The organism is Phycisphaerales bacterium AB-hyl4, from assembly GCA_041821185.1.
GTDB classification, from domain to species: Bacteria; Planctomycetota; Phycisphaerae; order Phycisphaerales; family Phycisphaeraceae; genus Natronomicrosphaera; species Natronomicrosphaera hydrolytica.
On the sequence record JBGUBD010000017.1, the window covers coordinates 1 to 57,671 of the forward strand.

Consider the following 57,671-nt stretch of genomic DNA (forward strand, 5'->3'; position numbering starts at 1 on the left):
AAACCTGGCGTCCTGGACCAGGCTAGACGAAGGGGACGTCTGCCGAAACACCCGAAAGGTTCGGCAAGGTCGACCATTGTAGAAACTAAGCGGCGGCGGGCAAGTCGGGGGTGCCGATGAGCCGCGGCGGGCTTCCCGGCGGGATCAATCGTAGCGGAACACGCCTTTTCGCCAGGCATAAAGGAAGGCGATAATCGTGGTCAGCACGAAAAACAACATACGTGCCAGAAACAACGGGGAGAGCGGTTCGCCCAACTCGCCGCCGAGGCTCGCGAATGACACGGCCCAGGGGTAGAGGAACACGATCTCCACGTCGAACAGCAGGAACGTCATCGCCACGATGAAAAAGCGGACATTGAAGCGTCGGCGGGCCGAGCCGATCGGGTTCATGCCCGATTCGTAAGCCATGCCCTTGACTGCGCCGGCCCGGCCGGGGCCGAGCACGGTGGTGGCGATGATGTTGAACGCCCCGAAAAACAGGGCCATCGCCACCAGCACGCCCAAGGCGGCGTAGTGGTTGACGTCGTAGACAGCAAGAGTGGTCGGAAGCAGATCCATAGTCGCGACAGTTTAGCACGGTCCGGGAAGGGGGCAAATGCGGGGGCAGGCGTGCGCTTTTCGGGAGAGCGTCTTGTGAGTTATTGCCAATCTATAGTTCGGCGATCGAGGACTCATGTCGGTTCAGACTTTATTTGCTGGCAGAGCTGCTCGCGGGCGGGGGCGATTGTGCGCGCTTAAGGCGGCTCGACTGTGAAGGTGTGCCGGTTCTGCGGTCTGACGAAGCTTCGGTTTTGGGGGGGAGTGGGAAATTTGGCGAACCGGGCTTGTCGTGCGGGCGGTTGAATCGTCCCTTTACTGGCGTCGTCAGGCTGGCTCGGCCGGGGGGCTCGGCCGGGGGATGAAAATGGGAGCCAGATGCGGCTTGGGCCGGTTCGCGAAGTTAAGTCGAGTTTGGAACCGGTCGATGGATATCGAGACTGAATATGTATGCGATGTTGCTCCAGTTCGGCCCCAGAGCAGCGTCGTGGACAGGGGGGCCGAGACAGAACAAAACGGTCGGGCGAGCCCGGCCAGCGTCGCGGGACATGCAGCGGGCTCATGTGAGGCCGTGCACAAATCACCAGGGTAGACCAACTACCTAAGAAGAGGAGAGTATTGAAATGTCGGCACACCGCAAGATGGCAGCTAAGGGTTTTACACTTGTCGAAATTCTGATCGTCGTGGTCATCCTCGGCATCCTGGCCGCGATCGTGATCCCGCAATTCACGCGGGCCAGCGAATCGGCGCAGGCGGCCAGCGTGGCCAGCCAGCTCCAGACCATCCGCAGCCAGGTCGAGCTGTACCAGGTCCAGCACAACGAGTATCCGAACTTTGCGGACAACGAGTGGGCGGATATGACCAGCACCTCGCTCTCGAGCGGCTATGGTCCTTACTTCCAGAACCCGCCTCGTAACCCGCTCGCCCCCTCGGATGACAAGACGGCGATCATCACCAGCGGTGAAGACGGCGCCTGGTTGTGGGACACGACCACCAACCGCGTCAAGGCCATTGTGAAAGGTGGCAATAACGTGACCGACGCCCTGAAGCAGGCCGGTCTGCTTGATGACGCCGACGAGGATGTTGAGTTCGGCGACTTCATCGTCGCGGGCGATTGACCGATCGTCGCATCGCCATGAGAATTCTGACAGTCCCGGTCTGACGGCCGGGGCTGTCTTTCGTCCGACAACCTTCACCCTCCACAAGGATTTTCCCAACATGCATTCGATGAAGTACCTCAATGGCGTGTTGACTGTGTTGGCAGTGGTGCTGACGCTCAACCTCTGGGTCGCGTTGACTGATTCGGATACCGCGGCGAGCGATCGGTTGACGATGACGCAACAGGCTCATGCTCAGGCAGCGGGTCCGCCGAACTCGGCGCAGCAGCGTCGCGAAATGATTGATGCGATCAAGCAGACCAACACGCAGTTGGCCGAGCTGAAGTCGCTGCTGACCTCGGGCGAGGTTCGCGTCCGGGCCGAGCTGCCGGCACGCGATGATGCTGGCGAGTGATGTGGAATGAGTAAAAAGTTGTGCCCCGAAGTGCACGGTGTCACACCGTGGGCTTCCGCGAGAAGTGCTATGCCCATGCGTCGCGGCTATACGTTGATCGAAGTGCTCGTGGTGGTGGTGGTGCTTGGCATCGTCGCGGCCATTGTCGTGCCGCAGATGCTCCAGGCGGGCACGCTGGGCGTGCAGGCGGCGGCGCGGATGATCATTGCCGACATTCTTTATGCGCAGAACGATGCGGTGGCTCACCAGGCCGAGCGTCGGGTTGTGTTTGATGTCGAGGGCAATCGGTACATGGTCACCGACGCGTCGGGCGAAACGCTGTCAACGCCTTGGCGGGGCAGCGGGGATCGGTTTGTCGTTGATTTTTCGCGCGACAAGCGTTTCGCCGGCGTGCGACTGACGGAAGTCGACTTCGCGGACGAAACGACCCTTGCGTTCGATGAGATGGGCGGCGAGGCGGGGGACAACCCCTCCGGCGGGCACATCATTATCGAGTTCAACGAAGAGCGCTTTCGTATTGAAGTCGCGCCGTACACGGCGCGCGTGACCATTTCGAAGTTGTAAGCCTTGCGATTGATCAGGACGTGATACGTGCGTCGGCGCACGTATGTTTGTCATGCGCTGGTGCTGTACCACGCAACCCAAGTGGCACGTTTAGCCCCGCCGTCTACGGCGGGGCGCATCCGGATGCGCCTCCGCGTGGGCGCGGGGGCTAAACAGGGTGACTCTGATTCCACGCATAACGTGCGTGCCGCGTTTGCCGTGCGTCGGAGTCGATTCCGCAATCGACGAATATGTCTTTTCTGTGGGTTAGCGCACCTTGAGAAGTTAATTCGGTTCGGCGGCCAGCCGATAGCAATCGCAAGCGACCCGAGATGGCGGGGCGCGTGTTGCTTTGCAACAGGGAGGCGAATGTGCTGTCAAGACTATTTACAAGATCACAGTGGCCGATCGGGCTGGAGCTTGGACACCGCCAAGTGCGGTTGTTACAGGCTGGCGGATCGCGGTCGGGCTGGCAGGTGCATGCGTTGGCGGAGCGGCCGCTGACGGGTGGGCCCGCAGTGGACGAGCCGACGTATCACGAAGCCGTCGCCGAGGCCGTCGCGGCGATCGTGTCGGAAGGGCGTTTCGTTGGAACGGAGCTGATCAGTGCTCCGCCGACGTCGGTGGTACAGGTGAAGAACCTTCGGCTGCCGATCATGCCCGCACACGAACTGACGGAAGCGGTGATGTGGGAAGCGAACGATCGGTTGAAGATTGATCGCAACACAAACGAAATTCGCTTTTTCAACGCCGGCGAAGTTCGGCAGGGCACGGAGACACGGCAGGAAGTGATCCTGCTGGCGGTGCCGCGAACATTTATTGAAGCACATGTCGAGGCGATGGCGAAGCTGGGCCTGGACGTGGTGGCGATCGACGCGCCGATGGCGGCCTTGGCCCGGGCGGTGCATGAGCAGGCCCCCGCGCTGCCGAGGACCGAGGCGGACGACGATGCCGCGGCTGCGTTGGCAAGCGGCGCGTCGGCGGTGGCGTCGGATGCCCGGCTGATCCTGCAGGTGGGCGAGCGTGAAACACAGGTGGTGATTGCACGCGGCCGACAGATCAGTTTCTTCAAGCTGATCGACTTCGGCCTGACGAGTCTTCGTGAGACGTGGTCGGCGGCGGGCATCACGGTGGACGATATGACGCAGCCGGGCGAGGCGGCAGTTCGCGCCGCGTCGGGCGTGCTGTCGGAACTGGTTCGCGAACTGGTGTTGTGCCTTCGTTATTACAGCGTGACCTTCCGCGGCGATCGGCCGGTGCAGGCGGTGCTCGCCGGCGCGGGCGCGATGCCCTGGTTGGCCAAGGGACTTGGCGAACAGACGTCGATGGACGTTCGTTGTGCCGAGCTGATTGCCGACGACGCGGTGGCTCGCACGACGCCGGGCGGTGTTGCTGCGTGGTGCGCTGCGTGTGGCCTTGCACTTCATCCACGCGCCGGCATGTCGGCGGGGAGGGCTGCCTAAATGGATATTGATTCGATCAACTTTATGCCGCCGAGCTACCAGCGGCGTCGTGCCGATCAGCAGCGACGCTGGCGGCAGGTCGCGCTGGTCGGGCTGTTGTGCGTCGGGCTCGCCGGCTGGTCGCTGATGCAGCGAGGCCAGACATCGCAACTGCGTGATCAGGCGGCGATGTACGACCAGCAGGTCGCGGCTGCCGAGCAGCAGATGAAGCAGGTTCAAGAGCTTCGCCGTGAGCAGTCGGAGTTGAGCACACGGTTGGCGTTGTGGCATCGCCTTGGCCAGCCGGTGTCGCATGGGAAGGTGTTCGCGACGCTCGCGGGCGAGTTGCCCGCGTCGGTCGTGCTCACTCGACTGGACGTGCAGGCGCATCGTCCGGTGCAAGCCGCGACGCCGAGCAGCGGTTCGCGTCGCAGCAGCAGCCAGGTGAGCAACGTGACGGGCCCGGCTGCCGACCGTTTGGCGCTGGACTTCGCAGGCATCGCACCGGATGACATGACGCTCGCGAACCTGCTGAATCAGTTGAAGGACCACCCATTGTTCTCGGATGTGAAATTGCATTTCAGTCGATCGGTGCGTGTGCACGGTGCGACTGGCAGGCAGTTTCGCATTGAAATGAATGTGCCCTTGGACCGCGATTACCAGGCGTTGCCTGCGAAGGAGGGGGTGGCCGATGCCCGTCGATAAACGTGACTTGAAATTGCTTGGGTTGAGCGCTGGTGTGATGTTGCTGTTGGTCGCGGTGCTCTGGCTTCCCGGCGCGATGGAACGGCGAGAGCTGAGCCAGCGGATCGACGATGCGAAGCAGCGGCTGGCAGGTGAACTCGCGGACGTGCAGTTGCTGCACCCGCTGGGCGAGCAGGTTGTTCAACTGCATGCCGCGATTGATGAGGCGCCGCACCACGTTCCGGCGCACGACGAGCTGGACCACCTGTTGCGTCGGTTGACCGAGGCATTGGATGCGTTCGACCTGCAACAGCAGGAAATCGTCACCGAGCGTACGCGTCGCTACGACGACCATGGTGTGAGCACCGTATCGATGCGATTTGAGGGCGGCTTCCCCGCGACCTACGGGGTGTTGCAGCAGATCGAGTCGATGCCCCGGCTGGTTCGCCTGGATCGCGTGAGCTTCGAGCCGGCGTCAAGCGACATCGGTGGGGCGTTGCGTGTGCAGGTGCAACTGAGCTCGTTTTTCACTGACTGACCGCGAATCCAAAGAGGAGGCACGCCGTCATGGGCGAGCATTTGCAGAATTTTATCGATCGGGTCAAGCAAGACCGCAAGTTGGCGTTGATGCTTGTGCTGTTGATGGTGGGTTTGTTGCTGTGGGGTCGCCTGCTGCTTCAGCCGTCGGTTCCGCGGACCGCGACGGCCGAGCCGAGCCGAGCGACAGCGGTCGTTCCCGATAGCGGATCGGTGGTCAAGGCCTCCCGCCCGGATCGGCCGGTGGTGGAGGTGGAGCTGCCGGACTACCTGGCGCGGGATCTGTTCAACTTCCCTTCGGACGAGTTCGCCTGGGCAGCGCCAAAAAAAGCAGAACAAACGACGATGGAAGAAAAGTCGGGCTCGGAAAGGTCCGATGATCAGCTACGGTCCGCCACTGTGCGGAAAGCGGCAGAAAACCTGCGGCTACGGAGCGTGATGATGGGCGAAAACCCCTCGGCTGTGATCAACGGCCAGGTGCTTCGGCCCGGGCAGCAGATTCAGGGTTTCACGCTGCTGGAAATTGCGAAGAGGCATGTGCTGCTCGAACAGCATGGCGTGATCGTCCGATTGAGACTGTAAACCCCCGTGGATCAATATTGTCCCGAGCCCACGCTCCTCCAATAGCGGACTTAGAGGTGGGCGTCTCGTAAACAAGGCTGCACGAAGCATCCCTAAGGAGTAGTGTGATGGTCATCCGATACAACAAGCGCCTGGCGGGCCTTTTTTTTTGCCTTACCGGTATCGGTTATGCCGGTCCGGTGACACTGGCAGACGAGGTTGAGCCGGCAAGCCCGGCAGTCGAGGAAACTGCAAACGATCGTGAGGTGGTGGACGCCCACGGTGATCCTCGTGACCTGCCTGAAGGGCAGACTGTCGAGGTCGGGTCGTTCGGGCAGATCGATCTGCACGTCAAAGATCTGCCGCTCACCCAGGTGCTCCAGCTGCTGAGCATCCAGAGCCAGCGCAACATCGTCGCGTCACGGCAGGTCTCGGGGAATATCTCCGCAGACCTGTATAACGTTGACTTCTACGAAGCGCTGGACGCCATCCTCCACCCCAACGGCTACGGCTACGTGGAGAAGGGCAACTTCATCACCGTCTACACGCTCGACCAGATCCGTGAGATGGAAGATGCCGAGCGACGACGCGTTTCGCGCATCGTTCGCCTGAACTACATCACCGCCGGCGACGTGTCCGCCTTCGTCCGGCCGCTGCTGAGCCGGGACGGTGGCGAAATCTCCGTCAGTGGTGAAGTGTCCGGCAGCATGCAGCCGACCTCGTCCGATGCTGGTGCGAACCGCTATGCCCATAGCGAAACCATCATCATTCACGACTACCCCGACAACGTCAAAGAGATCATCCAGGTCATCGAAGAGCTGGACGTGCGACCCAAGCAGGTGCTCATCGAAGCCACCATCCTTCAGGCGACCCTCAGCGAAGCGAACGCGTTCGGCGTGGACTTCGCCCTGTTCGCGGAGCTGGATTCGCTCGACTTCTCCACACCGCTTGGCGCGGTGAATGAGATGATCGCCGGCGGCTCGCCGGGCACGGGCGGCGCGGTGTCGTCAACGGCCGGCGGCACGGCAGGTGGCGCCTCGTCTATCAAGCTCGGCTATGTCGGCAACGATGCGTCGGTGTTCGTGCGTGCTCTTGACTCGGTAACAGACACGACCGTGCTCGCGACGCCGAAGATTCTGGCGCTCAACCGTCACGGTGCGAGCCTGCACGTCGGTGAACAGCTTGGCTATCTCTCGACGACGCAGACGGAAACCGCGGCCACGCAGACCGTTGAGTTTCTGGATATTGGTACTCAGTTGAACGTGCGGCCGTTCATCAGTGAAGACAACTATGTTCGTCTTGAACTGAACCCGCAGGTCAGCGACGGTTTCACGCAGGTTGAAGCAGGCACGATCGTGCCCACCCGTACGCGACAGGAACTGACGACGAACGTCATCATTCAGTCGGGCCAGACGGTTGTGCTCGGTGGTCTGTTCAAGGAAGACACGACGGTAGATCGTCGTCAGGTGCCGGGCCTGGGCGACATTCCGATCATCGGCGGCGCGTTCCGCGGGCAGGATGACACGGTTCGCCGCAGCGAGGTGATCTTCCTGATCAAGCCGACGGTGATTCGCGATGAGGCGTTGTATGTCGCCGGTGAGCGGGCGAGCGATACGGTTGAAACGGCTCGCGTGGGCGTTCGCCGCAACCTGCTTCCGTGGTCGCGTACGAAGCTGACGAGCTCGCACTTGTCGCAGGCTCATGAGCACTTGCGTCAGGGTGACGAAGAGAAGGCGCTGTGGAACGTGAACGTGGCGTTGCACTTGAACCCGACCTCGTTCGACGCGTTGCAGTTGAAAGAAGAGATTACCGGCCAGCGTGTGGCCGTGCCGGACCGTGGCGTGCTGCGTGATGCGGTGGACCACATGATTGACTCGCAGATCGACCTTGAGCCGGAAGTCGGCAGCACGGAGCCGATCGAAATCGGCGACGAAGATTCGGACACGGGTCGCAGCTCGATGCCCGCGACCGAGCCGGACGCCGAAGCCGGTGAGGGTCTCGATGCCGATGCCGATGCCGACGCCGACACGTACGATGAAGGTGACGCGTACGGCGAAGGCGGCACCTATGACGCCATCGAAACGGATGATGCCAATGCCATCGACAACGACGGCGACATGAACGGCGATGCCGGCTACGGCGATGATGCCGACGCGGAAGCGGATCAGGAGCCGATGTCTTATGGCTCGGATGATGACGCCGCGGATGAGGCGATGAACGAAAGCATCGCGCAGATGATGGAACAAATTCGCGAAGAAGAAGACGCGACCAACGACAGCATGGAACCGGTCGACTGAGTCGGCCGACGATGAACCACGGAGCCCGTGTTTAACGACGCGGGCTTCGTTTCGTGCAACGCGTGCTTGCATTGTTTTCGAGCCGCGAGGGGAAAGCACAGGAGACAACGAATATGAATCGCAACCGAACCAAGCGTGGCTGGTCCCGACTGATGCTTGCCGTGGTGGTGGTGACGCCGGTGCTGGTGGCCGGCGGATGCCAGTCGCAGTCGAACCACGAACAGAACGTCAACGCAGCGAACGATCGTTGGCTGCAGACGCGATCGTCGATGATGCTGGAGCTGGCCCAGCAGCAGTTCGATACGGGCGATCTGGATAACGCATCGCGAACGGTGCGCGATGCCATGGCGATGGACCCGAGCAACGCTCGGTTGCAAGTGCTCGCAGGCCGAATCTCGCTCGAGCGGGGCCAGCTCGAACGCGCGTATCACCTGTTCCAGGCGGCGATCGCACTGGACGACACTGCGTCGGAGGCACACTATTACAAGGGGCTTGTGCTCCAGCGGTGGCAACGACACGACCGCGCTCACGAGAGCTACAAGCGAGCGTATGAGATCACGCCTGACGATGCGGGCTACCTCATGGCCGCAGCGGAGATGCTTGTTGAGATCGACCGCCTTGAAGAAGGCATTGCGATGCTCGAAGGGCAGTTGAACTACTTCGACCAGAACGCGGCGATCCGCGCGGCGCTGGCGCACCTGCATGCGATGAACGGTCGGCCGGACCTTGCGGTAACGTACTTTCGACGAGCGTCACTGCTCGACCCGGATAACGACAAGCTGCGCGAAGACCTTGCACTGACGCAGATCGCGTCGGGGCAGATGGAAGACGCGATTCGTACACTCGAGAGTTTGCTGAAGAAGGAAGAGTTCTCAGGACGTCGAGGGCTTCGGCTGGCGCTGGCGCGTGCGTATGAAGAGATTGGACAAGACGCGCAGGCCCGCGAGCAGTACCTGCGTTTGGCGCGCGGTGAGCGGGCCGAGGGGCGGGACTGGATCCGCCTGGCCGAGATTTCATGGGGCGAAGGCGACACGAACGGGACGCTGTACGCGGCGAACCGGGCAATTGAGCTTTCGCCCGGCCGACATGAAGGGTACCTGTTTGCAGGGCTCGCGTGGCAGCAGCGCGATCGGCTGGACGATGCGCTGAAGATGTTTGATCGTGCTGCGGATCTGGCGCCGAGCGAGGCGTCGCCGTTGATATTGCGCGGCATTGCATTGCAGCGTGCTGGTCAACGGGCGGCCGCGGCGGAGGCGTATGAGAAAGCGCTCGAGCGGCAGCCGGACGACCATCGAGCACAGCGGCTGCTGAGCCAGGTGGCCGGCGCGCAATGATTACGAGTTGATTGATTGGAAATAAAAGAAGCCCACGCTTTGACGAGCGTGGGCTTCTTTGTTGTTGGGTGTTGTGTTGTGTTGTGTTGTGGATCAAAAGCGGACGGAAGCGCCGAGGGTCAGGCCGTAGGCGTCGCCGTCGGAGTATCGTCGGCCGTCGTAGCGGAGGTAGCCGCTGAGGTGTCGGTCGAACAGCACGCCGAGGCCGGCACTGTAGTAGAAGACGTCGTCATCGCGTTCGGCGACGTTGATGGTGAACGAATCGCCGCCGGAGACGAAGCGTGCTCGCATCGTGCCGCTGGTGGAGAGGTGTTCGCGTTCCCAGCCGCCGGCGAGCTCGGGGACGAACTGGACGTTGTTGACGTCGAAGCGGTAGTCAAGTGTGAGTCCGACACGTGTTCGAAGCGAGTCGGAACTGCGTGAATCGACGTCGAGTGCGCCGACGCCGGACTCGGTGTAGCCGTCTTCTCGGAGGTAGAGATATTCGGCGGAGGCGGTGGGGGTAAGGTGGAAGCGGTTGAAGCTGAACTGGTACCCGCCGCGGACGAATGCGGAGAGGTCGTGGCCGTTGTGCTTGCTTTCGGTGGTGAGGCCGAGTGCGGGCATGTTGCGTTCGGTTTCGAAGCGGTGGTAGCCGTAGGTCGCGGCTGCGTCGATGAACCAGGGCATGGGTGAGTAGCTGATCTGGGGGCCGACGCGTAGCGAGCCGATTTCCTGTTCGCCGCGTCGGGCGTCGAGGTCGATTTCGGTTCGGGTGTAGCCGACGGCGAGCCCGGCGTAGAAGTTGTTGAACAGTTGATAATCGAAGCCGGTGAGGAAGCCGTAGGACGTGGCGTCGTAGCCGAGTCTGCTGTTGGTGGTGTCCTGATCCTGTTGGCCGCGCATGGCGTAGGCGAAGACGCTCCAGTCTTCGTCCGGTTCTTCGTCAAAGCGGCGCCAGTCGCGTCGTGGTGCGACGCGTTCGTCGCGGCGGTCGAGTGTTTCGCGGAACAGCCAGGGGCTGTCTGCGGCGCTGGCGAGGGCGGACTCGAAGGGGGCGTCGTTGTTTCGGGCCATGTTCGCCGTATTGGGCACGCCGAGGCGTCGGGCGGAATGGTGTCGGCCGAGGGCGCTGTGGTTCATGGAGGTGTTGTCGAAGACGACGGGTGCACCGGCCTCGTACGCCTGGGGGCCGATGGAGGGCGCGGCGCTCAGGAAGGCGTCTTGTTCCAAGGCGAAGCCGACGCTGTCGAACAGGTCGACCAACGCATTGAGCAGCGGGTCGTCCCGGTCGAATTCGACAAGCGAATCGAGGGCGCGGGCGATTTGGCGGGTGTTGTGGTCCGCATCAGAGGCGAGGTCGGCGAAGAAGTCGCGGGTCGCGGCGGAGACGATGAGCATGTTGTCGCCGTTGTTGAATTCGTAGGGGTTCAACCGGACGAATCGCGACCAGGAGCGAAACCAGACGTTGTCGTCGAGTGTAATACCGCCCTCGGCTTCGACGATGAGGAAGATGTTGTCCTGTTCGACCGAGTCGCCGCCGTCGGCTTCGCGGAAGTAGATAATGCTGTTGTTGTGGAAGGTTGCTTCGCCGGGCTCGCCGCCGGCGGCGTTGAGGACGAGGCGGTCGGCGTCGGTGTCGGCGAGTGTGCCGCCTTCAAAGCCTGCGCCCTCGAGTTCGATTTCGAGGGTGCTGTTGGCGAGGCCTTCGTAGTTGCCGTTGATGGTGATCGTGCCGATGGACTGGCCGGGAGCGACGATGCCGCCGCTGTGGTTGGTGAGGTTACCGTTGATGGTGGCGTTGCCGCCGTAGCGTCCGGCGTTGAGCACGTCGCCGGCGACGGTGCCGTCCATGTAGAAGGTGGCGTAGTTTTCCAGGTCACCCGGGACGGAGTCGTCGGGCATGTGGACGTTCCCGCCGAAGATGCGGGTGGTGCCGGTGTAGTTGGCGGTGGCGTTGGCGAGGTTGTGGGTTGTGCCGCTGGTGCCCATGAAGTCGAGGCCGCCGGTGCCATTGATCTGGCCGGTGAACAGGGAGTTGGCGCTGCCACTGAGTGCGAGTCGGTTGTCGTTGAGTTGGACCGTGCCGCCCGGTCCGCCGGTGCCATCGCGAAGGGCGGCGATGGTTTCGTCGTTGTCGTTGAGCTGGAGCGTGGCGTTTTCGTGGATGACGAGGCGGGTGTGGTTGGAGAGGTTGTTGTCGTGGCCGGAGAGGACGAGTGTGGTGTTGTTGCGCAGCTCGGTATCGCCGGTGTAGTTGCTTTGGCCGGTGAATTGGAGTTGAGTGCTGCCATCGAGGATGAGCGAGCCGGCGTTGCCGACGATGCTGCCGGCGAAGGTGGTGCTTGCGCTGCCGCCGATGGTGAGGGTGTTGTTGTAGATGGCGACGGTCGAGCCGGCGACGCCGGCGAGCGAGCCGATGGTTTCGTCGTCGCCGATGGCGAGGCCGGTGTCATCGCTGCCGGTGATATTGACGGCGCCGGAGCCGGGCAGTGCGTTGTTGATTGAGTAGAGGATGCCCTGCTGGATCTGTGTGCCGCCGGTGTAGGTGTTGTTGCCGGCGAGGGTGAGCATGCCTTCGCCGTCGACGAGCAGGTTACCGCCGCCGCTGATTGCACCATCAATGTTGGCGAGGTGTCGTCCGGTGAAGGTGAGTGTGCCGTTGCCGACGAGGTCAATGTCGCCGTCGATCTGGAGGGTGCCGGCGTTGGCGCGCAGGGTGAGGTCGCCTGCGGCGTTGATGCTCAGTTCGATCGTCTGGACGAGTGGTGACTGGTTTCGGATTTCGCCATCGTTGTTGATGGTGACGGTGTTGCCGAAGAGGGTGAAGGCTTCGGCGCTGGTGGCGAAGATGATGCCGGCGATATTGAGGCCAGCGATGTTGTTCTCGGCGGTGTCGGTGTCGATGCCGGTGAACATGAGCTGGTCGCCGGCGGAGGGCGCGCCGTCGTACCAGTTGTTGGGGTCGCTCCACGTGCCGTCGCCTTCGCCGGTCCAGACGGCGATGTCGTCGATGTTCTGCGTGCCGCCCTGGGTGACGGCGTGTTCGAGGGCCATCGCGAGGTTCAGGCGTGGGACGGAGATGGTTTGGCCGTCGTCTTCAATGAAGACATTGGTTTCGATGAGGGCATCGTAAATTTCATCGAAGGTGGGTCGCCTGCCCCAGTAGTCTTGGTAGACCTCGTTGATTAGAAGGACAGCGCCAGCGACGAGCGGAGCGGCATAACTGGTGCCGTCACCGACGTCCCATTGGTCGGCGGCGTCGCCGACGAAACGGCGTGGCATGGCTCCGACGTTGTCGACACCTGGTGCGAACAGGTCGAGTGCGTCGCTGTAGTTTGAGAAATCTGCGATGAGCTCTTCCGAGAGATCAGTGGTGTTGCGGACGGAGGCGCCGACGCTGATGGCGTTTTCGATAATGGCAGGGAAGGAGAGTCCGTCGTCGAAGGCCTCGTTGCCTGCGGCGATGACGACGGGGATGTCGAGGGCGCGGAGCGTTGCGATGGCGTCGATGATGTCTGGGACGAGAAAGCCGGGCACTTCGTTTTCGTCGTCGTAGGGACCACCACCGCCGAGTGAAAGGTTCAGGACGCGGATGTCAAATTCTTCGTGGTTTTCGATGACCCATTCAAGGCCTTGGAGAATGTTGTGGTCGTAGCCGAAGCCTGCGTTGCCGAGGACGCGGAGGGAGAGGATATTCGCGCCGCGTGCCACACCGCCGAACTCGACTTCAGTGCCGGCGGCGAATGTCTGGCCGTCGAGCGTGAGGGATTGGGTGAGGATGCCGGTGGTGAACGGGTTACCTGCGGCGAGCGCGGCGACGAACGTGCCGTGCATATGTCCGTCGGCCCAGTGGGTATCTGGGGTGGCGATGGGCGCGAGGCCGCCGGGGGCGGAGTTGTAACCGCCGATGACCCGAGTGCCGCCGCTGCCGTTGGCGAAGATGCTATGCAGCGGGTCGATGCCCGTGTCGAAGACAGCGAGCCCCTGCATCGCGCCGCCGGAGCGGGTCATCGCGCCGAACCGCCCGTCGCTTTCGATATCGGTCCACCCGATAATATCGAGGTAGGGGACGAGGTCTGCGTGGGCACGCGTCTGGCCGAGCAGGGTGATGAGAACGAGGGCAGGAACGACTGCGAGCCAGCGTCGGACGAGCGTAGGCATGCCGGGAATCCCCAATAATGTCTCACGCACCAAAAGAACGACGGCACGCGACATGCATAATAAAGATGGCGAGCCAGATGCGGTTGCGCCCCTTGCGCGGATTGCGCCTGTTACGCCGATGATGCCAGTAAAATGACATGCATCGCCGAAAAACGCAAGTTGTTTGTGTCGCTTGGGGTACTTTCGTCGTGCGATCACCATGAGAATCAGCGAATGAAAACGCTGTTCATCGCGATCGGGCCGCTGGTGATGGCGCGGCTGGCATGGCGAGACCGATCAGCGTCGCGAGGGGCGTGCTCGGCGGCGCTCCGGCCTATCTTGTGGCGGAGGTGGTTCGGGGTGGCGGAGCTCGACCTCGGCGGGAATGTTGTATCGCGTGCGGACGACGGGGACGAACATGAGCACGGCGTTCATGTGGTAGGTCTGGCCGATCTCCGGGCCGTGGCCGAACAGTCGGCGGTGGGTCTGCGTGTCGAAGGCGGTGATGGCGAGGGCGGCGAGACCTTTTCGCCGACTCTCTTTGAAGATGGCCAGTTCGGGTGTTTCGATGGGCGTTGCGCCGGGCACGGGGAGGGCGAAACTGGGGATGCCCACCAGCGCGTCGCGCGAGGCCATGCCCACCGCGGCGGTGCGCAGTTCGAGGCGGACTTCGGCGTCGGCTTCGTCGTTGACGAGAATGGCGTCGTGTCGGCCGACCCAGTCGCGCACTTCGCCGACGACGAACTTGTCGTCGATCGAGTCGACGTAACGCGTGTCGAGGTAGACCCGCCGATCCGCCAACGTCGAAAGCTCCCACTCGGCGACGCTGTCGCGGATGGCGTAGCTGAGCATCAGCTGCTCCAGTGCGGTACGTGGGGGCATTGACTCGACCGTCGTCCTGCAGCCGGTGAGCCCGGCGAGCAGGGCAAGGATCAGCGTTGAGGCGACGCGGGTCGTGACGATATTGCGGAACCTTTCCATCGGGGCATTACGATACCACGACGCCCGGCCGAGCGACGGCTCACGCCAGGCGGTCGAGCAACTCGCGGGTCGCGGCCACGAGGCGGTCGCCGCTGTCGGGGCTGGCGAAAATCGCGTTGCCCGCTTCATAAGCGTTTTCGTCGATGGCCTGCTGGGTGACGAGGTAGCCTTGCAGGTCGCCGTTGGCGAGCGTGATGATGTGGGCGTCGGGGTGCTCGGCAGTCACCTGCATGGCGAACTCGACGAACACCTCGCCCGGCCAACCGACGAACGTGACGCTTCCGATGCGGATCACCTGCACCTCGGCGGGCATGCACTGACGCGCCGCGGCGGCGAGGCGCTGCTCGACGTTCGCTTGGGCCAGCGCGAGCGTCTCCTCCGCGCCGAACCAATCGCACTCGGCAGTTCGAACCTGCGTCCGCGGCGCATTGGCGTCACGCAATTCGGCGAGGCGGTCGACCGATGCTTTCAGGCGGGCCTGCGCCTCGTCGACCGTCGGAAATGATCGCAATGGCAACTCGACGGTGTTTTGCGTGCAGTCGATGCGCGTCGGCGTCAGGGGCGTGGCGTTTTGAAGCGCATATTGAATCGCATCGCTGAGCATGCGGCCGAGGCGGTTGGCTTCTTCGATCGTGTTCGCCTTGGTGACATGGCGGGGGCTCTGATTGCCGCTGGCCCCCATGTGGTAGATGAACGGGCAGTTGGCGAACTGCTTTTGCAGGTGCACGCGGGCGAGGCCGGGGAAGTCGCCTGAGACGAGCGTCCAGTCTTCGTGCAGCACGGTGGGGTGCATGCTCACCACCGCCATCACCGCGATCGGCTCACGATCGACCGAGCGTCGGGCCAGCAGCACGGGCACCGCGGGAATGGTCGGGCCGTCGGGGGCTCGGCGATTCGTGCCCAACCCTCGGCCGTCCGCGACGGCGTGGTCGAGCGTGGCGGGAGCGGCGGTCGCATGAGCGTGGACGGCGGCGCGGACAATGCCGTCTTCAAGTTGTTGCAGATAGTCGGCGTCGGGCGCGGGCACGGTGGCGTCGCCTTCGTTGCTGAGCATGCTCATCGTGATCGGGCCCGAGTGCGTGTGGCTGGCGGTGATCATGATGTGCTCAGCGGGCAGACCGACTGCGTCGGCGATGCGCTGACGGGCGCGGTGGGTCATGGCCCGCGAGACGAAGATCACATCGCAGCCGACGAAGATCGCCGCCGACTGCTCATCGCTGACGTACACCGCCGAGGCCAGCAGCGGATCGTGCACGCCCGTGCTGTAGCGTTCGACGTGCGGGTAGCCGAAGAGGAAGGCCGACTTTTTCGGGGTAATGTCGAGCTCGGCAGCGCCGACACGCCATGCTGTGGATGTATTCATAAGTGGTGGGGGGTGAGGGACTGTATCGTTTACGTGAACACAGGATAACGCAGCTGAACAGCGGGCGGCAATGTACGGGCGTACGCCTGCGCGGGGCGACGGCGGCGGGCGTAGCGCAAACGTTAAATCGCTGAGCACGGCCGGATCATGTGCGCGCTTTGTGTTTGACAGTGGAGGCGCTTGTGGCGGGGCGAAGCGACTTGTCCGCCAGTTGCCAGAATGCTTCGAGTAGACGGTTGGGCTGACGGTCGCGTCGGCGGATCATCGCGAGCGTACGGCGGGGGGCGTTGCCGTCGAGCTGGCGGTAGGTGCGCTTGCGGCTGCGGTCGGCGCGGGCAGCCATTTCAGGGACAAGGGAGACGCCTTGCCCCAGGCCAACCATTTCCTGCACGGTGAGCATCTGGGCCGAGGTGCACGCGATCATGGGTGCGCAGGTGTGCTGGCGGCAGAAGCCGACGATCTGCTCGCCGAGGCAGTGCGTTTCGTCGATGAGCACGAACGGCTCGTCGTCGAGGTCGCGGATGTCGACGCGCTTACGGCTTTCCAGTCGATGGCCCGCCGGCATCGCCAGCAGCAGCGGCTCGTCGAACAGCGGTTCGACGGTCAGCCGATCGTCGTCCACCGGCAGCGCGACGAAGGCAAGGTCTACATCGCCGCTGGCCACGGCGGCAACCACCTTGGCGGTGAAATCCTCCCGCACCGTCAGCCGACCACGCGGGTACGACCGCTGAAACGCATTGATCAGCGGCGGCAAAAGATAGGGTGCCACCGTCAGAATCGCCGCGACGGACACGCGGTCGGCCTGCCAGTCGCCCTCCGCTTTGGCATGGGCCTGGGCTTCGTCGACCAGGCGGAGGATGGCGGTGGCGCGGCCGTAAAGCGATCGGCCGGCGTCGGTCAGGCGGACAGATCGGCCAAGCCGTTCGAGCAACGGTTGGCCCAGATCGCGCTCAAGCTTCATGATCTGCTGACTCAACGACGGCTGCGACACCCGGCAACGCGCAGCGGCGCGCGTGAAGTGCTCAAGCTCGGCGACGGCGACGAAGTAGCGTAGCTGGTGAAGTTCCATAGGAAAAAACTATGATAGCTATTCAAACAATATATTTCACGAATCGACTCGCGGCAGCTACGCTGCTGCACAATGCGGCCGACGATTGGAGGTCGGCCGCTGGGAACCAGGGATGATTCGCACGAAGGGAACGCCACGATGAGCAACGCGAAGCAGGGCAACGGGCAAGGCAACGGTCACGAACGCAAGGTAACGCTCACCAGTGCCGAGGGGTGTCCGATCGCGGACAACCAGAACTCGCTCACCGCCGGGCCCCGCGGTCCGTTGCTGATGCAGGATGTCCAACTGCTCGAACAGATGCAGGCGTTCAACCGCGAGCGCATCCCCGAACGCGTCGTGCATGCCAAGGGGTCGGGGGCGTATGGCAAGCTGACCATTACCAACGACATCACGAAGTACAGCCGGGCGAAAATCTTTGAGAAGGTCGGCAAGGAAACCGAGTGCTTCCTGCGCTTTTCTACTGTCGCGGGCGAGCGAGGCGCCGCCGACGCGGAACGTGACGTGCGCGGTTTCGCGATCAAGTTCTATACGGAGGAAGGCAACTGGGACATGGTGGGCAACAACACGCCCGTGTTCTTTGTTCGCGATCCGTACAAGTTCGCTCACTTTATTCACACGCAGAAGCGCGACCCGAAGACCAACGTCCGCGACATGAACATGCAGTGGGACTTCTGGTCGCTGAGCCCGGAGTCGTTACATCAGGTGACGATTCTGTTCAGCGATCGCGGCCTGCCCGCGAGCTACCGCCACATGCACGGCTTCGGCAGCCACACCTATTCGCTGATCAACGCCAACGGCGAGCGCGTCTGGTGCAAGTTCCACTTCAAGAGCAAGCAGGGCATCAAGACGATCACCGACGAAGAGTCGGCCGCCACCATCGCCGCCGACCGCGAGTCGCATCAACGCGACCTGTTCGAGTCGATCGAGAAGGGCGACTACCCCAAATGGCGGTTCTGCATTCAGGTGATGACCGAAGCGCAGGCGAAGCAGTTTCAGTTCAACCCGTTTGATCTGACCAAGGTCTGGCCACATGCGGAGTTCCCGCTGATTGAAGTGGGTGAGCTGGAGTTGAACCGCAACCCGGAGAATTACTTCGCGGAGGTGGAGCAGTCGTCGTTCAGTCCGTCGTCGCTCGTGCCGGGCATTGCGGCGAGCCCGGACAAGATGTTGCAGGCGAGGCTGATGAGTTACGCCGACGCGCATCGGTATCGGGTGGGCACGAATTTTCAGCAGCTGCCGGTGAACAAGCCGCGCTGCCCGGTGATGCATTATCAGCGTGACGGTTTCATGAGCGTCGGCCAGGGCGGGGCTTCGCCGAACTACGAGCCGAACAGTTACGACGATGCGCCGAAGGAAGCGCCGGAGTACGCGGAGCCGGGCTTGCCGTTGGGTGATGTGACGGCCGACCGTTTCAATCACCGCGAAGGCAACGACGATTACACCCAGCCTGGCAACCTCTACCGCCTGTTCGACGAAGGGCAGAAGCAGCGGTTGGCCAGCGCGATCGCCGGCGCGCTGGGACAGGCCCGACGTGAGATTCAAGAGCGTCAGCTTTGCCACTTCTTCCGGGCCGACCCGGATTACGGCAAGCGTGTGGCGGACGCGCTGGGCATTGATGTGAGTGAGATGATGCCGGAGTCGCAGACCGGCGCGACGAACTGATTCGACATGACCGAGCCCCCTTGTTTTCCGGCCCCGTTGCGTGTCCATGTTTTCGGCGATGCCAGGCGCTTGCCCCCGCGCCTGCTCGACGCGGACGCTGCGACGGGGCCGGTTTTTATTTGATTCAGCGGGGGCGAACGCCAGGTTGTGGATTTACACCGGGTCGTTGATTTACGCCAAGACGCCAAGAAGAAAAAGACAGAAGGCAGAACAATAGAAACCGCAGATGAACGCCGATAAACGCGGATAAGAGTTGGAATTTCTTCCCTCCGCGTTCATCGGCGTTCATCCGCGGTTTCAAATCCCTCCCCCCTGCCTTGTCCTTGGCGTCTTGGCGTAAATCAGTCTGATTGCGCGATCGAGTCGGGCGAAACTGGTGCATGGCGGCGGTTTGGCCGATACATTAGAACGGTTGTGACACAGACGCAGACATCCCGGTCGGCTGAGGGCGTGTCGAAGCCCGGCGCGGCGCGGCCGCTGTGCGTCGACCTTGACGGCACGCTGGTGGCCACGGACACGGTGTGGGAGGCGATATTGCACCTGCTGCGGTATCGGCCGTGGGTGGTGTGGCGGCTGCCGGTGCTGGCGGCGCAGGGGTTGCCCAACCTCAAGGCGTGGCTGGCGGATGAGGTGGTGGTGGATGTGGCGACGCTGCCTTACCGGTCGGCAGTGGTGGAATTTCTCAAACAGCAAAAAAGCGACGGCCGACGGTTGATCCTCGCGACGGGGGCGGACGAGCGGTTCGCTCGCGACGTGGCGGCGCATGTGGGCCTGTTTGATGAGGTGGTGGGCACGCGAACGGGGCGCAACTGCACGGGCTCGGGTAAATGCCAGGCCATCGCCAGCACGCTGGGCGACGGCGTGGCGTTTGACTACATCGGCGACTCGCGGGCAGACGTGGCGGTGTGGCAGTCGGCGGATCGGGCGTACATGGTGAACCCGACGTCGAGCGTGCATCGGCGGGTGCACGCGGGCGGCCGACTCGAGCAAGTGTTCCGCGATCCGGGCGGAGGCAATCGGCTGATGGCGTTGCTGGTGAGCATGCGGCCGCAGCAATGGGTGAAGAACCTGCTGCTGGCGGCGCCGATGTTGCTCGGCCAGCAGTTGTTCGACCCCGTGCGATGGTGGTTGCTGCTGGTTGCCATTGCGTGTTTCAGCCTGGCGGCGTCGGTGGTGTACCTGATTAATGATCTGTTCGACTTGAAGGCGGACCGGCTGCATCCGAGCAAGCGGCATCGGCCGTTGGCGGCGGGGGTGCTGCCGATTCCGTGGGCGCTGGCGGCGGTGCCGGTGTTGCTGGTGATGGCGTTGGGGCTGGCGGCGGCGGTGCTGCCTGCGGCGTTCGTGGGGCTGGTGGCGGGGTATGTCGCGCTGGCGCTGATGTATTCGTGGGCGGTGAAGGGCAAGGCGATCCTCGATGTGATCTGGCTGGCTGGGCTTTATACGCTGCGGCTGATCGCCGGCGGCGTGGCGGTGGCGGTGTTGCCGTCGGCGTGGTTGCTGGGGCTGTCGATGTTCTGCTTCCTGTCGCTGGCCTTTGCCAAGCGTTACGCCGAGTTGGGGCGAATCGCACGTGAGCAGGGCACGGCCGCGGCGGGACGCGACTACCAGGTCTCCGACATGTCACTGATCGGCACGGCTGGCCTGGTGGCGGGCTACATGGCGGTGCTGGTCTTCGCGCTCTACATCAACAGCGATGTTGTCACGGAGCTTTATACGCAGCCGGTGGCGCTGTGGCTGATCTGCCCGCTGTTGGTGTACTGGTTTACACGGCTATGGCTGAAGGCGCATCGGCAGGAAATGCGCGACGACCCGCTGATGTTCACCTTGACCGACCCGGCGACGTATGGCGTGGGCCTGCTGGTCGTAATCGTCGCGGTGGTCGCGGCGTGGCCGGGGTGAGATTGGGTTTCGAGTTTCTGGTTTCGAGTTTAGAGTTGGGTAGACGCCCACGGCGTGACGCCGTGGGCGTCGGTGTTGTTGGAGCCTGATCGTCACACGACGGTTTCGGCTTTGCGCTGTCCGAAGAACGCTTTCGATGGTGCGGGGAACAGCAGGTAGAGCAGCAGATCGCGGTGCGATTTGAGCAGCGGGCCGACTTCTTCGATTGTCTTGGCGAGGTCGACTTTAGGAGCGTAGTTGGCCGGTCGTTCGCTGAAGGTCTTGCCGTCGGGCGAGCACTTTCGGATCACTTCGGGCGAGGCCTTGCCGGGCAGCCTGCCATACTTCCCGAGCACCATGCTGCGGAATTCGTTGGTCGCCATGCCGTAGCGGTTGCCGGTGATGATGTTCATCGCGGCCTGCGTGCCGACGATCTGGCTGGTGGGCGTGACCAGTGGCACGTAGCCGGCCTCGGCACGAACCTTGGGGATCTCGGCGAGGATCTGCGGCAACTGGTCGAGCTTGTCCTGGTCTTTGAGTTGTTTGTGGAGGTTGGAGATCATGCCGCCGGGCACTTGCGCGTCGAGCTGGTTGCGGTCGACGGGAGCGAAGCCCTGGGGCACGAGAATTTCATCTTCGACGATGGCGATCGCCTGTTCGATCTTGTCGCGGTCACGGCTTTGCACAAGTTCGACGACGGTGGCGAGCTTGTGCTTGACGTCGTCGGCTATCGTGGCGGGCCAGGGGTTGCCGAAGTGTTCCGGATCGCGGTCCGCGTCGTGCAGCTCCTTGCGGATCTTGCGCAGCTCGGCGTCGATCTTGTCCGCCAGGCGGAGGTCGACATTGGTTTCGTAGCCTGCGATTTTCGCGGCTTCGTTGAGCAGTTCGACAGACGGCTGCGACGTGCCGCCCGCCATGGGGCCGTGGCAGGTGTCCAGATGATCGACGCCCGCGAGCATGCCGGCGATGTAGGCGGTCGTCGCCAGGCCGTTCGTGCAGTGTGAGTGCAGGGTGATGGTCACGTCGCCGAAGCGTTCGCGTAACGCCTGCACGAGTTCGATGCAGTCGGCGGGGTGGAGCAGGCCGGCCATGTCTTTGATGGCAAGCGAGTCCGCGCCGTTGTCGAGCACGGTCTGTGCGAAGCGGAGGAAGTGGTCAAGGTCGTGGACGGGCGACGTGGTGTAGCTCATCGCCGCTTCCGCGTGGCCGTTGAAGGTCTTGGTGGCCATGATCGCGGTCTGGAGATTCCGCGCATCGTTGAGTGCGTCGAAGATGCGGATGCGATCGTTGCCGGACTTGACGGCTTCCTTGATGAACTCGAAGACGACGTTGTCGGCGTAGGGCGTGTAGCCGAAGAGGTTCTGCCCACGGCAAAGCGAGCGGATCTGGATGTCAGGCCCGAGCGTCTGGCGGAAGCGATCGAGTCGTTCCCATGGGTCGTCGTTGGTGAATCGGAGGCAGGCGTCGAGGGTCGCTCCGCCCCAGAGTTCGAGGATGTTGTAGCCGGTGTCTTTGAGCAGGGGCAGGACGCGCATGCACTGCTCGGTGCTCATGCGTGTGGCGAGCAGGGACTGGTGTCCGTCGCGGAGGGAACAATCGATGAAGTTGATGGATTTACTCACGGCAGGGTCCTCTCGATTAGCCCTTGCTGACTATTGGAAGGTTAGCACAAAAGTCGGCTTCGCTCTGCCCCGGCGGGATGTGCCACGGCAATTATCCGTGGCGTCGGCGTGGTCGGCTTGTTCCGGCGGGGGGCGGTGAGTACGATTGCCGCTCGGCGTATGTTTTTCGCCGGTTTTCCTGCCTTACCTCCTGCTCTCCTGCGGATTGTTGCCATGTTCGCCGACCGCTTCGTCAGCCTGGGCCAACAGATCGAGCTGCAGCTTGCCAGCTTCGGCCGATTTTCCAACTTCGCGCTGGCCACCGCCGGCTGGACGTTGCGTGGTGCGGGGTCGCTGGGGCGGTTGCAATTGCTTCTGCCGCAGCTTTACGCGATCGGCACGCGCAGCCTGCCGGTGGTGATGCTCGTCGGCGGATTCGTCGGCGCGGTGATGGCGGTCGAGTCGTTTGCCCAGTTCCAGGCGTTCGGGCAGGAAGAGCGCCTCGGCGGGGTGATCAACATCGCCGTGGTCAAGCAGATCGGCCCGGTGCTGGCGGCGGTGATGATTGCCGGCCGAGTCGGCGGGGCGGTGGCGGCAGAGCTGGGCACGATGCGCGTCACCGAGCAGCTCGACGCGCTGCGCGTCATGGGGGCAGACCCGGTCAGCTACCTCGTCGTGCCGCGCGTGATCGCGTGTGTGATCATGCTGCCGATCCTCACGGTGTTCTCCGACCTGCTGGGCATCTTCGGCGGCTACCTGGTGACGGTGCAGGGCTTCGGTGTAGACGCCGGGGCCTACTGGCGATTTTCAGGCGACTTCGTCAGCTTCTGGGATGTGTTCACCGGGCTGTTCAAGAGCATCGTGTTCGGCCTGGCGATCGGGCTGATCAGTTGCTACAAGGGCTTCAACTGCTCCTCCGGGGCCGCGGGCGTCGGCCGAGCGGCCACCGACGCGTTTGTCGTCAGCTTCATCGCGATCATCGTCGCCAACTTCTTCCTCGCCTACCTGCTCAACGATGTGTACGCCATCATCTACGGCCAGTCGGCGGGCGCGACGCTCGCTGAATGAGGTGAATGATCTAGGGTGATCGTGACAGAACTCCCACGGATGCGATCCGTGGGCTTTATCTGTGGGCTTTATTTGTTGGTTTGTCGTCACTGGACAAACTGTTTGTGCGGGACGAGGATGAGGCGATGAGCGATTCCAAGCCGAGCGAACTGGCTATCCCCACCGAGGCGATCCCGACGCTGAAGGCCGTCGCGGATGCATTGTCGATCCGTCTGGGGCAACCGTTGAACTATGCGCAAACCTATATCGTCATGCGCAGCGCCCAGGCGAGCGGGGCGTTCGATGCGATTGGTTGCCGTGACTTTCTTGAGCACATGCAGGACCCGCGATTGATCGAAATGGTGGCTGCCCTGCTGGAGCAGCATCCGGAGTTGATCGCCGAGCTTCAGAGCAAGGCGAAGCTCCAGGGGTTTGAATGATGTATGGATCAGCCCTCAAACTCGGACTCTGTACATGAGGCTGACACCCACGGATTCAATCCGTGGGCTTCCAGCGCAGTAAAACGCCCCACCATGCAAGCATGCCGGGGCGTATCTTCTTTTGTGATAAGTGGGACCGCCGCGGGTCAGCCACGTTTGTCGGCGGGCACGTAATCGCGCTTCGTCGGCCCGGTGTAAACCTGACGAGGGCGATAGATACGCGTGTCTTCGTCCCACACTTCCTTGAAGTGGGCGATCCAGCCGGGCATACGGCCGATGGCGAACATCACCGTAAACATGTTCAGCGGAATGCCAAGCGCTCGCAGCAGGATGCCGCTGTAGAAGTCCACGTTCGGATAGAGGCCGCGTTCCTTGAAGAAGTCGTCCGCGAGGGCGACCTCCTCCAGCTTGCGGGCAATGTTCAGCAGCGGGTCGTTGATGTGGAGCTTCTTGAGCACCTTGTCGGTGGCTTCTTTGAGGATCTTCGCGCGAGGGTCGTAGCTCTTGTATACGCGGTGGCCGAAGCCCATGAGCTTGGTTTCGCGCTTGCGGACCTGGTCGAGGAAGACGTCGGGGTCGATGCCTTCGTCGTGGATCTGCTGGAGCATTTTGATGACCGCCACGTTCGCGCCGCCGTGCTTCCAGCCCCAGAGGGCACAGACGCCGGCGGAGCAGCTGGCGAAGAGGTTCGCGCCGCTGGAGGCGACCATGCGGACCGTGCTGGTCGAGCAGTTCTGCTCGTGGTCGGCGTGCAGGATCAGGAAAAGCTGCAAAGCCTTGACGACGTCCTGATCCATTTCATAGTCGGCGTAAGGCAGCGAGAACATCATGTGCAGGAAGTTCTCGGTGTAGCTCAAGCGCGGGCTGGGGTAGATGATCGGCTTGCCGGTGGACGTGCGAAAACTGGCCGCGGCGATGGTGCGTACCTTTGCCAGCAGGCGGGCGGCGGCAGACTCGAACGTTTTTTCGTCTTCCATATCCATCGCGTCGGGGTGATAGCAACTCACCGCGTTGATCATGGAAGAGAGGATGGCCATCGGGTGGCCGTTGGCGGGCAGGCCGTGGAAGACGTGGCGGAGGCCTTCGTGGAGCAGTTGGTGTTCGGTGAGCTGGGCTCGGAAGCTGTCGAGGCGTTGCTGGGTGGGCAGTTCGCCGTAGATCAGCAGAAGGGCGGTTTCGATAAAGGTGGATTGCTCGGCCAGTTGCTCGATGGGGATGCCGCGGTACCGGAGGATGCCTTTTTCGCCGTCGATATACGTGACCGCCGACTTGCACGAGCCTGTGTTGCCGTAGCCGTTGTCGAGGGTGATGTAGCCCGTGTCGGCTCGCAGGCTGGAAATGTCCAGTGCGTGCTCGTTTTCCGATCCCACGACGATGGGTAACTCGACGTTTTTGTCACCCAACTGCACCTTAGAGGTCTGATTCATCACGGACTGTTCCATAGGTAAAGACTCTCCCATCACCTCCAGGCGGCCGGCCAACTGCCTGAATATCGAGACCTTGATTGTAGGGACGCGTCATCGGTTATGCCAGTTGACAGCAGCGAGGGAGGCGAGCCGAACCTCGTGCTGGAGCGAATCTGGCGTTAATCGCTTCGCGCGCCCGGCGGCGGCGTGCGGTCCGGCATCGTGCCCTGCGGTCGGCCGACGATCAGGTAGATCAACGCGCCAAGCCAACTCAGCAGCACGATGACCAGCACCCAGATGACCTTGTCGTTGCCGTTGAAGTCCCGGCGGACGCAGTCGATCAACGCCCACAACCAGAACGCAAAAAGCCCTGCCACCACCGGCAGGACACAGCACATCAACAGCATGAGAAACAAGGGCAACGCGACGGTCACATCAGGCGATGGTTGGTGCATCCACGTTGCTTCCAAGAGTGTTTCGCCCCCACATATGCAAGCCGTTTCAACCTTGCAACATTTAGCCGCGGTGCTTGCACCGCGATCTTCGGCTCTGCGGGACCAAACGCGCGGACCAAGGCCCGCGGCTAAATAGGAGGCCGGGGTCGAAGCCGCGTTCTCGTGCTAGAAAAACATCCGCGGCCCGTCGGCCCCGAGCCATTCGACTTCATACGTGTCCAGCAACATGTCAACCGGGTCGTCCGAACCGGACCACACGCGATCGTCATCCTCGGCCGAGCTGACGAACTCCCCGTTGTACGCCAGCAGCCGTTGCGTCCAATACGACTCGAAATCCACACCCTCCGCCGCTGCGAACGCGGCGAGCAACTCGCGCTGCTCCGCTCGGCTGAGTGCGACGCGCTGCGTGGTCGGTTCGTGCATGTGGCCGACGATGCCCGGCCCGGGCACGTCGTTGTTCTGATCCGCCGACAGCACCGCCAGCAGCCCGGCCCCCAGCAGTCCGACCACCGCCACCGCCGCCGCCGCCCGCCACGCCGACGTCAGGCCGATACGCGCCAGCACGCCTTCGCGCCTGGCACGATGCGGCGCAACGGTGTGCGCGTCACGGCCGGGCAGCCGAGCCTCGGTCGCCGCGACGATCCGGTCCGCCATGCCCGTCGGCGGCTCGGGCGCACCGAGCGCCTCGTCCAGCAACGACTCCAAAGCCGGGTCGATCGCATCGTCACGCGTGCGAGGTGAGTTGTTGATGTCGTTCATGGCGTGTCTTTCATCTGCAGTACACATCCGCAATGCAGTCGGCATGATGTCAGCCGAGCGTTATGCCTGCTCTTCATGTTCCATAATCTTCCGCAGCTTGCCCAGTGCCCGATGTGCCCGCGCGAGCACCGTGCCCAGCGGCTGGCCGAGCGACTCGGCGATCTCCGCGAAGCTCAGCCCGGCCGTGTGCCGAAGGTGCAGCACTTCCCGGTCGGCGTCGTTGAGCTGGTCGACCGCCTCGGTCAGTTGGGCGACCGTCTCCGCTCGGCTGGCCTGCTCGTCGGGCCGATCGTCGCGCGGTGAGGCCGTGGGGCTGCCCATCGATCGCACGGTCGGCTCGACGCCTGCCCAGCCGCTCGGCTCGCCATCGGAGCCACTGCCCGGGCCCATGTCCATCGGCCGGGCGTGACGCTTGCGGCGGCGCATCTCGTCGCGCAGCTCGTTGATCGCCATCCGAAACAGCCATGCCTCGAACCTCCCGCGCTCCTCGTAGCTGGTCGTGTCGCCGAGCTTCACCACCAGCTTCACAAACGTGGCCTGAGTGAGTTCCTCAGCCAGATCACGGTCGCCGCATTGTCGCAACAGCAGGCCGTACATCCGCCCGCTGTAGGCACCCACCAGGCTGCGCCAGGCGTCTGCATCGCCCGCGGCGGCGCGCCGGAGCGTGTCTGGCAGATTCTGGTCCGGCGCACCGTGGTTCATGGTGTCCTGATTCTATAACGCGGGGGTGTGAGGCTTATTGCGGCGAGCCGGCACAAATGCGAAGTCGCCGTGTGTCAATATGTTAGATCTTACAGGCAACGGCCGGGCGAAACACGGCGGCTGTCAGCGCCGGGCGAATCGCTACCATAAGGCCCGCCTTCGCGGCGGGTGAACCGACTTGCCATGGATGGAGTGTTGCGATGCGAATAGTGATCGGCCTGATGGCCATGACGCTTGCCTTCAGCAGCGGATGCGCGACGCACCCGACCGCCGAACCCCGCTCGGCCATGCCCACGCCGGGCACGCAGGCCTACCAGCGGGCGGGCGATGAAATCGTCGTCGCCGGCCAGTTGTTTCACACCGGCACGCCCGTAGTGCTCTGGATGGACCCCGGCGGCTACGACGCCTACCGCGTCGAGCGACGGTTCGTCCCCTACGACCAGGCCTCGTGGGAAGCGTCCGCGGAAAAGCTGAACTGGCCCAACCGTTACGGCCTCCGCCGCCGCGACAACTGGCCCGCCGAGACGCTCGAACAGATCCGCGGCGGCGGCTGGGATCTACCCCTCCTGCAAGACGTCGTCGACCAATTCGTCATTCACTACGACGCCTCGGGCACCAGCCGACACTGCTTCAACATCCTGCACGACCATCGCGGCCTGAGCGCCCACTTCCTGCTCGACCTCGATGGCACGATCTACCAGACGCTCGACCTCAAAGAACGCGCCTGGCACGCCAGCGTCGCCAACGACCGCTCCGTCGGCATCGAGATCGCCAATATCGGCGCCTACACCCCCGGCCGAGACGAGCCGCTCCAACGCTGGTACGGCACCGACGAAACCGGCCAACCTTATATCACCATCCCCGAAGCCCACGGCGACGGCGGCATCCGCACGCCCGACTTCGTCGGCCGACCGGCTCGCAGCGAGCCCATCTACGGCTCGATCAACGGCCGCGACCTCAAACAATATGACCTGACCCCCGAACAATACGAAGCACTCATCAAACTCACCGCAGCCCTATGGGAAATCTTCCCCAACATGGCAGACGACGTGCCGCGCGATGACGCAGGCGAGATGATTTTCGACCGCCCCCTGACCGCCGACGAACTCGCGACGTTTCGCGGACTGCTCGGCCATCACCACGTCACATCCGGCAAGGTCGACCCTGGCCCGGCGTTTCAATGGGACCACGTGCTCAACGAAGCACGCAAGCACCACCGCGACCGCTGACGCCACTGCTGACGCTGGATTCAGCCGTTCTCCAACACCCACTGCACCGCGTGGCGGACGAGTTCGTTGTTGTTTTCGAGGTTGAGCTTGGTCTTGATGTGTTCGCGATGGGTTTCGATGGTCTTGGGGCTGAGGTGCAGACTCTTGGCGATCTGCTTCGTGGTCTTGCCCTGGCCGATCATTTCGAAAACTTCGAGTTCGCGGTCGGAGAGGGTGTCGATGGGCGAGTCGCCGGCCCGGCCGTCGTTTCGCATCATCCGCTGGAGCACGCGTTCGGTGATCGGGCCCGAAAGATAGATTCGCCCGGTGAGGATCTGACGGATCGCTTCGATGATACGATCCGTGCCTTCGGATTTGTTGATGTAGCCCATCGCACCGGCGCGAAGGGCGCGCTCGGCGTAAAGCAGCTCATCGTGCATCGAGGAGACGAGCATTTTCGTCTGACTGCCCTCGGCCTTGACCTGCTTGATCAGCTCCAGGCCGTTGCCGCCGCCGAGGCTGATGTCGATCACCGCCACATCGGGCTGGTGCTTGCGAATCGCATCGAGCGCATCCGCCGCGTTGGAAGCCTTTTCGCAGACCTCCAGCCCTGTCGTGTCATCGATCAGTTGCGCCAGACCATGCCGAACGATCGGATGGTCGTCCACAATCAAAATAGTGGCATTGCCCGCATCACGATTCAAAAAACTGGAGCCTGTGGTGCTGGGTGTGTCGGTGGTCATGGCGAATTCACTTTTCTCGAAAGGTACATCGAACACAAGTGCCGCCCTGGTCGCGCGGCTCCACGGAAAGGTCGGCGCCGATCACCGACGCGCGATGATGCATGATTCGAAGTCCGATTCCCTCCATCTTTATAGCGTCGTCCGGCATCCCGCAGCCATCGTCAGCCACAAGAATCTCAAAACGCGCCTGTTCATCCCGCGCCAGACAAACTTCGATCCGACTCGGCTGGGCGTGTTTCACCGCGTTACGCATCGCCTCCTGAACAACGCGAAACAAGTGATTCGTAGCATGCCGTTCCAGTTTCGGGGCCTCTGTCCGGGCATCCAACCGACATGCTATACCATATTGTGCTTCGGTCGTGCGAACGAGTTCAGTCAGGGCTTCTACTAAGTCGCTCGAGTCAAGATCCACCGGATACAGCCCCCGAGCGACCGCGCGAACGTTCTCCAACGCTCGGCGAAGCCCCTCCGCCAGCTCGTGCACACGCTCGGCCTCACCGCGGCCCTCTTCGCGCAACTGATTACGAAGATTTTGCGCCATAAAGCTCAGTCCGGTCAACTCCTGTCCGAGGTTATCGTGCAATTCCTGCCCGATCCGCTGCTGTTCCCGCAGCGACAACTCCGTCAAAGCAGCGTCCAGATCCTTCTGGTCGGTGATGTCCTGCGTGATGGCGATGGCGTATAGCGGGGCCCCCGTCCGGTCCCGGATGAGCGAGGCGTTGCATTGCACCCAGATCGCCCGGCCGTCTTTGTGCACCAGGCGCTTTTGCATGTCGTAGTACTCGGCCTCGCCGGTGAGCAGCTTGATGCAGCGATCCTCGGCGGTGCCACGCTCGTCTTCGTGCGTCAATTCATGGATGGTCAACTGGCGAAGCTGGGCTTCGTTGTAGCCGAGCATCTGCTGCATGGCCAGATTGGCCTCGGCCAGCTTGCCGTCGGGGTTGATCAGCGCGATGCCCAGTTGCGTGCTCTCGAACACTGCCCGGAACCGCTGCACGCTTTCGCCCAGCGCTTCCTCGGCCCGCCGACGTTCGGTGATGTCTTCCAGCGTGCCGAGCACCTGGGCGACCCCGCCCTCTTCTGTGCGGGTGAAGCCGGTGACCCGGGCTTCGAACCAACGCCAGTCCCCGTCGCTGTGGCGGAGTCGGTACTCGGCGTCGATTACCGTGCCGGCGGGCGCGTCGGCGAGCTGTTCGAGCAGTCGGCGGAACGCGGCCCGATCGTCTTCATGGAAAAGCTGCACCAATTGACCGCGGTCCATCGCCTGAAGCTGAGCCTCGGTATAGCCGAGCATCGTGCGGACCTGCGAGTTGGCGTAGATGAGTTGGCTCTTGATCAGATCGACGACGACAAACAGCAACGGGGCCGTGTCCGCGACCGAATTGATAAAGTGCTCGCTGTCGCGCAAGTGCTTCGCAGCGCGTTCGCGTTCGACCACTCGGCCAAGTTGTGTGCCGATCTGTGTCATCACTTCAATCAACCGATCATCAGGCTGGATATTGCGCTCTGAGAAAAACTCCAGCACCGCCACCACCTGGTCCCCCGCCCAGACCGGCAACGCCATTGCCGTCCGCACCGCCTGCTCCTGCGCACGCAGGGTGCGAATCAGCGGCTCTTCCGATTCATGCATGCTCCAAGCGGGTCGGCCAGTCTGATAGACACGGCCGACGAGACCGACCCCCCGGCGAATAGAACTGCGACGGACCGCCTCCGTCAGCGCCGAATCATCTTCGATCTGCTCCGCTGTGGCGCAGTCCAGCAGCAGCAGATTGTCCCCCTCCGCCTCGTCAGGGAGGAACGCCAGCCCCACCATCCAACCCCCCGTGCGACAGACCTGTTCGAGCACCTGACGCACCGCCGACGCCAGGCCGGAAGATTCGTTGGCCGCCGCCGTCGTCGTCTGCATCAGACGCAGCCAGGCGGTGCGCTGTTCGACGTTTTTCTCCAATTGCCGATTCAAATTTTTCAGTTCATCTTCAAAGGTCTTACGGGCCACGGCTTGCGAAAGGATGTGTGCAACCGACTGAATAAAATTCACATCTTCCTGCGTGAAGCGACGCGGCCGAACGCTGTGCACCCCCAGCACCCCGAACGGACGGTGGCTGCCCTGAATCACCACGCTCAAGCCGCTGATCACGCTGGCGTGGCGAAGCAGCGGCGGCCCCGAAAAACGCTGTTCATTGCCCAGGTCGTCAACCACCACCGGCGTGCCCACCGCCAGCGTATAGCCCGCCTGCGAGTCCAGCCCCGCATCCACGCGCGCATGCCCCACCATCCCCGGCTCCCACCCCACGCCCGACCGCAGCAACAACTCCATCCGCCCGGGCAACAGCTCCAGCACCTTGGCGTACTCCACGCACAGCGTCCGCGCCACCGCCTTCGTCGCTTCGTCCATCAGCAGCTGAAGGTCCGTCCCCTCCAGCGCACGCTGGCCCAGCTCGGCGACCACGGCCTGCTGCGCGACGCGGCACTGGCTTTGATCGACCAGGTCGCGCAGGCGGGTCACATCGGTGAACGTGAGCACGACGCCTTCGATCCGGTTCTGAGCCGTGCGGTACGGCAGCACGCGCATCGTGTACCACGTGCCCGTCGCGGTGCGGATTTCTTTCTCCACCGGCGACAGCCGATCCAGCACCGCCGCGGCCTCGCCCAGCAGACTCTCGTCGGTCAGCCGCATCATCGCGCGGTTGATCGGCCGACCGCGATCGCTCGTCTCCAGCCCCAGCAGCCGCGCTGCCGACGGGGTGAACCGCTTGATGCACAGGTCCGTGTCAAGAAACACGGTGGCGATGTCCGTGCTCGCGAGAAAATTGGAGATGTCATTGTTCGCCTGCTCCAGCTGGTCGACCTTTTCCTGCAACTGCGTGTTGAGCGAACGCAGCTCCTCGTTGAGCGACTGCAATTCTTCCTGCGAGGTTTCCAGTTCCTCGTTGGCCGACTGCAACTCCTCGTTCATCGACATGACCTGTTCGTTGGAGCTGCGCAACTGGTCGTTGGAGCATTCGAACTGGTCGATGGTGGCCTGGAGGTCCTCGCGGACGATGCTCAGCTCGTGTTCGAGTTGGGCAATCGTGTGCTTGCGGTCGAGGTCAGAGCCATCGCCATCGCCGTCGCCGTCGGCCGAGGGGGAGTGGCTGCCAGTGGAGAAGGCGTCTTCGAAAACCACCATCAGCACAGGCGCGTCGGCGGTGGTGTCCTGATTCACCGGGCGAACCGTCATGCGCACCAGGCTTGAGCCGGCGCTGGTCGCGGCGGTGACGGCCACGGGCCGACGGGTCTGAAGCGTTTCGTGCACGCCAGCTCGGAGCCGGTGTTGCGCCGGCTCGTCGAGCATGCTCAGGAGGTTGAGGCTTGGCTCGCCTTCGGGCAGGTGCAGGTAGCGGCGCGTCGGGCCATGCAGATGCAGGATCTCGTACTGCCCGTTGATCGCGACGCATGCCGGAGCGTACTCCTGCATCACGATCCGCCGAATGGTTTCGCCCAGGTTGCTGTGACTCTCGACACGGCGTGGGGGCGTCGGCCGCGTGTGCGTACGCTCCGCACCGGTCAGTACCGGAAAGGCGGCGGGCTGTCGGCGGGCGGCGGGCAGCTTGTGGTACACCCGGCGTTCGTCGGCGACCGGGGCGAACAGCTCGCGCTTACGGCCGACGCTTTCCGAATGGCCCAACACGAGGTAGCCCTCGTCCGCGATCGCCATGTGAAACAGCGACAGCAGCCGAGCCTGGATGTCCGGCTCCAGGTAGATCATCAGGTTTCGGCAGCAGATCAGGTTCAGCCGAAGGAACGGCGGATCGGTCAGCAGGTTTTGCGGCGCGAAGACGATCGATTCGCGAAGCGACTTACGCACCCGGTACGTGCGGTCCGGCTGCTTGTGGAAGAATCGCTGTAGCCGATGTTCGTCAATGTCGGTCGAAATCTCGTTGGGGTATCGGCCGGCGCGGGCGAATTCCAGCGCCCGGCGGTCGATGTCGGTGGCGAACACCTGCAACTGCGACGCCGCCTTGTCGCCTAACGCTTCGTGAAACAGCATCGCGAGCGTGTAGGCCTCTTCCCCGGTGGCGCAGCCGGGCACCCAGACGCGGATCGGCGGGGCGTTGGCGGAACGCTGTTTGACGATGTCGGGAATCGCCTGTTCTTCGAGAATGCGGAACGTCTCCGGCTCGCGGAAAAACGCCGTGACGCTGATCAGCAGATCCTGAAGCAAACGCTGCGCCTCATCCGGCCGCTGCTCAAGCAGGTGGACGTAGCCGGCAAGGTCCGACGTGCAAGCCAGGGCCATCCGCCTTTCGATCCGTCGGCGAATCATGCTCTTCTTATAAGGCCGAAAGTCGCAGCCCGTGACGTTGCAAACCTGCTCCAGCACACAATTGAACAACTGGTCGACATCGGTCGTGCCCTCCGCAGCGCGTGACGCATCGATCGATGAATCGATCGGTGACGCATCGTCTCGCGTTGGTGGAGAAGGTTCACGCTCAGTCATGATCAGTGTTCCGTGCAAAAAACCACGCCGAGGCCGGGCTCAGCGTCGAAACAGCGAGGTGGCAAGGCTGCGGACCAAACATGCCAAAATCAGGTGGCACAATATGAGTCCACCCGGCGTCCATTTTGATGTCGAAAATGAAGCCCCTCTACATCTCAACATGGAGTATCCGGGTCATCTGGCAATCCGACGCTTTTTCCAACGTCGGGGGCGGTGTCGCGATCCAGCACAGCAAAGATCTACTAGCGACCGCAAGTGCCAGTGGCGAGCGACATCTGCCAGTGGCGAGCGACATCATAGTTTCTCCAGATTGCCTTGGCTTCTCCATTTCACAAAAAAATTCAAGTTTTAATGGCTGTTTAACCGTGGTACGGATGGGGTAAATCATTTGTGTTATGTGCTTTGGGGCGTTTTTCCAGCTTAAGGGTAGGTAAGTATCCGCGTTAGCCTATGGGGTTTTGCGTGGAGCAGGCTAAGGAAAAGGTAGGGCAGTGCATCTGTGTGATGCCCAAGGCAGGTTCAGCCCAAATGCCCCGCCTCAAGCTTCATGTTTAGCCCCTGCGGCCACGCAGTGCGCCCTGCCTTGCGGCCAGACGCGATCACCCGGAGCAAGTGATCGATGACATTGACGTTGCGGGGGCAGATCGCCGATCATGAAGCAGGATATGAGTTACCCGATCTGGCGATGGTGTTGCAACGGCTGGACGCTGACACTGCTGCTGAGCGCAGCGGCGGTGGTGTGGGCGCTCTGGTCGCCGCTGCCCCGCGCCAGCCTTGCTGAGCAGGCGGAGGCCGTCGAGTCGGCCCCGCCCGATCGCGCGGAACTGGCTGGCTTCACCCAGGCCGAGCGCCGCCTCGGCGATGATGCCCCGACCGGCGCGGGCATCGTCCTCGGCCACGTTGAGGGCGACCCCGGCCAGTACCTGCCTCGCGTTGACCACCACCGCTACCGCCGCATCGACCTCCGCCCACGCTCCGGCGAGTCCGAACCCCTCAGCCATACCGACGCCACCGCCCGCATCATCTACGGCCCGCAAGGCCTCGCCCACGGCATCCGCGAAGTGCACCACTTCTCCAGCCCGCACTGGCTTGGCGGCGGCTACCTCCGCGCCGGCCAAAGCCAACCGCCCGCCGACGACCGCCCGCGCGTGTTCAATCACTCGTGGATCGGCAACGACTCGGGCATGAACCCCGCGCAGACCGCCCACATCCTCCGACGCATCGACTACGCCATCGACCGCCACGGCGTTGTGATGAGCGTCGGCGTCAACAACAACCGCAACAGCCGTGTGCCGGGCCTGCTGGCCAGTGCCTACAACGTCATCGCTGTGGGCCTGGCTGACGGTGCTTCGAGCAGCGGCGGGACGAACATTGAAGTCGAAGGCCGAGCCAAGCCCGACATCGTCGCCCCGGGGACTCGCACGAGCTACTCGACCCCCGTGGTTACCGCCGCGGTCGCCCGCATGCTCGAAGCGGCGGGCAAGCTGCCGGAGCACGCCGAGTCCGCCCGTCGGCCGGAGACGATCAAGGCGCTGCTGATGGCCGGGGCGACCAAGCCGTGGAACTGGCGGCAGCGCGACGGGCAGGTGCTCGACGATCGGCTGGGCGCGGGCGTGGTCCATCTGGACAACGCGCTTCGCATCCTCGAAGCCGGCCGAGCCAAGCCCAACGAGGTCCGCTCCGGATCAGGCTGGGACTTGCGGATGATCCAGCCCGGCGGCAGGGCGATCTATCGTCTGGACCTCGACGAGCCGGTGGAAGAGCTCTCGATCATGCTCACCTGGCACCGCCGCATCGACGGCCGAACCGTCCCCCACCCCACCACGGGCCAGCCCGCCTGGGTCGACACGCCGGCGCTCGCCCGGTTCGACCTGCGGGTGGTGCACGCGGGCGATGAGGGCTCGCGCCTGCTGGCGGACAGTCTGTCCGAAATCGACAACGTGCAGCACGTCCACCTCACCGACGCGCCGGCGGGCGACTATCACCTGGTCGTTTCAAGACGGGAAGGCGGCCCGGCTGCCCCCTGGCCTGTGGCAATCGCCTGGCGTGCGGGCGAACGAGTGCCCTATCCGGGCGATTGAGGTTCAATCGCCTTGCCAAGGGCCGCTTAAATGATGCTACGGATGACCCATCAAACTCGGGCTCTGTGTGTGAGGCCGACGCCCACGACTTGAAGCCGTGGGCGTCCTGGTCGACCCGAGATGGGGGAACCGGCTCAATTCAACAAAATGAAAATGTCGTGCAAACGATGATGTTCGGCTGCGTCTTTTAGAACGTGGGAACGGTGCCACTGGTGGCAAGCCACCAGTGGTACGCATTCAGCTTTTTACACACATTCTAAGAGACTCTATAGAGATATGGATTCGCATCGTGGGTCGCGGGGCTCTCGACGCGACCCGTGCAAGGCGGTAGGGGTGATGCCGAATGATGGATGGTGAAGTAGCAGAAGAGTTCGCGCGGTATCAGCAGAACGGCGACGCGTCGTCGTTCGGGCGGCTGACACAGGTGCTCACGCCGCTGATCGAATCGATCGCCCGGCATCATCTGCGCGATCCGCATCTGATCGAGGACGCCCGGCAGGAAGTGTTGATTCGACTGAACGTGCATGCGGAGGCGATCTACGGCAACCTGCCGGGCTGGATCTCCACGACGACGCGGGCCGTGTGCGTCGACATGATTCGACGCCAGGCTGCCCAGCGGCGGCGGGTGACGCATTATGCGGTTGAGCCCAGGCGGTGCAGCGACGAGGCATTGATCGCCGAGGCCGTCCGCCGTCGGCTGGATGACGCGCTGTCCGAACTGTCGCCGGAGGTGCGGGAGCTGGTCCGGCAGCGATTCCTCCACGGGGCGCCGCTGCGGGCCGTGGCGAAGGCTCGTCGGGTTTCGATCGCCACCGCCAGCCGTCACGTGCAGGCTGCGCTGGCGGAGTTGCGGCATGCCTACGAATCGTTGGGCGTGGACGGCATCCATTCCAAGGCCATGCTCGCCGACGTGCTCGTCGGAAGCGGGTGGCGGAACTACATCGCCGACCATGGGCTGAGTCACTACACGCATCGCCCGCTGCCAGGGGCGGGGATGATCAGCGGCGCCCCACAGGCGGGGCCGGATGGTTGGCCGCGACCGATCCGGGTCGGGGTGATCGTCAGTTACTCCTCTGCTACGCGACCGAATAATCTCGGGAAAGTGATGCCCATTGAGCAGCAGGTCGTTTGGCTGCCTTTTCTGGAGGATCCCCGCTTTGAACTGGTGGGGGTGGTCGAGCCGGATACATCCGATCAGCCTCAGATCGAGCGGGTCATTCGAGGGTACGACCTGACGGCCGGCCTGATCGATGGGACCGACCTCGAGGCGCTGCGCACGCTCGACGTGATCTACCTTGGCTGGCAGGGGCGCATCATTCCGCAGGTGATCAGGGGGATCGCGGAGGCGGTGAGCGAAGGCGTGGGTTGCTACAACGTCGGGGTGACCTACACCCACCGCGGCGATTACCACCGGATCGTGCGGGAGGATCCTTATCTGCGGGCGCTGCGCCTCTGCGACGCGGTGTTGGGCACCTACTGCACCATCGACCTCGGCCCGAGGAAAGGGCGGCACATGGTTCCGATGTCGCACACGGTGCAGCAGCGGCATCCGGCGCTGGCGGGGCTGGAGCCGGGGGATAAGTTCAATATGGGGGGCTGCGGTCTGCTGCTTCGGCCGGCGGAGGGGGTGCAGGTTCTGGCCACTCAGGACGAACTGGTGTCGCACACCTGTGCGTGCGACGAGTGCCTTCGGTTTCCCATGACGACCCAGAAGATGCCCAAACACCAGATCTTGGCGGGCTCCTACGGCCGCGGGCGGGTGTTCATGAATCAGTCGCCGGAAATCCAGCCCCTGGCGAATCACCCGAACTCTCGTGGCTCGTTTCTGGAGCGCGTGTTTACCTGGCTGGCCGAGCCGCGCCGGCCGGAGGCGCGATGAGTGGCGCGCGTCACCGATGCCGGGCTGCTTTCCCGCCGGAGCGACTGTGCGGAAAGAAAATTGTCCGAAGCGTGAAAAATGATCCCGTCAGCTTCGTCTGAATGTCGGAGAGATGGTTCTTTTCTAACACTCAGGAGACGTTCGATGTCCACACACACGATGCCCGCAAGCCAGTCGGCGCCTACGGCCCTTGCTCCAGACGACACGTCATTGGTCGCGTCGCCTCGGCCCTGGTGCCGGAAGCTGATTCTCGGGACCCGTTGCGCGATGTTGATCCTGCTGATCGCCCCCATTGTGAATGCGCTGGTCGTCCTTGCCATGAGTTGGGGGTTGATGCTTATCGTTGAGGTCAAGTCGGACAGCATTATTCTCAGAGTCTTCACCGGCCTCGGGGAAGCCATGGTGTTGTACCGCTGGTCGTTTGCATTGGCGGCGGTCTGTGGCGGCATCCACAGCCTTCTGGTCCTTCGAACGCGCCCCGAATGGCACGTGATCCCCCTGCTTGCAGTCGTCTGCCTGATTGCCCTGCTGTTGGCGGACGGATTTTTCGGATGACAGCATTGGTGAGGGTTGCGTCGGCTCGGTTTGCCTTGGAAACCCCGTTATTTCCGAGTCCCGTACAGGCCTTAGGCCCTAACTGACGAATTCCAAACGGGTGCCACACAGCATCCGAAGTTCATCGGTGCCCCATCGGCCACAGCGAATCGTGCGGCTGTGCAGCACAACGAAAGCGCGATCAGCTCGGCCATTTTCCTTCTGGTGACGTAGCTTCGGCAATTTCGGGCGGGGCGCGGTCACGGTGTTACCTCCGGGGGTTGAACGGACCCATGGGTACGTTTCCGGTGATGGTAAACGGCCGCGCCGCCTGTTGGCGGGTAAGCGTTACTTACGCTTTCAGCCTGACTTGTGGAAATGGGCGATACAGGACTCGAACCTGTGACCTCACGGGTGTGATCCGTGCGCTCTAGCCAACTGAGCTAATCGCCCGCAGTGAACGCATCAGCATAGCGAGGAAGGGCAACGCGTCAAGCGATACGCCTCGGGGTTGCGGGCCTTACGGTGTGCTGGGCGGGGCGCTGTGATTGGCGCTGGATTTATCGGTGGCGTCGGCTTTGGTGTCGACAGCGTCGCGCTGATGCTGTTCGATCTGCGGCGACTGCTTGGTCGCTTCGTCGAGGCCGTCTTCAATGCCGGAGAGGCCTTTCTTGAACTCGACGATCCCTCGGCCGATGCTCTTGCCGACTTCAGGCAGCCGCTTGCCGAAGATCAGCACACCGAGCAGGGCGAGCAGCAGCAGCTCCGGCCAACCGAGCGGACCGACGAAGCCGAGCGCAGAATAAAGCAGGGTGTCAGGCATGGCCTGGGTTCCTTTCGTCGAAATCAATTCAAGCCAGACACATATTATTGCACAGGTTGCCGGCGGGGGCCAGCAGCGTTGTGAAAAACCGCGTCAGGGGTGAGTGAGTGGGGGCGGGGGGGGTGTGAGGCTTGAGGCGTGGGGGGGTGTCCCGAAAGGCTGAGCGACTTAAGTGGCTCTGCCTCAAGCCCCGCGCCCCACGTCCCACGCCTCTTCGCTCTTGCCGAAGGCCTGTCGATCGGGTGATAATGAACCTGATGAGGTCTTGCCATGCGTGATCGACTGGACAGCCCGATGGCTGGCTGCGGCGGCGGAGGCTGCCTGCTGATGCTGCTCATCGGCGTCGTGCTCATGATCCTCATGCAACTGAACTTGTGGTGACGCCAGCGGCAGGCGCATGGCAGCATGGCGAGAGAAAACAGGGCACAGCTTGACTCTCGCTATTGGCGAGAGGCGACAAAGGGTTGCGTGAGATGCCGCCGTGTCGGCAGCAGGTCGGCGGAGCCGGGCCCGAACCAGATGTCGACGCCAGGATAGCCGCCCGACTGCTGAACCCACACCTCGCTGTGCGCGGCATCGTGCCAGACGAGCAGGTGAATGCCATCGTGCATCCTCGGCGACGCGCTGGCGGCAAGCACGATGGCCATCGCCTCTGTCGCTGGTGGGGCGTCGGTTCGCGGAAGCTGGTTGAGGATGGCGAGAATGTCACCGAGATGCTTCGGCGGTGAGAAGTCGGGCAGGGCGGTCGAGCGATCGGCCGACGTCGGTTCAGCCGACGGCGACGAGCAGCCTGCGATCAGCGCAACAAGCAAAGTCACACTCAGCCCGAGCATCTGCTGCATGTCGGCTCCCCATTTTCGCCCGTCAGTTCAGCGCCGCCAAAGGCTCGACAGCTCCAGCCAGAGGCATTGGAAGGTGAACCAGCCGAGTTTCACGATGAAGTAGCCGGCCAGCGCCGCCAGACCGCAAAGCCCGAAGATGGTCAGCATCCAGACGAGATCGCCGATCCATGCGCCCGCGCCAACCAGCACCGCCAGGATCGGACCGATGGCCACCACCATCGCGATCACGATAAGCGTCGCGAGGATGCCAACAAGCAGCCACTTGATCTGACGCAACTCTCGCTGCACATCGTCGTTCATGGTCGGCCCCGCCCCCGAGGTGAATCGAACCGGACGGGCGTCCGCGGCGGATCACTCGGCCGCGGCGAATTCGACTTCGCCATCGGTCACGTCCGCGGGGCTGCGGCCGGCTTCGATGGCGCTGATCTTGCGAACGCGGCGAGCGTGTCGGCCGCCTTCGAACTCCGTGTAAAGCCAGACCTCCAGCACGCGCTCAAGCTGCCGGGGGCTCATCAGGTCAGCCGCGAGGCAGAGCACGTTCGCGTCGTTGTGTCGACGCGAAAGCTCGGCACCGACCTCGTCGCAGACCAGCGCAGCGCGAACGCCTTTGACCTTGTTCGCGGCGATGGACATGCCGATGCCCGAGCCGCAGACGAGGATGCCACGGTCGGCGTCGCCTTCGCCGACGGCGGTGGCGACGGGGTACGCCTTGTCGGGGTAGTCGCAGGTGGCGTTTTCGCCGACGCCGCAGTCGCCGGTGATGGCGATGAAGGCGTGGCCCTGCTGTTCGAGCCAGCCCTGGATCTGGCGGGCGACGTCCGTGCCTCGATGGTCAGCTGCGATGGCGACTCTCATGGCTGTTGCTCCTTCAACCGCGATTCAAGACGACGTCGGATGACCTCGGCCGTCCGCTGGTAGGACGTAGCACCGGTGCCGATCGGGTCGTCGATATCCCCTCGTGGGTCGAGTGTGAACGTCTTATCCTCGGCCCACGGGGCGAGTTGAAGCACTGCCTGCCGGTGGGAGTCGGTCATGGTGTAAATCACATCCGCGTCGTGGATCAGTTCCGGCGTCAGTGGCCGCGAGCGGTGGCTGGCGATGTCGATGCCCTGCTTTTGCAGCGCTTCGATCGCGTGGTCCGCCGCAGGCATGCCGGGCATCGCCGACACGCCCGCCGAGAGCACGCGCAGCCCCGCGGCCTCCAACTCGTCCGTCGCAATGCCACGCTGGTCGGCCAGCAGCTTGCTCGCCAGCCCCTCAGCCATCGGCGAGCGGCAGGTGTTCCCGGAGCAGACCAGCAGCATCGTCCACCTTAGCATCTTACGGATGTAACGCTCATCGTAGACGCCTTCACGTTCCACTTTTATGTGACGACTTACACCCTCGCCCGCGAGGTGCACCACCGTCGACGGCCGAGCGTAGCGACTTCGCCCGCCATCGATGATCAGATCGACCTGACCATCCAACGCCTCGGCGGCGGCGTGAGCGTCGTGCGGCGCGGGTTGGCCCGGGCGGTGGGCGGCCGCGGCAACGATGGGCTCGTCCAGCGAGCCGAGCATCTGCTGCGTCAGTTCGTGGTCCGGGCAGCGAAGCGAAACGCTTTGTGCGTGGTAGATCCGGTCGCGAGCATAGGTCAGCCCACTGTCGCGGAGCTTCCGGTCGATCAGCTCGTTTGTAACATCAATGATCAGCGTCACCGCGCCGGGGAACGACTTTTCAATGGCCCGCTTCAGGAACGGGTCCGCCATGTCGACGTAGCGGTCCGCGGCGAAGGGGGTGGGCAGGTGGACGGTAAAGGCCCGGGCCTCGCCGTCGGCCTTGAGTTGGCGTAAGCGTTGCATGCCGATGTCGCTGGTGGCGGCGGCGGCCACGCCGTAGACCGTCTCGGTGGGGAAAACGACCAGTCCGCCGTCGCGGAGCAGCTCGGCGGCCTGCTTCGCGACCGCCCTCGCCTGTTCGCGGTTGCCCGGCTCGACCATGGTGATCTGCATATGACTGGCCATTGTATCGCCTTGAATTCCACCCGGTTTCAGTGCAGGCAGCTTTGTACAACCCGCCCGCGTCCAAGGCGTCGCCTCGGGCCGCGCGGTCGAGCCTGTCTATTTTAACCGACAGCCCGCGGCGGGTGAAACGCGGGTTTTCGACAAACTGAGAAAGCAGGTTGAAGGGAGGTTCAATTATACGGATTACCCATCAATTCGGGCTCTATGAAGGAGGGTGAAACCTGTCGTAAAAGGCTGAAGCCCACGGCGTGACGCCGTGGGCTTCCGGGGTTCACCCGCGCGTGCGGACCAGGGCGTGTTCGAGTTGTTTGAGGTGGGCGCTGATTCGGCGTTTGCGGTCGCCGTCGAGTTCGCGGTGGCCGAAGCGGATTTCGTAGAAAATCTCCGTCAGCGCCACCACCGGGTCGAACCGCATCGGGTTGGCCTCGGCCAATTCCTGAGCGAAGCTGAACGGGCTTTGCCAACTCGGCCGGTGGTAGCCGTGGCGTTCGAGCATGTCGAGCATGGTCAGGTAGAACCGCAGCCGACGGGCCAGGCCGCGCCGTTTGGCACGGGGTAGCGCGGTCAACTGCAACGCCACCAGCCGCTGCCGACGCAGCACGAGCAGGCGCGCGAGGTAGGCCAGGCAAATCCCGATCGCCACGACGATCAGCCCAGCGATGGTCCAACTGATGCGGTCCAGCCGCCAGTAGTCGGGCAGGTCGCGGAAAAACTCGCCGACTTCCTTCAGCCAGTTGACGCCTTCCGCCTCGTCGCCGCCTTGGATCGTATGCTGGATGCCGTCCATCACGGCCTGCCGACTGCGCTGGTCGAACGCCACCACCGACCGGATCCACGCAAACTCCGCATGATCGTAAAGCTGCCGGAGCACCATCCGCCAGCCCGCCCGCGGACGGTGCTCCTCGGCGAGGTCGGCCGGCGGGGTAGGGTCGAACGTCCGCCACGTCTGACCCGGCCCGGTGTTGATCTCCACCCACGCGTGAGCGTTACGCTGACGAACCACGTAGTAACCGCCCACCGGGTTGTACTCGCTGGCGACGTAGCCCGTGACGACGCGAGCCTGCATGCCGATCGACCGCGCCATCGCAGCGAGCCCCGAGGCGAACAGCTCGCAATGCCCCGAGCGATGGTCGAACAGAAACTGAATCACCGGGTCCTGATGATCGGGCACGTCGGGGTTGGTCAGCTTGTAGGTAAACCCCTCGCGGAAGTAGTCGGTCAGCACGCGGGCGATCGCCGCGTCGTCGTCGGTATGCAACGCCTCCGGATCGCGCGACAGGCCATGCTCAGCCAGCAATGCCTGCGTGTACTCCGTGACTCGGCCGCGCTGCACCGGCCAGCCGCGGGCGTAATCACGGTCGAACGATTCGAACAGCTGCGAGTCGCGGGCCTGCCGCAGCATCTCGCTGTCGCTCGCATGTCTGCCCACCTGCTCCCGGTATCGCTCGACCACATTCTCCTGCGGAGCCACCGGCCAGGCGACCGTATACACCAGCGCCCCCGACGCGTCTTCGCTGGTCAACTGTTGGTCGACCGCATTGAACCCCACCGCCGCGAGGCTGCTGCTTTGCACGAACGACGGCAGATGATGCGTAAACAGCACGTTGTGCCCAAGCTGCCGAAGCGTGACGTGGGCCTCAATGGTCGGCGTGTTCTCCGGCAGGTCCACGAGCGTGACACCCTCGCTGGGCAGACTCAGGCGAAAGTCGTGTGCGTTGGTGCTTCGGCTACGCGACCAGGCCTGCGTCACCTGGTTGTACTGATCCAACGCCGCGCCGCGCAACAGCCAGGGCGGGCGGTTTTCGCCGCCGATGTTCATCTCGTGCATGTAAAAACGCACGTTGAGCACCGGCTCTCGGCCGCCTCGGCTGCCGGGGCTGCTGCGTGTGCTCACCTGCTGGGAAAAGCCCGCTTCCGTTCGGCCGCTGGCGTCGCGGGCGGTGATCGGGTTGTGCGTGTCGTCGGCCCGAGGCGAAATGACGAACACCGCCACCGCCACCGCCGTGCACATCAGCCCCACCGCCACCGTCATGAACCGGAAATGCCACCGATGCCCCCGGCCCACCACCGGCTTGGGGCGGATCGCCTTGCTCGGCTCGGTCGCCGCGGCGCGGTTGTGCTCCAGCACCTTGTCGCTCGTGCTCTTGAAGTGAAACAGCAGCACCGTCACCAACGCCAGCACGCAGTAAGCCGCGAGGATCACGCCATACACCATCGACACGCTCAGCACGCTCGCCGCGATCATTTGCAGCACACTGAGCACGAGCACCTGTGCGTACTCGCGATTGGTCTTTTCACTGTAAAGCAGCAGGATCTGCAGCCACATGGTGAAGTGGCCCATCGCCACGACCATGTCCACCGGCTGCTGCCCGCCTTCGCCGGCGAACAGCTCCACCAGCATCCACGCCACCGCCGCCAGCGCCCCGATATTCGTCACCCAACGCGGCAGCGGTCGGCCGTTGGGCCCCTCCGTCACGTACCACGCCAACGCGCCGATGCTGCCGGCGACCAGCAGCATGCCCGGATTCTGCGCCGCGAGGCAAAACGCCACAATGCCCAGCAACACCTGGGCAAACGCCAGCCGACGAAATTGGTAAATCAGCGACATTGACCCCGTCAGCATACCCGCTCGCCCGCGCCAGGCGAAGCCCGGGCGATCGCCCGGCAGGAAGCCGGCTGCGATTTGCGCCTGACTGCCACGCAGCAAACCACAGACGATCAAGCACGACAAACGTGGCTGCACACTTGCAACATTTAGCCGCGGTGCTTGCGCCGCGCGCTTCGGCAGCAACCCCAACACGGGCCAAGGCCCGCGGCTAAATGGGGACGCGAGATCGAACCCGCATTGTTGCGCAAGCTCGCACCTGCCTTACGCCAGCTCGCCGCCGAACTCGTCGCTGCGCTCATCACCATATTCGTCGTCGAAGAGATTCGACCGATGATGAATGCGGATCAGCCGTGACAGCGCCTCAGCCATGATCGGCGCGATGCTGGCGCAAATGTCCACAAGCTGGTCGTCGAACGGGTCGTCGCGGTCGCGGAAGAGCGTGATCACCGCCAGCGCTTCGTTCTCATGCTGGCAGGCGAACGCGAGCACGTCGCACTCAGCAAGATACGCGGCGTCGTCGCCCATGTGCTCTTGCAGAACCTTGTCACTATTCAGACGCAGCACCTTGGCATGCTCAGCCACACGCGGTGCGAACACGTCGCCGAGGTGTTGCAGCAACAGATCCGCCGCATCGCTGGAGCAGTCAAAGTTGACGTATCCGCCGAGGCTGAACTCGTCCGCCGTCGAAGGCAGGAACAGCGCCGCGTTCGTCGGGCCGGCGCGGTCGATCAGGTACTCCAGCGTCTTGAGCAGCAATTGTTCGAGGTCCAGTTCCTGGCGGACCATCGCCTGGTACTCGGTCGAGCTGACGTTTTGCTGCATCTGGTCGGCCAACTCCTGGTACGCCGACACCAGATCGCTGCACAGAATGTCAACCTGCTGGCTGATTTCCTCACGCGCCTCGTTGAGCTTGTGGCAGGCTCGGCGGAGCCGGCGGATGCGCTGGGTCTGATGATGGTCGTGGTCCTGACGGGCAATCACCTCGCGGACGCGTTGGGTGAGCTGCTTCGTCTCCAACGGCCGCGTGAGAAAGTCGACAGCGCCGAGGCGCATCGCCTGCACCGCTGCCTCAACCGTGGGCGTGTCCGTGACCATCAGCATCTGCGTGCGCCGACGTCGCTGACGCAGCGTACGCGCCAGATCAAAACCCGAGCCGTCGGGCAATGTGGTGTCAGCCACGACCAGATCGATCGGCCGACGCGCCAACCGCTCCCGTGCTTCACCGAGGTTGCACGCATGCTCAACCTTGATCGGCTGCTGCGTGTCCATGCATCGTTCGAGCTGCTTTGCCAGATCCATGCCCCGGTCGACGACCAGCACGCGGAACGGCTTATGCGAGCGCTGTTCCGCCCGGTCGTAGTGGGGCGTGATCGCGGGGGTCGACGGCTGGCGGGACGAATATCGCGGCACGGGCTCCTCCTGTCGTCGTTGGCCCTGACACGCCGAACAACTCAACGTCGCGTTTCACACGCAGGGCTTGCAGTGGCAGTATCGGCCGATTGCGCCGGTCGATTCAGGTGCGCGGGCAAAGAAATTACCCAGACTTGCATCAAATACGCATCCAAACCCGATGAGCGCCGATCGCACACCAGATTCAGGGCGCTAAACCGTCAAGCCATCCGACCCAAGCTCGCATCCCGATAACTGCGGAACAAAAAAACGAGCAGGCGCCGGAGGGGGCGCCTGCTCGATGACGCCTTGCTGGGGAGTGCCAAGGCGGTTGGGGAGAACCGTCTATCCGTCGAACGATCAGTCGTAGCTGACAAACTGAGCCCGCGTCGCGTTGGGGTCTTTGTCGTAGTCGCAGAAGACGATCGCGCCGAACTTGTTCATGCCGGCCACGCTCTTGAGCGCGTCGAACTGGTTGCTGCCAAAGTTGAACGTGCCGAAGCGGTTGTTGTTGATTTCGAAGCCGACCAGGTCGTTGCCGATGAACTCCAGGCCGTAAATGTTGGCGAGGGTCAGCGAGGCGACGAGCGTTTCGGTTTCGTTGGCACGGTCGATGCGGTAGAGGCGGTTCTCGCTGGTGGCGTAGAACTGCTGGCCGTCGGTCGACGCGAGGCCGTCATAGTCTCGGCTGAGGGGGAACAGCTCGACGGCCGTGCCGGCGGGCATGTCAAACGCTTCGCCGGTGACCTGGTTGATCTCGACGGTGTCCTGGTGCATGACGCGGACGAGTCGGCGGGGGGTGACGACCTCGGCTTCTTCGCCCTGGATGGCCTGGCCGCCTTCGATGGCGAGGTACCAGTGGCCCATGTTGAGGTTATTGCTTCCACTGTGGCCGGAGCGGCTGTTGTAGACGCGGATCTTCATGGGCGAGTGATCGCCGCTGGTGAAGGTGTAGGTGTTGGAGTTCAGCAGGGTGATGGTTTCATCGCCGAGCTGGATGTCGCGTTGCCCGCCCTGGCCGATGGGTCGGATGCGGAAGTTGGCGGCGTAGCCGGAGATCAGCGTGCCGTTGTTGTCGACATCGCCTTGCCGGGCGTTGAGCAGGTCGTCGCGTGACCAGGCACGGACAAAGTTGCCGTTCTCGTCGATCTGGACGAGGTCGAACTGCATCTGGTCGCTATTGTTCGGGTTCAGCCGAATCTCGCCGGAGATCGGCTTGGGCGGTGTGGTCTCCGCGAGTTGCACGGCGTAGAGGACGTTCTTGCCGCCTTCCTTCACCGCGACCGCGCCGGTGACCCGGCCGCCTTCGACGCGTTCCTCGGCGAGGGTCGCCTCGGCGGAGTGAATATCTACGTAGACAAATCGCCCCACGTGGCTTTGCGGATCGGTCCAGAAAGCAAAGATGTTCTGGAAGCCGGGCACGTACGCAGCGCCGTCGATGCCGGTGAGCAGCGAGTTGTCTGTGCTCAGCACGTGGCCGACGTCATGGCTGCCGCTTGAGCCGAGTACATGGCGGACGAGCTTGCCGCTTTCGCGGTCGAAGCCGTACATCACCTGTTCGCCGGTGTCGTGGTCCGCCAGGGCGGGCGCGACGGCGGTCGCGCCGATCACGGCCGCAGCAAGGCCGGCACGAAAGGGATTGGGACGATTACGCATAACTACACCTCTTGAAAAAAAAGAACTTGGACTGGCCTCCCAATGCCTTGTCCAGCAGGTCGAACGGGTCACCCTGGTCGGGCCCGCCGATCTGCCACGGGGTACAACAGGTGAAGGTGTAAGATTCGCCGGCCGTGCGGGCCAGCCGATGACGCAAAATCCCCACTAATTCCGTATTGCCCAGTCCGCATAACGCGCACGGGCGGCGCAGATGAAAGCGGTTTACCGATGTCAGGGCCGGTGCACATGACGCATTGAGGATTTCATGCCGGTTCCCTCTCCCTCGCAGGGAGAGGGGCAGGGTGAGGGTCGGCCAGCCCTGCACCATCCCATACGCAGCATGCTGTTCAACCTCGACTTCGGTTCCTGCAAACCCTCACCCCAGCCCTCTCCCTGCGAGGGAGAGGGGGGTGAAGCCAGACGCTGGGAATAACTTGAAACCGTTTACATCGTGCTTTGCCGCACTCGTCCGACGAAGGCGTCGTACTGCTCGGGCGTGTCGATGCCGGTGTGGTGAACGTGTGTGCGAACGATGGCGATCGCGTGGCCGTGCTCGAGGGCGCGGAGCTGTTCGAGCTTTTCGGTTTCTTCCAACGGCGTGGGGGCCAGTTGCACGTACTGGTCGAGGAACCATCGGCGGTAGACGTACAGGCCGGGATGCTTCAGCGGGGCGTGCTCGCGGGTGTTGTCGCGATCGTGGGGGATCAGGGCGCGGGAGAAGTAGAGCGCCCGGCCGGTCGCGGCGACGACAACCTTGACGATGTTGGGGTTGGCCGGGTCTTCATCGGGCGCGAACGGGCTGGCGAGGGTCGCCATCGGCGCGTCGGGGTCGTTGGCGAGGCCCTGGATGAGCTGGTCGATCACGCTCGCCTCGATCTCCGGCTCATCGCCTTGCACGTTGACGATCAGCGGCGCGTCGGGCGTATGCCTGGCACCCTCAGGCGTGGGGCCGAGCAACGCGTCGGCCGCCTCGGCGAGGCGCGACGTGCCGTTGGGGTGGTCGGCTCGGGTCATGACCGCCTCGCCGCCGAACGCGAGCACCGCGTCGTAGATCCGCTGATCATCCGTCGCCACCGCCACGCGCGACACATGCTTCGCCTCGCGAACGCGTTCGACCACATGCTGAATCATCGGCTTGCCCGTGCGATCGAGCAACGGCTTACCCGGCAGCCGAGTGGACGCGTAACGGGCGGGGATCAATGCGATGGCGGAGAGCGGAATTTCGGATTTCGGATTTCGGATTTCGGATTTGTCGGTCACAGCAGCCTACCTCGCATTCCAAATTCGAAATCCGAAATCCCGAAATTCGAAATGCCTCAGGCCGTCTTCGCGCCCAACTCGTCGGCGAGCTTGCGGATGCCTTCCATGCGATCGCGGATGTCGCGGAAGTTGATGTCGGCCTGGAGAATCTGCGACGCGAGCTTCTGCGCCTCGCGGGCCTGCTCCGCGTCGTTGTTCTTGCGGGCCGACTTCTCCAACGCGTCCATCAGCAGGTAGCGCATGTCCATCGCGACGCGGTCGCTGTCGGCCGGATGCGCCTCAATGCCCTGACGCAGCGTGTCCACCGCTTCCTCGAACCAGCCTTTGTGCAGGTAGCAGGAGCCGAGGAACTCGTGCGACAACGCCCGATGCTTCGGGTCGGCCTTGGATTGCTGGAACGCGCCGATCGCCTCGTCCACCTCGCCCGACTGGTACAGCCGACGCCCGAGCTCGAAACGCAACGCCATGTCCGTGGGATACTGCTTGACGCGCTCGCGATATTCCTGCAACTCGAAGGTCAGCCGTTTGCGGCGGAGCTCTTCGTACTTCTGCTTCAGATCCGGATCGTCCGGGTCTTGTTCAAGCGCCGCACGCAGCTTGCGCTGCCGACGGTTGAACTGCTTCATTCGGATGTCGCCGATGCGCATCTTGTACCGGCTCTGGCTGGTCTGGTCCCAGAGCTGCTGGAGCATCTGGATCGCTTCGTTCTCCGCGGCTTCCTCGTCCTTGCGAAGCAGCAGATCGACGATCTTCGTAATCTTGTCGACGTCCTGCGGGTCTTCTTCCAACTCGGCTTTACGACGCTTGATCGTCTCATCCAGCGCAGCGCCGGGGCGGGCGGAGTCTTCGGTTTCAAGGTCGCGCTGCTTCTCGGCGTCGCGGACGAAGCGGCGGAAACCGCCTTCTTCCGTCTTCTGCTCGCCGGAGTAGCCGCCCATCTGCATCGTGTTCTCGGCTTCGAGCTCTTTGAGATCCTTCAGCAGCTTGTCGTTGTTCTGGTCCAGCCGAATGGCGTGCCGACAGGCTTCCACCGCCTTGTCGAACGCCTGGATGCGTGAGAACAGGTCGCGAATCTGAATGTAGACCGCCTTCTTGGGCTTCTTCGCCTGGGCGTTGAAGTCCATCGCCAGGCCGCCCACCCAGTACGCCACCTCCGCCAGGTGCAGGTCGGGCTCGGCTTCGTCGGCTTCGACGGCCCACTTCATCACCTCCTGCATGAGGCTGACGTTCAGCGGATCTTTCGCCCAGAGCATCTCGTTGTGGAGCATCTTGTCCAGCGGTGAAGGGCCGCCGCTCTTGAACTTCTCGGTGAAGCCTGCGGGCTTGCCGCCGGAGACTTTACGTCGCAGCGAGACGTCGCGGAGGGCTTCGTGCTTGGACATGTTGTCCGGATCGTGCTTCAAGCCGTTGACGTAGCACTCGATCGCGTAGTCGTAGTTTCGCGCATCGGCAACGGTCTGGGCGTGTTCAAAGAAACGTCGAGCCTTGCGCTCGTCGCGTTTGAACCCGCTTTCAGCGTCGTCCGACTTGCCCTGACTGAAAAAATTAAGTGCCATCGCGTCGATTGGTCGCCTGAATAAGCGTCTTCGGACAGATGTTCCGTACTGTGTAATCTACGGGGAGCACCGGGGTTGTCAACTGTGACATGCCGGAAGTGGCGGTACAGGGGCCATGAGCCCGGCGTCTGTTCGGAATAAAGCCCAGGCATGATAAAGCCCAGGCATGGCCATGCCTGGGCTTTAAAAACCCGAAAACCCAAAACAACCCCCACACCCCAAACCCCCGCCACCGCGTCGCGCTTTTGATCATTCGGCCGATCGTGGCAACAATACCCCTTATGACCCGCGTTCGCACTGCTATCGTCGGCCCGACAGGCTATACAGGCTTCCACCTGATCGACCTGTTGCTGCGCCATCCCCAGGCCGAGCTGACCTATCTCGCCAGCCATCGCGATGAGCTGCCCGACATCCGCGAGGAGTTCCCGCAGCTGCTCGGTCGGCTGACCGACGAACAGGCGGTCTGTCGGCCGATCGACCCCGACACCATCGCCGACGTCGCCGACGTGGTCTTTCTCGCGCTGCCCCACCGGGCGGCGATGAGCTACGTGCCGCGCCTGCTCGACGCGGGGTTGCGTGTGATCGACCTGTCCGCCGACTATCGCCTCGCCGACGCCGACCTCTACGAACGCGTCTACGAGCACCCGCACGAAGACCTCGCCAACCTCGCCGACGCAGTCTATGGCCTGACCGAGCTGTACCGCGACCAACTGCCCGGCGCGATGCTTGTCGCCAACCCCGGCTGCTACCCCACCGCAGCGGCATTGGGCATCGCGCCCCTGCTGGCGCGGTCGGTCGTGCAGCGGGAGGGCATCGTGATCAACGCCGCCTCGGGCGTGACCGGCGCCGGGCGGAAGCCGAGCCTTGCGCTCATGTTCGCCGAGCAGAACGACGCGTTCGGCGCGTATGGCAAGATCGGCGGCCATCGACACCAGAGCGAGATCGAACAAACGCTCGGCCGAGTGGCGGGGCAGGCGATGTCGCTGCTGTTCGTGCCACATCTGCTCCCGGTCGACCGGGGCATCCTGGAGACCATCTACCTCACGCCCACGCAGCAGGATGTAACGGAAGAGGAGCTGTTCGAGGCGTTTGAGGACGCGTACGCGGACGAGCCGTTCGTTCGCGTGCGGGAAAACCTGCCGAACATCAAGCATGTGGTGGGCACGAACTTCGTCGATGTCACCGTTCGACTGACCGGCCCGGCGGAGCAGCGGCGGGTGGTGGTCTTCGCCGCTGAGGACAACGTCATCAAAGGCGCGGCCGGCCAGGCGATCCAGAACATGAACGTTGTTTTCGAGCTCGATGAGACCGCCGGTCTGATGTGATGTCGGCAGGTTTGGTCAATTTTCCGACTTTGTTTGGGTCGTTCTTTTTTCAGAGTGCCACACAGATGTCACCGTCTGTTGTTATGTTGCTCACGTTCCGTCGCTGGGTTGCGTTCGCGTACCAGCGGGGGAACCGAGCTCTTTTGGGGGGCAGTGGCAGCGGTGCGGGGGCCGCTGCCTTTTTTATTGGCGGGTTTTACGACGGGTAAGGTGTGAGGAGTTGCCCATGTCAGCCGACTACAGTCGCATCCATCGCCTGCTGAAGATTCTCATGCTGATCCAGTCCGGCGGGACGTGGACGGCCGAGCGGCTGGCGGCGGAATGTGACGTCGCGGTGCGGACGATCTACCGCGACCTCAAAACGCTCGAAGGTGCGGGCGTGCCCTATTTTTTCGATGGCGAGCAGAAGGGCTACCGCGTTCGGCGGGACTTTTTCATGCCCCCCGTGGAGCTGACGCTCGACGAGTCGCTGGCGTTGCTGGCATTGGGCGAGCACGTCGCCGGCCGAGAGCAGGTGCCGATGACCCGCGCCGCCGAGCGCGCCATCGCCAAGGTGCGCAGCCAACTGCCGACAGCGGTGCAGCAGGAGGTGGAGCAGCTCGACGGCCGAGTGGCGATCGACCTCGCCGCGGCGGGCCCGCATGACGGCATTGCCGACGTGTATGAGCAGGTTCGCAGCGCGATCGCCGACCGGCGGATGCTGCGCTGTTCGTACGAGTCGATTCAAAGCTCGCTCGATGGCGGCACGGGTGGCGGGGGCAGTGGCGGGGCCGGAGGTGGCGGGGGTGATGAGGTGTTCGAGTTTCGGCCTTACGCGCTGCTGTTCGCTCAAAGGGCGTGGTACGCGGTGGGGCATCATGGCGGGCGGGGCGCGGTACGGCAGCTCAAGCTCAATCGGTTTACCGCGGTGGAGCGGACGGGCAAGCCTTATGAGATACCGGCCGACTTCAGCCTGGCGGACCACCACGGCCAGGCGTGGCGGATGATCCGCGGCGAGCCGAGGTGTGATGTCGAGCTGCACTTTGATGCGGCGTTTGCCGAGACGGTCGCCGACACGCGCTGGCATTCGACGCAACAGGTTGACTGGCATGACGATGGGTCGATCACCTTTCGTTGTCAGGTGGACGGGCTGGACGAGATTGTGTGGTGGGTGTTGAGCATGGGGCCGCATTGCGTGGTGAAGCAGCCGGTCGAGTTGGCCGACCGTGTGCGCTCGCTGGCCGAGGCGGTGGTGGCGAAGTATGCAGCGGTTCAGCAGGAGTAGGGCGGCAGCAGGGATGGGGGACGGTTGCCGGAGGCCTTGGAACGACAACGCGGCTTCTGCACTTGCGACATTTAGCGGCGGTGCTCGCACCGCCTTTTTCGGCATGGCAGGACCGAACGCGCGGGCCAAGGCCCGCGGCTAAATGGGAACTCGCGTTGTCGTACCAAATAATGGATCACGGAGCGTTTCGCATGGACGCGAACAGGCAGATCGAGCCCGACCTGGCCCCGCACTGGCGAGTGTATAGACAGTGCATGGCAGAGATTGTGCGCGTATTGCGGCAGTCGGTGCTGCGCGGTCGGCCGATGACGCTGCCGAACGTGCGTCGGCTGTTCGAGCGGCGGTGGCGTGGCGTGACGCGGGCGCTGCCGACGGCGGAAGATCGGCAGGCGGCGTTTGCGGCCGGCTTGCGCCGTGGACGGGTGTGGCTGACGGCGTATTACCCGCTGAACGTGCCCGGGGCGGCCTCCGCGCGGTGTCTCAGCGGCCCGGATGAGGCAGGGGCCGGGGCCGCGTAGATGCTGGCTAGCACAACGTTAACAGAGCAAGACGCGATTCGGGCTGGATTTACGCTTCGATGCGCGGTAGGGTAACTGACTGAGTTGGACTGGCGGAACGGGCGACGCTCGGCCTCGGAAGGGAGGCGGGCCTTGCTGATCGGGTGGCTAGTCTGATTGCGGCCGGGCGGGTGCCCATCGGGTCGCAGTTGATGCCTACGTCTAATAGGTGGCCGATGCCGCGTGAAGGCAGCGGGCCAGGCGTGGGTAAATCCAAAATCAGTGTCCGTCGACGAAACGCGTCAGAGCGCCCGGTTGTGCCATGTTCACGACTGAGCGGTCCGCGCCTGGTCTCGGCGGTCACATAGGTTTTTTTCTGATACGCGTTTCATTACGAAAGGGAAGCACAATATGACGACCAAAGCACGCGAACAGCAATCCTTCGGCGAAAACCCCGTGGACGTCCGCGAGACCGACCACTACACCGACGAGTACGTCAAGGGATTTGTTGATAAGTGGGACGAACTGATCGACTGGGACAGCCGGGCGAAGAGCGAAGGCACGTTCTTCATCGACAAGCTGCGCGAGCTGGGCGTGAAGAAGGTACTCGACGTCGCAGCGGGCACGGGTTTCCACTCGGTTCGCCTGCTGGAAGCTGGCTTTGAGGTGGTTAGCGCTGACGGCTCGCCGCAGATGCTCTACAAGGCGTTCGAGAACGCCCGCCGCCGCGGCCACGTGCTTCGCACGGTCCAGGCCGACTGGCGCTGGCTCAACCGCGATGTGCACGGCGAGTACGACGCGATCATCTGCCTCGGCAACTCGTTCACCCACCTCTTCGCCGAGCACGACCGACGCAAGGCCCTGGCCGAGTTTTACGCCATGCTCAAGCACGACGGCGTGCTCATGCTCGACCAGCGAAACTACGACGGCATCCTCGACAACGGCTACGACTCCAAGCACCAGTACTACTACTGCGGCGACAATGTCTCCGTCGCCCCGGTCCACGTCGACGAGGGCCTCGCCCGCTTCCGCTACCAGTTCCCCGACGAGTCGGAATACTTCCTCAACATGTTCCCGCTCCGCAAGGACTACACCCGAAAGCTTATGAAGGACGTCGGCTTCCAGCAGATCGATACCTTCGGCGACTTCCAGCAGACCTACAAAGATCAGGACCCGGACTTCTACATCCACGTCGCAAGCAAGGCCTATCAGGAAGAAGACTAAACACCCCTGGCACGGTTTAGCCCTCGCGATCACGTGAGGTAACGGTGCGACGCAAGGTCTGACTGAATGGTTCGCAGCAAGGAACGAATATGAATACGCAATACTCCGACGCCGTGCAGACCGCACGCGAGTACTACAACAGCGAAGACGCTGACAACTTCTACTACATCGTCTGGGGCGGCGAGGACATCCACATCGGGCTTTACGAGTCCGACACCGAGCCCATCGCCGACGCCAGCCGACGCACCGTCCGCCACATGGCGGGCAAGATCCAGAACATCGACAAGCAAAGCAAGGTCATCGACCTCGGCGCCGGCTACGGCGGATCAATGCGATACCTCGCCAAAACGCACGGCTGCCACTGCGTCGCGCTCAACCTCTCCGAGGTCGAAAACGAACGTGACCGCCAGATGAACGCCGAGCAAGGCCTCGACAAGCTCATCGATGTCGTCGACGGCGACTTCACCGCGCTGCCTTACGAGGACAACAGCTTCGACGTCGCCTGGTCGCAGGACGCGTTCCTGCACAGCGGCGATCGCGTGAAGGTGCTCGAAGAGGTCGCCCGCGTGCTCAAGCCCGGCGGCGAGATCATCTTCACCGACCCGATGCAGGCCGACGACTGCCCCGAAGGCGTGCTTGACCCGATCCTCGCCCGCATCCACCTGGACACGCTCGGCTCGCCGGGCTTCTACCGCGAGCAACTGAAAAAGCTCGGCTTCGAGGAAATTGAGTTCGAAAACCTCAGCCACCAGTTGTGCAACCACTACGGCCGAGTGCTGCGCGAACTCGAATCACGCGAAGCGGAACTGCGCGACAAGCAGGTCAGCAGCGACTACATCGAGCGGATGAAAAAGGGCCTCAACCACTGGATCGAAGGCGGCAAGCAGGGCCACCTCGCCTGGGGCATCCTCCACTTCCGCAAGAAGTAATCTGCCGCAACCATAACCGTCCAAATCGAAAGCCCACGGGCCCCCGCCCGTGGGCTTTTTTCGCGCCGATGGGCTACCATTCATTCAAAACGCGAATTCATGGAAATACAACCCCGCGTCCGTGCGTTGTACCCCTAAGGCCCGCCGCGCCCACGCGCCCCGGGCTTACCCGGACACACCACCACCGCCACCTGTGGCAACGGCAGGGGACGAACCACTCGCCCGGATCGAGCGGAATTTCATGGCCAGGAAGCGAATACCCGTAGCACGAATCGTAGGCAGCCTCATCGCGCTGGCATTGCTGGCCACACTGGGCTGGGCGATCTATGGCAAGGTCAGTGAAGCTCGCGAGTCGCCCGAACGCGACCGTGGCGGCGGGTCGGTCGCCGTGCACACCGCTGCGGTCGAGCACGGCTCGATTACCGACCAGCGCACCTTCACCGGCACGCTCAACGCGCGCTCCCGCTTCACCGTCGCGCCCAAGATCGCCGGCCGCATCGATGAGCTCACCGTCGACATCGGCGACACCGTCGAACGCGGCCAGGTCGTCGCCCGCCTCGACGACGCCGAGGTCGTCCAGCAGGTGGAAGAGGCCCGCGCCGAACTCGCCGTCGCCGAGGCGACGCTGGAGGAAACGCGGAGCAACCTCGCCTCCGCCGAGCGCGACTTGAACCGCATCCAGTCACTACGCGAGCAGCGCGTCGCTTCCGAATCAGAGCTGGACGACGTGCAGTCGCGCTTCGATGCGCAGCAGGCTCGCCTGCGCGTGGCCGAGGCGCAGGTCGCCCAGCGGCAGGCGGCGCTGCGGTCCGCCCAGGTCCGCATGAGCTACACCCTCGTCCGCGCAAGCTGGCAGGGTGATGATGAACAGCGCGTCGTCGGCGAACGCTTCGTCGATGAGGGCGACACCCTCTCCGCCAACGCGCCGCTCGTGACCGTGCTCAACATTCAAACCCTCCGCGCCGTCGTCTTCGCCACCGAGCGAGACTACCCCCGGCTACGCGTCGGCCAGCGCGCCGAAGTCACCGCCGACGCGTACCCCGACGAGTCGTTCGTCGGCGAGGTGACGCGGTTGTCGTCCGAGTTTCGCGAAGCATCACGCCAGGCACGCGTGGAACTGCGCGTGCCCAATGACGATCATCGATTAAAGCCGGGCATGTTCGTTCGCGTTCGCCTGGAACTGGAAGAGATTGACGACGCGACGATCGTGCCGCTGGACGCGCTGGTCACTCGCCGAAACGAGCAGGGCGTGTTCGTCGCGGACGTGGATGAGCGTAAGGCGCACTTCGTGCCCGTGCGTGTGGGCGTCACGCAGGGCAACCGAGTGCAGTTGATCGACCCGCCGCTGGCCGGCCGCGTGGTCACGCTCGGCCAACACCTGCTGGAAGACGGCTCGTCAATCACGCTCGTGGATGATGATGACGATGAAGCGGCCGACGCGCTGGCGGAAATCACAAGCGGGTGAGGCAATCAACGATCAACGATTAGCAATCAGCGATCAGCGATCAGCGATCAGCAATTAGAAATTCCCCCTGATCCGGCCCTTCGCTCGCGGACTCGCTCAGGGCTCGGCTTGAACTTGAGGGGCTCGACTAAACGGGTTGTGGTGGGGTTTCGGGAACGAACATGCGTATTACGAATCTCAGCGTCGGCCGACCGATTTTCACGATCATGGTGGTGTTGATCGTGCTCATCCTCGGCGTGGTCTCGCTCACTCGGCTGCCGATCGACCTGATGCCGGAGCTGACGTATCCCACGCTCACTGTCGCGACGAACTACGAAAACGCTGCGCCGGAAGAGATGGAAGAACTCGTCACCCGGCCGATCGAGGAAGCCGTCGCCGCGGTGCCGGGCGTGGAAGAGCTCACGTCCATCTCGGCGGAGGGGCAAAGCCAGGTGCGCGTGACCTTCACCTGGGGCACGAACCTCGACGAAGCAAGCAACGACATTCGCGATCGACTCGACCGCATCATCAACCGCTTGCCCGACGACGCGGACCGCCCGCAGCTACGCAAGTTCGACGCGGCGCAGTTTCCGATTCTCCTGCTCGGTGCATCGAGTCGGCTTGACCCGATCGAGCTTCGGCAACTGATCGACAATCAGCTCAAGCAGCGAATCGAGCGCATCCCCGGCGTCGCGGCGCTGGATGTCTGGGGCGGTCTGGAACGCGAGATTCAGGTCAACCTCGACCCGGACAAGATTCGCGCGCTGGACCTGCCGCTGGATGTGGTGGTGCAAGGCATTCGCGACGCGAACATCAACGTGCCCGCGGGCACGATCGAGCGCGGCCGATTCGACGTCACCCTGCGCACGCCAGGCGAGTTCACCAGCCTCGACGAACTGCGCGGCACGACCATCCTCGAACGCGAAGGCCAACCGATCTACCTCGGCCAGGTCGCCAACGTCCTCGACACGCATCAACGGCAGACGCGCTT

The 57,671-nt window shown here is 63.3% G+C and carries 46 protein-coding genes and 1 tRNA gene (1 of these 47 running past the window's edge); 24 read left to right on the plus strand and 23 right to left on the minus strand.

What is annotated here, in order from left to right; translation table 11 throughout:
* Nucleotides 1-144: 144 nt before the first annotated feature.
* Complete coding sequence (locus tag ACERK3_18115) at nucleotides 145-558, minus strand: NADH-quinone oxidoreductase subunit A (GenBank protein MFA9480192.1); 414 nt, start codon at nucleotides 556-558, stop codon at nucleotides 145-147.
* A gap of 602 nt (nucleotides 559-1,160) precedes the next feature.
* Here ACERK3_18115 and ACERK3_18120 point away from each other — a divergent pair.
* The 9 genes from ACERK3_18120 (at nucleotide 1,161) to ACERK3_18160 (ending at nucleotide 9,447) form a co-directional block, all read left to right on the plus strand.
* Nucleotides 1,161-1,655 (plus strand): type II secretion system protein, encoded by a 495-nt coding sequence (locus ACERK3_18120; protein ID MFA9480193.1) that lies wholly within the window; start codon nucleotides 1,161-1,163, stop codon nucleotides 1,653-1,655.
* Between the two features lie 100 nt (nucleotides 1,656-1,755).
* Nucleotides 1,756-2,049, plus strand: a complete 294-nt coding sequence (locus tag ACERK3_18125) for a hypothetical protein (GenBank protein MFA9480194.1) — start codon at nucleotides 1,756-1,758, stop codon at nucleotides 2,047-2,049.
* Nucleotides 2,050-2,118: 69 nt separating this feature from the next.
* Nucleotides 2,119-2,613 carry a Tfp pilus assembly protein FimT/FimU gene (locus ACERK3_18130; GenBank protein ID MFA9480195.1) on the plus strand — a complete coding sequence of 165 codons (495 nt, stop codon included), beginning with the start codon at nucleotides 2,119-2,121 and terminating at the stop codon, nucleotides 2,611-2,613.
* A gap of 311 nt (nucleotides 2,614-2,924) precedes the next feature.
* Nucleotides 2,925-4,055, plus strand: coding sequence for a pilus assembly protein PilM (gene pilM, locus ACERK3_18135; GenBank protein ID MFA9480196.1), 1,131 nt, complete (start codon nucleotides 2,925-2,927; stop codon nucleotides 4,053-4,055).
* Nucleotides 4,056-4,739 (plus strand): PilN domain-containing protein, encoded by a 684-nt coding sequence (locus ACERK3_18140; GenBank protein MFA9480197.1) that lies wholly within the window; start codon nucleotides 4,056-4,058, stop codon nucleotides 4,737-4,739.
* Nucleotides 4,726-5,256: a type 4a pilus biogenesis protein PilO gene (gene pilO / locus ACERK3_18145; GenBank protein ID MFA9480198.1), complete on the plus strand. Its 531-nt coding sequence runs from the start codon at nucleotides 4,726-4,728 to the stop codon at nucleotides 5,254-5,256. Before ACERK3_18140 ends, pilO begins: the two co-directional genes overlap by 14 nt.
* Nucleotides 5,257-5,285: 29 nt before the next feature.
* Nucleotides 5,286-5,837: a hypothetical protein gene (locus ACERK3_18150; GenBank protein ID MFA9480199.1), complete on the plus strand. Its 552-nt coding sequence runs from the start codon at nucleotides 5,286-5,288 to the stop codon at nucleotides 5,835-5,837.
* Between the two features lie 107 nt (nucleotides 5,838-5,944).
* Entirely contained in the window at nucleotides 5,945-8,113 is a 2,169-nt protein-coding gene (locus ACERK3_18155; GenBank protein ID MFA9480200.1) for a secretin N-terminal domain-containing protein, read from the plus strand.
* 113 nt (nucleotides 8,114-8,226) lie between these two features.
* Nucleotides 8,227-9,447 carry a tetratricopeptide repeat protein gene (locus ACERK3_18160; protein ID MFA9480201.1) on the plus strand — a complete coding sequence of 407 codons (1,221 nt, stop codon included), beginning with the start codon at nucleotides 8,227-8,229 and terminating at the stop codon, nucleotides 9,445-9,447.
* 93 nt (nucleotides 9,448-9,540) lie between these two features.
* Here the strand turns inward: ACERK3_18160 and ACERK3_18165 are convergent, their stop codons facing one another.
* From ACERK3_18165 to ACERK3_18180, 4 genes are all read right to left on the minus strand, one after another.
* The gene (locus ACERK3_18165) at nucleotides 9,541-13,590 is read right to left on the minus strand and encodes an autotransporter domain-containing protein (protein MFA9480202.1); all 4,050 of its coding nucleotides are present in this window, start codon (nucleotides 13,588-13,590) and stop codon (nucleotides 9,541-9,543) included.
* 276 nt (nucleotides 13,591-13,866) lie between these two features.
* Entirely contained in the window at nucleotides 13,867-14,550 is a 684-nt protein-coding gene (locus tag ACERK3_18170) for a DUF6655 family protein (protein MFA9480203.1), read from the minus strand.
* Between the two features lie 40 nt (nucleotides 14,551-14,590).
* Nucleotides 14,591-15,913 carry a neutral/alkaline non-lysosomal ceramidase N-terminal domain-containing protein gene (locus tag ACERK3_18175; protein MFA9480204.1) on the minus strand — a complete coding sequence of 441 codons (1,323 nt, stop codon included), beginning with the start codon at nucleotides 15,911-15,913 and terminating at the stop codon, nucleotides 14,591-14,593.
* A gap of 145 nt (nucleotides 15,914-16,058) precedes the next feature.
* On the minus strand, nucleotides 16,059-16,982 hold the full coding sequence (locus tag ACERK3_18180) for a LysR family transcriptional regulator (protein ID MFA9480205.1): 924 nt from the start codon (nucleotides 16,980-16,982) through the stop codon (nucleotides 16,059-16,061).
* A 138-nt stretch (nucleotides 16,983-17,120) separates the two neighbouring features.
* On the opposite strand from ACERK3_18180, the gene ACERK3_18185 reads away from it, so the two are divergent.
* Nucleotides 17,121-18,644, plus strand: a complete 1,524-nt coding sequence (locus ACERK3_18185) for a catalase (GenBank protein ID MFA9480206.1) — start codon at nucleotides 17,121-17,123, stop codon at nucleotides 18,642-18,644.
* Nucleotides 18,645-19,058: 414 nt separating this feature from the next.
* Complete coding sequence (locus ACERK3_18190; GenBank protein ID MFA9480207.1) at nucleotides 19,059-20,546, plus strand: UbiA family prenyltransferase; 1,488 nt, start codon at nucleotides 19,059-19,061, stop codon at nucleotides 20,544-20,546.
* Between the two features lie 92 nt (nucleotides 20,547-20,638).
* Here the strand turns inward: ACERK3_18190 and ACERK3_18195 are convergent, their stop codons facing one another.
* Entirely contained in the window at nucleotides 20,639-22,147 is a 1,509-nt protein-coding gene (locus ACERK3_18195; GenBank protein ID MFA9480208.1) for an oxaloacetate decarboxylase subunit alpha, read from the minus strand.
* A gap of 213 nt (nucleotides 22,148-22,360) precedes the next feature.
* Between ACERK3_18195 and ACERK3_18200 the strand changes: the two genes are divergently transcribed.
* Entirely contained in the window at nucleotides 22,361-23,194 is an 834-nt protein-coding gene (locus ACERK3_18200) for an MlaE family ABC transporter permease (GenBank protein MFA9480209.1), read from the plus strand.
* Between the two features lie 125 nt (nucleotides 23,195-23,319).
* Entirely contained in the window at nucleotides 23,320-23,613 is a 294-nt protein-coding gene (locus ACERK3_18205; protein MFA9480210.1) for a hypothetical protein, read from the plus strand.
* A gap of 146 nt (nucleotides 23,614-23,759) precedes the next feature.
* Here the strand turns inward: ACERK3_18205 and ACERK3_18210 are convergent, their stop codons facing one another.
* The 4 genes from ACERK3_18210 to ACERK3_18225 all read right to left on the minus strand — a co-directional run bounded on the left by ACERK3_18210 (nucleotide 23,760) and on the right by ACERK3_18225 (nucleotide 26,935).
* The gene (locus tag ACERK3_18210; GenBank protein ID MFA9480211.1) at nucleotides 23,760-25,040 is read right to left on the minus strand and encodes a citrate synthase; all 1,281 of its coding nucleotides are present in this window, start codon (nucleotides 25,038-25,040) and stop codon (nucleotides 23,760-23,762) included.
* Between the two features lie 158 nt (nucleotides 25,041-25,198).
* A complete protein-coding gene (locus ACERK3_18215) occupies nucleotides 25,199-25,474 on the minus strand; it encodes a PLD nuclease N-terminal domain-containing protein (GenBank protein MFA9480212.1) in 276 nt (91 codons plus the stop codon).
* Nucleotides 25,475-25,639: 165 nt separating this feature from the next.
* Entirely contained in the window at nucleotides 25,640-26,233 is a 594-nt protein-coding gene (locus tag ACERK3_18220; protein MFA9480213.1) for a hypothetical protein, read from the minus strand.
* A 60-nt stretch (nucleotides 26,234-26,293) separates the two neighbouring features.
* Nucleotides 26,294-26,935, minus strand: coding sequence for an RNA polymerase sigma factor (locus ACERK3_18225; GenBank protein MFA9480214.1), 642 nt, complete (start codon nucleotides 26,933-26,935; stop codon nucleotides 26,294-26,296).
* A 200-nt stretch (nucleotides 26,936-27,135) separates the two neighbouring features.
* Between ACERK3_18225 and ACERK3_18230 the strand changes: the two genes are divergently transcribed.
* Entirely contained in the window at nucleotides 27,136-28,164 is a 1,029-nt protein-coding gene (locus ACERK3_18230; GenBank protein ID MFA9480215.1) for an N-acetylmuramoyl-L-alanine amidase, read from the plus strand.
* 20 nt (nucleotides 28,165-28,184) lie between these two features.
* Here the strand turns inward: ACERK3_18230 and ACERK3_18235 are convergent, their stop codons facing one another.
* Complete coding sequence (locus tag ACERK3_18235; protein ID MFA9480216.1) at nucleotides 28,185-28,886, minus strand: response regulator; 702 nt, start codon at nucleotides 28,884-28,886, stop codon at nucleotides 28,185-28,187.
* A 7-nt stretch (nucleotides 28,887-28,893) separates the two neighbouring features.
* Complete coding sequence (locus ACERK3_18240; protein ID MFA9480217.1) at nucleotides 28,894-33,366, minus strand: CheR family methyltransferase; 4,473 nt, start codon at nucleotides 33,364-33,366, stop codon at nucleotides 28,894-28,896.
* Between the two features lie 665 nt (nucleotides 33,367-34,031).
* On the opposite strand from ACERK3_18240, the gene ACERK3_18245 reads away from it, so the two are divergent.
* The 3 genes from ACERK3_18245 to ACERK3_18255 all read left to right on the plus strand — a co-directional run bounded on the left by ACERK3_18245 (nucleotide 34,032) and on the right by ACERK3_18255 (nucleotide 37,881).
* Nucleotides 34,032-35,447, plus strand: a complete 1,416-nt coding sequence (locus ACERK3_18245; protein ID MFA9480218.1) for a S8 family serine peptidase — start codon at nucleotides 34,032-34,034, stop codon at nucleotides 35,445-35,447.
* Between the two features lie 343 nt (nucleotides 35,448-35,790).
* Nucleotides 35,791-37,326 carry an RNA polymerase sigma factor gene (locus ACERK3_18250; protein MFA9480219.1) on the plus strand — a complete coding sequence of 512 codons (1,536 nt, stop codon included), beginning with the start codon at nucleotides 35,791-35,793 and terminating at the stop codon, nucleotides 37,324-37,326.
* Between the two features lie 267 nt (nucleotides 37,327-37,593).
* A complete protein-coding gene (locus tag ACERK3_18255) occupies nucleotides 37,594-37,881 on the plus strand; it encodes a hypothetical protein (protein ID MFA9480220.1) in 288 nt (95 codons plus the stop codon).
* 358 nt (nucleotides 37,882-38,239) lie between these two features.
* Here the strand turns inward: ACERK3_18255 and ACERK3_18260 are convergent.
* From ACERK3_18260 to ACERK3_18310, 11 genes are all read right to left on the minus strand, one after another.
* Nucleotides 38,240-38,313: transfer RNA gene (locus ACERK3_18260), tRNA-Val, on the minus strand.
* A 67-nt stretch (nucleotides 38,314-38,380) separates the two neighbouring features.
* Entirely contained in the window at nucleotides 38,381-38,683 is a 303-nt protein-coding gene (locus ACERK3_18265) for a twin-arginine translocase TatA/TatE family subunit (GenBank protein MFA9480221.1), read from the minus strand.
* 440 nt (nucleotides 38,684-39,123) lie between these two features.
* The gene (locus ACERK3_18270) at nucleotides 39,124-39,525 is read right to left on the minus strand and encodes a hypothetical protein (GenBank protein MFA9480222.1); all 402 of its coding nucleotides are present in this window, start codon (nucleotides 39,523-39,525) and stop codon (nucleotides 39,124-39,126) included.
* 27 nt (nucleotides 39,526-39,552) lie between these two features.
* Nucleotides 39,553-39,825: a hypothetical protein gene (locus ACERK3_18275; GenBank protein ID MFA9480223.1), complete on the minus strand. Its 273-nt coding sequence runs from the start codon at nucleotides 39,823-39,825 to the stop codon at nucleotides 39,553-39,555.
* Nucleotides 39,826-39,876: 51 nt separating this feature from the next.
* The gene (gene rpiB / locus ACERK3_18280) at nucleotides 39,877-40,380 is read right to left on the minus strand and encodes a ribose 5-phosphate isomerase B (protein ID MFA9480224.1); all 504 of its coding nucleotides are present in this window, start codon (nucleotides 40,378-40,380) and stop codon (nucleotides 39,877-39,879) included.
* A complete protein-coding gene (locus tag ACERK3_18285; protein ID MFA9480225.1) occupies nucleotides 40,377-41,528 on the minus strand; it encodes a Sua5/YciO/YrdC/YwlC family protein in 1,152 nt (383 codons plus the stop codon). The genes rpiB and ACERK3_18285 overlap by 4 nt, the downstream gene beginning before the upstream one ends.
* A gap of 271 nt (nucleotides 41,529-41,799) precedes the next feature.
* On the minus strand, nucleotides 41,800-44,136 hold the full coding sequence (locus ACERK3_18290) for a DUF3488 and DUF4129 domain-containing transglutaminase family protein (protein MFA9480226.1): 2,337 nt from the start codon (nucleotides 44,134-44,136) through the stop codon (nucleotides 41,800-41,802).
* A 261-nt stretch (nucleotides 44,137-44,397) separates the two neighbouring features.
* The gene (locus ACERK3_18295) at nucleotides 44,398-45,546 is read right to left on the minus strand and encodes a response regulator (GenBank protein MFA9480227.1); all 1,149 of its coding nucleotides are present in this window, start codon (nucleotides 45,544-45,546) and stop codon (nucleotides 44,398-44,400) included.
* Nucleotides 45,547-45,885: 339 nt separating this feature from the next.
* Nucleotides 45,886-47,181, minus strand: coding sequence for a hypothetical protein (locus tag ACERK3_18300; GenBank protein MFA9480228.1), 1,296 nt, complete (start codon nucleotides 47,179-47,181; stop codon nucleotides 45,886-45,888).
* A gap of 444 nt (nucleotides 47,182-47,625) precedes the next feature.
* Nucleotides 47,626-48,441: a 3-deoxy-manno-octulosonate cytidylyltransferase gene (gene kdsB / locus ACERK3_18305; protein ID MFA9480229.1), complete on the minus strand. Its 816-nt coding sequence runs from the start codon at nucleotides 48,439-48,441 to the stop codon at nucleotides 47,626-47,628.
* Nucleotides 48,442-48,497: 56 nt separating this feature from the next.
* Nucleotides 48,498-49,997, minus strand: coding sequence for a tetratricopeptide repeat protein (locus ACERK3_18310; GenBank protein ID MFA9480230.1), 1,500 nt, complete (start codon nucleotides 49,995-49,997; stop codon nucleotides 48,498-48,500).
* A 281-nt stretch (nucleotides 49,998-50,278) separates the two neighbouring features.
* Between ACERK3_18310 and argC the strand changes: the two genes are divergently transcribed.
* From argC to ACERK3_18345, 7 genes are all read left to right on the plus strand, one after another.
* Nucleotides 50,279-51,322: an N-acetyl-gamma-glutamyl-phosphate reductase gene (gene argC, locus ACERK3_18315; GenBank protein ID MFA9480231.1), complete on the plus strand. Its 1,044-nt coding sequence runs from the start codon at nucleotides 50,279-50,281 to the stop codon at nucleotides 51,320-51,322.
* A gap of 226 nt (nucleotides 51,323-51,548) precedes the next feature.
* The gene (locus ACERK3_18320; GenBank protein MFA9480232.1) at nucleotides 51,549-52,586 is read left to right on the plus strand and encodes a helix-turn-helix transcriptional regulator; all 1,038 of its coding nucleotides are present in this window, start codon (nucleotides 51,549-51,551) and stop codon (nucleotides 52,584-52,586) included.
* A 191-nt stretch (nucleotides 52,587-52,777) separates the two neighbouring features.
* Nucleotides 52,778-53,104: a hypothetical protein gene (locus ACERK3_18325; GenBank protein ID MFA9480233.1), complete on the plus strand. Its 327-nt coding sequence runs from the start codon at nucleotides 52,778-52,780 to the stop codon at nucleotides 53,102-53,104.
* Between the two features lie 390 nt (nucleotides 53,105-53,494).
* Nucleotides 53,495-54,307, plus strand: coding sequence for a class I SAM-dependent methyltransferase (locus ACERK3_18330; protein ID MFA9480234.1), 813 nt, complete (start codon nucleotides 53,495-53,497; stop codon nucleotides 54,305-54,307).
* 89 nt (nucleotides 54,308-54,396) lie between these two features.
* Complete coding sequence (locus tag ACERK3_18335; protein ID MFA9480235.1) at nucleotides 54,397-55,236, plus strand: cyclopropane-fatty-acyl-phospholipid synthase family protein; 840 nt, start codon at nucleotides 54,397-54,399, stop codon at nucleotides 55,234-55,236.
* 241 nt (nucleotides 55,237-55,477) lie between these two features.
* A complete protein-coding gene (locus ACERK3_18340; GenBank protein MFA9480236.1) occupies nucleotides 55,478-56,701 on the plus strand; it encodes an efflux RND transporter periplasmic adaptor subunit in 1,224 nt (407 codons plus the stop codon).
* A 161-nt stretch (nucleotides 56,702-56,862) separates the two neighbouring features.
* On the plus strand, nucleotides 56,863-57,671 hold the 5' end (the start) of the coding sequence (locus ACERK3_18345) for an efflux RND transporter permease subunit (protein MFA9480237.1). The gene runs 2,350 nt beyond the window's last position; only the first 809 of its 3,159 coding nucleotides appear in the window; its start codon is at nucleotides 56,863-56,865; its stop codon lies off the right edge, out of view.

Bases quoted from the DNA above. Each gene is read 5' to 3' on its own strand.
- ACERK3_18225 (MFA9480214.1), bottom strand. From the start codon at position 26,935: ATGAACCACGGTGCGCCGGACCAGAATCTGCCAGACACGCTCCGGCGC.
- ACERK3_18310 (MFA9480230.1), bottom strand. From the start codon at position 49,997: ATGGCACTTAATTTTTTCAGTCAGGGCAAGTCGGACGACGCTGAAAGC.
- pilO (MFA9480198.1), top strand. From the start codon at position 4,726: ATGCCCGTCGATAAACGTGACTTGAAATTGCTTGGGTTGAGCGCTGGT.
- ACERK3_18165 (MFA9480202.1), bottom strand. From the start codon at position 13,590: ATGCCTACGCTCGTCCGACGCTGGCTCGCAGTCGTTCCTGCCCTCGTT.
- ACERK3_18325 (MFA9480233.1), top strand. From the start codon at position 52,778: ATGGACGCGAACAGGCAGATCGAGCCCGACCTGGCCCCGCACTGGCGA.
- ACERK3_18235 (MFA9480216.1), bottom strand. From the start codon at position 28,886: ATGACCACCGACACACCCAGCACCACAGGCTCCAGTTTTTTGAATCGT.
- ACERK3_18340 (MFA9480236.1), top strand. From the start codon at position 55,478: ATGGCCAGGAAGCGAATACCCGTAGCACGAATCGTAGGCAGCCTCATC.
- argC (MFA9480231.1), top strand. From the start codon at position 50,279: ATGACCCGCGTTCGCACTGCTATCGTCGGCCCGACAGGCTATACAGGC.
- ACERK3_18300 (MFA9480228.1), bottom strand. From the start codon at position 47,181: ATGCGTAATCGTCCCAATCCCTTTCGTGCCGGCCTTGCTGCGGCCGTG.
- ACERK3_18160 (MFA9480201.1), top strand. From the start codon at position 8,227: ATGAATCGCAACCGAACCAAGCGTGGCTGGTCCCGACTGATGCTTGCC.
- ACERK3_18230 (MFA9480215.1), top strand. From the start codon at position 27,136: ATGCGAATAGTGATCGGCCTGATGGCCATGACGCTTGCCTTCAGCAGC.
- ACERK3_18250 (MFA9480219.1), top strand. From the start codon at position 35,791: ATGATGGATGGTGAAGTAGCAGAAGAGTTCGCGCGGTATCAGCAGAAC.
- ACERK3_18245 (MFA9480218.1), top strand. From the start codon at position 34,032: ATGAGTTACCCGATCTGGCGATGGTGTTGCAACGGCTGGACGCTGACA.
- ACERK3_18285 (MFA9480225.1), bottom strand. From the start codon at position 41,528: ATGGCCAGTCATATGCAGATCACCATGGTCGAGCCGGGCAACCGCGAA.
- rpiB (MFA9480224.1), bottom strand. From the start codon at position 40,380: ATGAGAGTCGCCATCGCAGCTGACCATCGAGGCACGGACGTCGCCCGC.
- ACERK3_18175 (MFA9480204.1), bottom strand. From the start codon at position 15,913: ATGAATACATCCACAGCATGGCGTGTCGGCGCTGCCGAGCTCGACATT.
- ACERK3_18215 (MFA9480212.1), bottom strand. From the start codon at position 25,474: ATGCACCAACCATCGCCTGATGTGACCGTCGCGTTGCCCTTGTTTCTC.
- ACERK3_18320 (MFA9480232.1), top strand. From the start codon at position 51,549: ATGTCAGCCGACTACAGTCGCATCCATCGCCTGCTGAAGATTCTCATG.
- ACERK3_18210 (MFA9480211.1), bottom strand. From the start codon at position 25,040: ATGAATCAGACCTCTAAGGTGCAGTTGGGTGACAAAAACGTCGAGTTA.
- ACERK3_18140 (MFA9480197.1), top strand. From the start codon at position 4,056: ATGGATATTGATTCGATCAACTTTATGCCGCCGAGCTACCAGCGGCGT.
- ACERK3_18125 (MFA9480194.1), top strand. From the start codon at position 1,756: ATGCATTCGATGAAGTACCTCAATGGCGTGTTGACTGTGTTGGCAGTG.
- ACERK3_18335 (MFA9480235.1), top strand. From the start codon at position 54,397: ATGAATACGCAATACTCCGACGCCGTGCAGACCGCACGCGAGTACTAC.
- pilM (MFA9480196.1), top strand. From the start codon at position 2,925: ATGGCGGGGCGCGTGTTGCTTTGCAACAGGGAGGCGAATGTGCTGTCA.
- ACERK3_18240 (MFA9480217.1), bottom strand. From the start codon at position 33,366: ATGACTGAGCGTGAACCTTCTCCACCAACGCGAGACGATGCGTCACCG.
- ACERK3_18120 (MFA9480193.1), top strand. From the start codon at position 1,161: ATGTCGGCACACCGCAAGATGGCAGCTAAGGGTTTTACACTTGTCGAA.
- ACERK3_18185 (MFA9480206.1), top strand. From the start codon at position 17,121: ATGAGCAACGCGAAGCAGGGCAACGGGCAAGGCAACGGTCACGAACGC.
- ACERK3_18170 (MFA9480203.1), bottom strand. From the start codon at position 14,550: ATGGAAAGGTTCCGCAATATCGTCACGACCCGCGTCGCCTCAACGCTG.
- ACERK3_18130 (MFA9480195.1), top strand. From the start codon at position 2,119: ATGCCCATGCGTCGCGGCTATACGTTGATCGAAGTGCTCGTGGTGGTG.
- ACERK3_18330 (MFA9480234.1), top strand. From the start codon at position 53,495: ATGACGACCAAAGCACGCGAACAGCAATCCTTCGGCGAAAACCCCGTG.
- ACERK3_18205 (MFA9480210.1), top strand. From the start codon at position 23,320: ATGAGCGATTCCAAGCCGAGCGAACTGGCTATCCCCACCGAGGCGATC.
- ACERK3_18180 (MFA9480205.1), bottom strand. From the start codon at position 16,982: ATGGAACTTCACCAGCTACGCTACTTCGTCGCCGTCGCCGAGCTTGAG.
- ACERK3_18115 (MFA9480192.1), bottom strand. From the start codon at position 558: ATGGATCTGCTTCCGACCACTCTTGCTGTCTACGACGTCAACCACTAC.
- ACERK3_18220 (MFA9480213.1), bottom strand. From the start codon at position 26,233: ATGAACGACATCAACAACTCACCTCGCACGCGTGACGATGCGATCGAC.
- ACERK3_18290 (MFA9480226.1), bottom strand. From the start codon at position 44,136: ATGTCGCTGATTTACCAATTTCGTCGGCTGGCGTTTGCCCAGGTGTTG.
- ACERK3_18265 (MFA9480221.1), bottom strand. From the start codon at position 38,683: ATGCCTGACACCCTGCTTTATTCTGCGCTCGGCTTCGTCGGTCCGCTC.
- ACERK3_18150 (MFA9480199.1), top strand. From the start codon at position 5,286: ATGGGCGAGCATTTGCAGAATTTTATCGATCGGGTCAAGCAAGACCGC.
- ACERK3_18255 (MFA9480220.1), top strand. From the start codon at position 37,594: ATGTTGATCCTGCTGATCGCCCCCATTGTGAATGCGCTGGTCGTCCTT.
- ACERK3_18200 (MFA9480209.1), top strand. From the start codon at position 22,361: ATGTTCGCCGACCGCTTCGTCAGCCTGGGCCAACAGATCGAGCTGCAG.
- ACERK3_18270 (MFA9480222.1), bottom strand. From the start codon at position 39,525: ATGCAGCAGATGCTCGGGCTGAGTGTGACTTTGCTTGTTGCGCTGATC.
- ACERK3_18155 (MFA9480200.1), top strand. From the start codon at position 5,945: ATGGTCATCCGATACAACAAGCGCCTGGCGGGCCTTTTTTTTTGCCTT.
- ACERK3_18275 (MFA9480223.1), bottom strand. From the start codon at position 39,825: ATGAACGACGATGTGCAGCGAGAGTTGCGTCAGATCAAGTGGCTGCTT.